Source organism: Streptomyces gobitricini, from assembly GCF_039532985.1.
Lineage (GTDB): Bacteria > Actinomycetota > Actinomycetes > Streptomycetales > Streptomycetaceae > Streptomyces > Streptomyces gobitricini.
The window spans coordinates 1-49991 of the sequence record NZ_BAAASR010000005.1 but is presented as its reverse complement, the minus strand read 5'-3'; the positions used below and the strand labels follow the sequence as shown (position 1 = coordinate 49991).

Here is a 49991-nt window from a genome sequence, read left to right as displayed (position 1 = left end):
TGGTGTGCGGCAATGTGAGCACGGCCAACGCCACGGTCCACATCGTCGACACCGTCCTCATGCCCCCGATGTAACTCCCGGCGGCACCACGAGGATGCGCCCTTGCGCCCGTGAACGGGCGCGTACCGGAACCCGCAGCCGTCCAACGGCGGAAGGCGGACGGCGGACGGCGGACAGGCGGACGGCGTGCAGGCGGACGCGGCCACGCGTCCGGGCCCCCGGGGACCCGCCGCAACCCTCGGGACCCACCGGGGCCACGCGGTACGGCGGCCCGCCCGGCCACCGGCCGGTACGGCGGTCAGGGCGCCGGCTCCTCGTGGGCGGGTGCGACCAGGCCCTGCCCTCGTCCAACCCCACCCCCCGTCGACGGGCAGTCCGTCACCGGTGGTGAAGGTGACGTCGAAGGCCGGGCCTGGTGGCCCGGAGTCCGGGCGGCCTCGACGTCACGTGACGGTGACCAAAGCGCGTTCCTCGTCGGTCACCGACATGATGATGTCCCGCAACCTCTCGGCGTACAGCCGCATGTTCTTGTACGCCACGGCGGTGTCCGGGTAACGGCTGGCGAACCACAGGCCCTCGTGGAGCCTGTTGAGCCAGACACCCACCTTGTCGCCGTACGACACCCGGCCCAGTCCGTACGCCTTCCACTCGGCCCAGCGTTCGGAGCCGGGGATGCCCCGGGCGTCGAGGAACGAGACGGCCGAGTGGAGGTCGTGGGATGCCGGACGGAAGTCCGGGCCGAGCAGGCCGAGCACCCGGGCGAGGGGCATGCGGGCCAGCGACCGGTTCGCCCGCAGCGCGCGGCGCACAGCGGCCAGGGCGCTGGGGAAGTCGGATGCCTCCGCCACGGGAATCTCGATCGGCGCACCGCCGACGTACCAGCCCACGGAGTCCGACCACTGGGACTTCACCCTGGTGTGGAACGGCACGACCGTGCGGTACACGGGCTGCCCTCCGATCTCGTGGACGATGAGGCTCGTGGCGGCCAGGTAGCCGACGAGGCTTCCGCCGTAGGGCCGGCAGTACGCCTCGAACGCGGCGGCGGCGTCCGCGTCCACGAGCATCTCGTGCATGAGCTTCTGTGCGGGCGTACTGCCGTCGGGCGCCAGACCGAGGTCGACGGGGAGGTTCGGCAGTTTCCCGTCGCACCGGTTGACGAACTCCCGCCACCGGGAGACGACTTCGTGCGTGTCGTCGATCCGGTCCGCGTCGGCACGCTCGATCTCGCAGAAGTCGACGTAACTGCTGACCGGTGCGTACTCCACGGTGCGGCCCTCGACGGCCGCCGTGTAGAGCTCGTGGATCTCGGCGGGGATGCGCTGGATGGAATGGCCGTCGACGTTGCTGTGGTCGAAGGCCATGTACACGCTTGTGCAGTCGTCCCGTACGACCGCCGCGTAGATGAGGTTCGGCCAGTCCAGCGCGTACGTCGCCGCGTCGAAGCGGTCCTGGAGGTGCTGGACCAGTTCAGCGACGTCGGGGAAGTCACCGACCACCTCGCGGCGCAGCGACACGGCATCGGCGTCGAGCGTGAACCGGCGCATCTCGCCGTCGGCCCAGCGGAATCCGCTGCGCAGCGTCTCGTGCCGGAGCGTCCAGGTGCGCAGGGCGTCCTGGAGGGCGTCGAGATCGACCGGGCCCGGGACGTCGAACGCCGCACCGAGCCAGGTCGGGAGGAACAGGCCGTCGTTCCGCACGGACCGCACGGTCCTGATGTGCGACTCCTGGATGTACGCCGGTGGCCGGGAGTCGTCCGGCAGCTTCGCCGCCGCCGCCACGGTCACCGGGCTGAGCGCGAACTCGACAAGCCGCCCGGGCCGGACCTCGCAGCGCTGGACATCGGTCAATCGCACAGGCGTCTCCGTTCGCAAAGGGGCAGATCCGGTCAAGGAAGTGCCGCGCTCGCGGACGCTACCGCCGGTACATGGGGCGCCCCGGCCTTTCAGCGGCCTTTCAGTAGATCGGGGGCTGTCTCGAACAGTGATGCCGAGGGGTACCGGGCCGGACCTGCGGCGGCGGCCGCGGTGGGCAGGCTCCGTATGTTCCCCGTGCCCCGCCCCCCCGTGCCCCGTCCCCCGCCGCCCATTCCCCGTCCCGTCCGCGTCTCCGTCCCCGCCGCCGCCACGGCAGAGGGTCCACCCCGTTGTGATCACCGGCCTCTGCCGACCGTGACTCCCGCTCCGTCCAGTGCCCCTCTGGTGCGTCGGCTTGCGAGAAACGGGGATGCGGGGTCTCTGCGCGCTCCTCTAGACTCGCGCTGCCTGCGTCGGCTGGCAGCTGTAGACCCGCAGCACCAGCCCGTTGTGGAGGGGGCCGGCCCGTTCGAGCCGGGCCAGGTGGGCCGACATGTTCCATGTCGGTACCAGCGGCGACAGGGTCGCTGTTGAATCGCGGGGCACCGGACGAAGCACACCTCGGTCACACCGCGTGCCCCTGCCGGACACGGGCAACCTCCCGTCCGCCGGTCTGCCGCGCGGTATCGGTGAGCCGGGCATGCCGGACGGGGCAGCATGCAAGGAACGCAGGGGTGGCGGGCTATGCAAACGCGCCCCCGAGGGCTGTGCACGGCGATACCCGTTGACGTGGCGTTGTGCGGGGGAACGGTCGGTCGATGGGCACGGTGGCGGCCGCCGCCATCCCGTGAAGTCGCCGACCGGGCGGGGTCGGGCACAGGTGCCTTCTCATGGACATTGCCGTGGCTCGGCAGGGAAGTAGGCGTCCACTGTGCTGGTTGCGCGCATGTGCCCCGCCGCCGTGCGAAGGGCTCAATGACACGGGTGGAAAGGTGGTGGCGATGGGCGCGGCGAAGGCGGTCTCCTGGGGCGAGGCGGCACTGGTACTGATGGCCTGCTGGGTGCTATGCGCCCTGGGCCATGGCGTCATCTTCCTGCTGGATGACCCGACACTTCCGGCCGCCGCTCCTGTGGTGATGGTGCTGGGGCACTGGTTCTGGGTACGGCACCGGCACTGGACGGCAGGTGTCCTGGCGGCCGTCGCAGGGTCCGCCGTGCTGTTCTGCCTCCTCGAGACCCTTCGGCCGCAGATGGACCGGATCATCGCCGACGCGTTGTCCACCGGCGCGGGCGTGTCGGCCGCTCTGGTGGTCTTCACCGCGGCGTCCCGGGTGCGGACCGGGGCCCGGCATGGCTGACGGCCGAGGCGGGTTCAGGCTGCCGGTGCCTCCGGCTGTGGTGCGTCGGCGTGCCGTCCGGCACCGGGTGTGGGGCCTGTGCTCCGCGCTGGCCGGGTTCGTGCTGCTGTTGCTCGCGGTGACGGGCCTGGCCGCCGTGCCGGACCTGATGGATGACGAGCGGGCGTACGAAGCCGCGGTGCCGTGTGCTCCCCGGGCCGCTGCTGGAGCCGGTTGCCTGCGTCCGGTCGAGGCGACCGTCGTGCGCACGGTGATCCGGGACGAGGTCAAGAACGAGGAGTTCACCCTGCGACTGACGGGCCCACCAGAGGTCCCCGGTGAGTTGGACATGGGGCACTCCGACCCGCTGCTCGAGCGTCTGCGCCCAGGTGACCGGGTGACGGTCACGATGTGGCGGGACCACGCGACCGCGGTCAGCCGGGACGGTTTGACGCAGCAGTCGGCCGACACACCGGTCGGCGAGCCGCCGTTCGTCACCGCTTTGATGCTGGCGCTGCTCTCGGTCGGGGCGTACGCCCTGTACGCGGGCGGCGTCGTCCTGGCGCGGGCCCGCCACCATGCGGAGTGGGGACTCCCGGCCTCCTTGGTGACGCGCGGCAAGCAGTCGTTCGGAGCGGCACTCTGCACCCTCCCGGCCCTGATCGTCGGTGACCTCGCGGGCCCGCTGGTCGCGGTGGCAGCATGGCTGGCGATGCTTCCTCCGGTCCACCTGGCAGTACTGCGGTGGGAACGAAGGGGCAGAGGCCGCCATGCCGCGGTACCCGTGAGCGTCCGATGAGCGCCGGGTCGTACGGTGTCGCTGTGAAGAGAACCCGCCGGCGATCCGAACTCGCCTCGCTGGCCGCGTGGTGGGCGATCCTCACCGCCGCCCTCTGGCTGCTGGCCACGGTTTGCGGCCAGAGGACCACTCTGTGGGGATGCGCGGCTTCCGCCGCGTTCTTCGTCGCCGTGGGCGAGGCCGGAGACCGGCTGCGGCGTCGGTACACGAGGCGTACCGCTCCCGACGCGTCGCGAGCGAACGCTCCGGGCCGTGGCGCGTAGTGAGAGCAGGGTGGTTCCCTGTGCTCATGAGCGCGCACCGACCGGCGTACACCCCGTCAAGACGTCTCCTGCGGGGAGCGCCAGCCGAGTGCCCGACCCCGGACGGAGATCGCCAAGCTCAGTGGTCTCCGCCATGCCGACTGTGCCGTGCTGGGGCGTGAGCCGTACAGCTGCCGCCGGTAGAACGTCGCGAACGAGAAGCGGCGGGTGCCACGTCATCTGGCACGGATCTGACACAGGCACCACCCCAGAAACCCTGACCTGGTCCGGACAACAACAAAGCCCCGGGCCGATGGCCTGAGGCATTCGCGTGGAGCGGGTGACGGGAATCGGACCCGCGCTCTGAGCTTGGGAATCACCGGTGGTTTGGGCCGTTGGATGGGCTCTGACCTGTGCTTTTCCTGTTGGACGGGATGGTTGGCTACGGTCCCTGGGAGCCCTACCTGATCGCTGTTGTCCGCTCCGCTGGGCACGGATGGGGCACGGGTGGCGGCAGTGCAACAGAGCCTGGGGGTTGGCGGGTCAAAGAGGAATGATGCGGATCTGGCTGCCGCAGAGTTTGGCCATGTCGTCGCTGTCGGACGTCAGCAGAGCGACGGGTTTCGGCTGGCGAAGCGCGACCTCGGCGACCGTGGCGTCGATGGCGTATTTGTGCCCGTGCAGTCCGGCGTCTTTGAGGAGTTCCGCTGCCGCTTTCGCCGCTTGTTCGGTGACCGGCTCCACCTTGACGCGGGACAGAGCCCAGTTCAGGCGAGGCATGTTGGTTCGGGAGTGGCTGACTTCCACGATGGTGTTCGCCCCGATGACGAGGTCGGCTCCCATGTCGTGGAACACCTGCAGCATGGCGAGGAGCTTGCGGTCCTGCGCGATCCAGGCGGACAGCCCTTCCGAGTCCAGGACGACGGTCTCGATACGCTCGCTCACGCGGCGTCCGCGCCCTTAGAGGAGCCGGTGGAGCCGAAGATCTTCGCGCGGGCCTCGGCAAGCTCCTCGTCGCTGAAGGATCCGTGCTCCTCCTCGTGGCGGCGGAGGTCGTTGCCCAGGAGCTGGTGCCGGATCTGGCGAGCTACGGCTTCTGCCACGTAGCCGGAGACGTTGTCCGTGAGTCTACGGAGCTCCGCCACCTGGTCGGTGGGCAGTGTGACGGTGATGCGAGTAGTCGATGACATACTCGGATCATACTGGAGTATGCGTGAAGTCGTCCGTGATTGGCGCCCTGAGCTCCGACCAGTGCTTGTAGTGGTGGAGTGCTGCTCTGTCGTGTGCCAAGCGTGCTCGCCTCACTGGATTAGGGCGTGCAGGGCCATGCCGCCCCGTCGCCGGCCAACCCGGCCAGCATGACGTCGGCCGGGCGGGCACCCGATAGAAGGGTGAGTGCACCGACGGTCACGCCGAGCGCCAGTTACTTGTGCCCTACGGCACTGACCAGTTTCGTCAGCGACGTGCCGTGCAGACGCTTGAGCAGGAATTTTTCGATCTTTTGCAACTGGCAGTGCGCCAACCTGCTCTGCAGAATCAGTTCATCCAGATGGTATGACTCCTCGACGAGCTTCGAATCAAGTTCGCCGTCGTCGCGATCATCTTTTTTCGCGAGGCGTCTGAAGTGGCGTTCCTTGGTTTCGAGACGTTCCTTCATCCACCCCAGTCCGAGCATCGAATATTCGATGCCTACGGCGTAGCGACTCGTGGAGTGGTAGAGGTGCGATTGGAGCCTGCAGTTGTAAAGCTCCTCCCAGACAGGAGAAAGGATCCTGAGAGCTACCGAAGATATCCCTTTTTCTCGAATGTCCGTCAAATGGTCAGCGACTGCTTCTAGGGCGCACTGCAGTCTCTGGAATTCTGGCTCCTCAAGGAGGATTTCCAATGATTTCCTGCCGTAGAGGCTTACCCTGGGCCCGTAGTGATCACTTTCGAACCCGAATTCCGGAGACCATGTGCGTCCCGACTCCGCCGCCCCGGAGGCAACGTCAAGGTAGGCAGAACGATACGCACTGATGTTCTCGTGCACCTCCTGTAGTGCGACGTCCAATTTGGAGAGCTTGGCAAGGAGTTCGGCAAGCATGCGGTTCACATCCTTTGCCGCCTCGTCCCTCGCCCTGATCCTGTCGATCAAGTTTCCGCTGCGAGTGAATGCGAAGACTCCGACAGTCAGGACCAGGATCGGCACCCACGTCCTCTGCTCTGCTACTCGGGGGATTTCATCTACAATGATCTGAAGATCACCCCTAGTTCTCCCCGGGCGCTCGTACTGATACACCGCTGCGCCTGATGCGAGGAGAACCAAGGATCGCCGAGAAGCAAAATCGACTACCCTCTTCGGTATCCGCGACAACTGCTCTAAAGTGTTCCTCCTCTTCGTCATCCTTTCGAGCTCCTTTACCGAGACTTGCCTGACAAGTCGACGTGCCATCGAATAGCGAAGGAGCCACACTGGGCTATTTCGCCCCAGATTGGCCCACGAGCGTGGTAGATTACGTCGCCAGCCGGGATTCCCCACACGAGCGCCGATCTTATTGGCGGATTCCAGGACGTCTGAAAACCAAATCCGCCGCTCAACGCGCACGCTAACTGTAATCCAGAATTTGATGGCCAAGAAGCGGGCGACTGTGAGTCCGCCGAGCAGTATGGCGGCAACGACGGCGACCTTCAGGGGAATGCCAAGCCAAGGCTGTGTCACGTCGGCCTCAATGGATGCGAAGATCTCATATAGCAATTCCATTGACGCCTTCCTGGGGGCTCCATGATTGGGGGCGTAATTATCCCGGAGTGGTGCGGGGAGCTACATGAATTTGAGGACGTCTTGAGCTTCGCCTGGAGCGTAGCCACCTTTGCCCACCACCTATCCCGGCTCCCATCCCGTCCGCCGTCGGCCCACACGCATGTGCAGCGGGCGCGGGCTTGGACCAGAACCGCGCCCCGCGCCCACCGAGCGCTTGGCGCTGACAGGAGCGGCCACGACCGTCGCCGGCCCTACCGGCTCCTCAAAGCCGTCATGGAGACCGCTGTTTACGACGAACTCATCCGCCGCAACCCCTGCCGCCTCCGGAGTGCTGGAAAGGAAGGTGCGGCGGAACGACAGATCGCCACCGTCGCCCAGGTCGATGCCCTCGCCGGTGCGCTGGGGCCGCGCCGGCGACTGATGATCTTCTCGGGGCGTACGGTCCATTCCGGCCGGAGGAACAAGCAGAGCTGCGCCGCAAGGACGTGGACCTCGATGAGCTGACCTTTCGCATCCGCATGGCTGGTCCGGAGCTCACGACAGGCCGCCGCGCCTTCGGCGACACCAAGTCGGACGCCGGGAAAGCAGACCGTGGTCCTCCCTGGGTCTTAGGGAAGACCTGGAACGTCACCTCTACTGGTACGCCGAGAAGGGGCGGGACGATCCGGGGCCATGTTCAAGGACACGATGGTCCGCGCTGGGCAGTCGTCCGAGAAGGCCGCGCTGATCTACCAGCACTCGGATCTTCAGCGGCAGCAGGAGGTGGCAAGGGGGCTCGACGACCTCGTGCGCGCCGCCCGCCGGAAGGGTGCCGAACGGCCATCTGGTGCGGATCTGGTGCGCGACGCCTAGCGTGGTCCAGACAACAAGAAAGGCCCGGGTCCGTGACCTGGGCCTTCATCATGGAGCGGGTGACGGGAATCGAACCCGCGCTCTGAGCTTGGGAAGCTCATGTTCTACCATTAAACTACACCCGCGTAATACGCACCGGAGGACCGGTTCGTACCGTCGCTCACTGTACCTTATCGGCAGGCCCCCGGTGTATCGCGCCGCGGGGTCTTTGTGCTGTGTGGGGGACGGATCCGTGTGCGGGGTGCGGGAGTTGGAGCGTACGGTGTGGGGGCGGAGTGCCGCCTGGAGTGGTGTCCTGTTGATCCCCTAATGTGGCTTTCTCGTCCACGCATCGTTGGGGAAGGGACTTGATGGACTCCATGGAGCACACCGTCGTCCGCTGTGCCGAGGGGCACGTGTTCAGTACCGCTTCGTTCCCGATGCAGCAGCTCGGAGCCGGCCGGATCGGGCCGGGGCGGCTGCTGCGGTGTCCGCGGTGCGCGCGGCTGCGGCAGGCCGTGCCGGTGGCCGTTGGCGGGGAGCTGCAGCGGCGGTAGCGCCGGGCGGGGAAGCGCGCGGGGGCTGTCCGATTGGGGCGGGCCCGCGCGCTCTGCGTATCCTCGGGGCGTGCTTCTCTCAGACAAGGACATCCGGGCCGAGATCGACGCCGGGCGGGTACGCATCGACCCGTACGACGACTCCATGGTGCAGCCCTCGAGCATCGACGTGCGGCTGGACCGCTACTTCCGGGTGTTCGAGAACCACCGCCACCCGCACATCGACCCCGCGGTCGAGCAGGCGGACCTGACGCGGCTGGTCGAGCCGGAGGGGGACGAGGCGTTCATCCTGCACCCCGGGGAGTTCGTGCTGGCGTCGACGTACGAGGTGATCAGCCTCCCCGACGACCTCGCCTCGCGGCTGGAGGGCAAGAGCTCCCTGGGGCGGCTCGGTCTGGTGACGCACTCGACCGCCGGGTTCATCGATCCCGGGTTCTCCGGGCACGTGACGCTGGAGCTGTCGAACCTCGCCACGCTGCCGATAAAGCTCTGGCCGGGCATGAAGATCGGGCAGCTGTGCATGTTCCGGCTCAGCTCGCCCGCCGAGTTCCCGTACGGCAGCGAGCGTTACGGATCGCGGTACCAGGGGCAGCGGGGGCCGACCGCCTCGCGGTCCTTCCAGAACTTCCATCGGACGCAGGTGTGAGCATGAGTGGCGTACGGGAGAACCTCACCTACGAGAAGTTCGGGACGGCCGTCCGCGAACTGGCGCAGACCATCGCCGACGACGGCTACGAGCCCGACATCGTGCTCAGCATCGCCCGGGGCGGGGTCTTCGTGGCGGGCGGGCTGGCGTACGCGCTGGACTGCAAGAACATCCACCTGGTGAACGTGGAGTTCTACACCGGCGTCGGGACCACGCTGGAGATGCCGGTCATGCTCGCGCCGGTGCCCAGCGCGATCGACTTCAGCGACAAGAAGGTGCTGATCGCCGACGACGTCGCCGACACCGGCAAGACCCTGAAGCTGGTGCACGACTTCTGCCTCGGCACGGTCGCCGAGGTGCGCAGCGCGGTGATCTACGAGAAGTCGCACTCGCTGGTGAAGTGCGAGTACGTGTGGAAGCGCACCGACGACTGGATCAACTTCCCCTGGAGCGTCGAGAAGCCGGTGGTGCAGAGGTCCGGCCAGGTGCTGGACGCCTGACCCCGGGACGGACGACGAAGGGCCCCCGCCGGCGCGGGGGCCCTTCCGCGTTTCCGTGCCGTCAGATGGTGCCCAGCTTGATCAGCGACAGGAGGGCCACCAGCTGGATCGCCGACGCGCCCAGGGCCTTCGGCCACGGCAGGTCGTGCGACTTGCTGACCATCGACGTGAACAGCGCTCCGGCCGCCAGCCACGAGAGCCAGCCGATGACCTGTACGAGGGTGTTCTCGCCGCCGAGGAAGAGGGCGAAGACCAGGCGCGGCGCGTCCGTCATCGACATGATCAGCATCGAGAGGCCGACCGTCGGCTGCCAGGCGCCGTCGCCGCCCAGCTGGCGCGCCAGGGTGTGCGTCACGGCGCCGAGGATCGCGCCACCGACGACGAACATGACGCCGGTGACGAGGACGGAGGGGATCGCCGTGGAGAGGGTGGCGTTGATCGTCTCCTCGCGGGCCTGGTCGAAGCCGAAGAGGGCGAGCAGGCCGTAGAGGAACGTGACCACCAGCGCGGGACCCCACACGGCGTGGTCGCGCATCTGCCAGAACGTCGGGCCGGGGCGCATCACGATGCCGCGGAGCAGCTGCTTCCAGTGCAGGCGCGGGCCCGTCGGGGCGGCGGGGGCGCCGGCCTGGTAGGTGGCGCCGTCGCCGTACGCCTCGGGCCCGGGGGCGTACGCCTCGTCGTGGATGCTGAACGCCCGGGTGTGGCCCGGGTTGTTCGCCGCGTACGGGTCGGGCGGGGGAGCGGCGTGCCCCTGGGCGGCGTGCCCTTGCGCGTAGGGGTCGCCGAAGTACTCCGGCTCCCCGTACGGCTGCTGCCCCTGGGGCTGCCCCTGGTGCCACCGCTGCTGCTGCCCCGTGTACGGGGGCGGCGCCGCGGCGCCGCCGTAGGGCGCCTGCTGCTGTTGTTGCGGGGTGCGGTTGTCCCGGCCGCGTCCGATCCTGAATCCAGCCACGTCATCGAACGTACCCGGTCCGGCCGTGTCCGGTGGACGGGCCCGGGAACGAGGAGCCCCTTTGCTGCCGAGCTGTGACATCCCCTAAGGGTCGGACAAGGGTGGGAATCGGCGCACTGGCACCGGTTCGTGCGGTCGGGCGCGGCAGCGCGCTGCCGGACCCGGGCCCGGACCACGAGAAGCGGCCGGACTCGGACCCGGACCACGCGAAACGGCCGGGCCCGCCCCTTCGGGCAGACCCGGCCGCTCACCGTTCCCGCACAACGCGACGACGCGACGAGGAACTACTTCACCGGCTCCGGCTCGCTGTCCGTCTCCTCCGCCGGGGCGGGATCCGCGGGCGTCTTGACGGACTCCAGCAGCAGCTGTGCCACGTCCACGACCTGGAGGCTCTCCTTGGCCTTGCCGTCGTTCTTCTTGCCGTTCACGGAGTCCGTGAGCATCACGAGGCAGAAGGGGCAGGCGGTGGAGACGATGTCCGGGTTGAGGGACAGGGCCTCGTCGACGCGCTCGGTGTTGATGCGCTTGCCGATCCGCTCCTCCATCCACATCCGCGCGCCGCCGGCGCCGCAGCAGAAGCCCCGCTCCTTGTGGCGGTGCATCTCCTGCTGGCGCAGGCCCGGGACGGCCGACATGATCTCGCGCGGCGGCGTGTAGACCTTGTTGTGGCGGCCCAGGTAGCACGGGTCGTGGTAGGTGATCAGGCCGTCGACCGGCGTGATCGGGGTGAGCCTGCCCTCGTCGATGAGGTGCTGGAGCAGCTGCGTGTGGTGGATGACCTCGAACTCGCCGCCCAGCTGCGGGTACTCGTTCGCGATCGTGTTGAAGCAGTGCGGGCAGGTCGCGACGATCTTCTTGGCCGACTTCGGCTTACGCGTCGACGGGTCGTCCTCGTCCTCGCCGTACGCCATGTTCAGCATCGCGACGTTCTCCTGGCCGAGCTGCTGGAACAGCGGCTCGTTGCCCAGGCGGCGGGCGGAGTCACCGGTGCACTTCTCGTCGCCGCCCATGATGGCGAACGTGACGCCCGCCATGTGCAGCAGCTCCGCGAAGGCCTTGGTGGTCTTCTTGGCCCGGTCCTCCAGGGCGCCGGCGCAGCCGACCCAGTACAGGTAGTCGACCTCGGAGAGGTCCTCGACGTCCTTGCCGACGATCGGGACCTCGAAGTCGACCTCCTTGGTCCACTCCACGCGCTGCTTCTTGGCGAGGCCCCAGGGGTTGCCCTTCTTCTCCAGGTTCTTGAGCATCGTGCCCGCCTCGGAGGGGAACGCGGACTCGATCATCACCTGGTAGCGGCGCATGTCGACGATGTGGTCGACGTGCTCGATGTCGACCGGGCACTGCTCCACGCACGCGCCGCAGGTGGTGCAGGACCACAGCACGTCCGGGTCGATGACGCCGTTCTCCTCCAGCGTCCCGATCAGCGGGCGCTCGGCCTCGGCGAGGGCGGTGGCGGGGACGTCCTTCAGGGCCTCCTCGGAGGCCTTCTCGTCGCCCTCCATCGTCTTCCCGCCGCCCGCGAGCAGGTACGGGGCCTTGGCGTGCGCGTGGTCGCGCAGCGACATGATCAGCAGCTTCGGGGAGAGCGGCTTGCCCGTGTTCCAGGCGGGGCACTGCGACTGGCAGCGGCCGCACTCGGTGCAGGTGGAGAAGTCGAGGATGCCCTTCCAGGAGAAGTGCTCGACCTGGGAGACGCCGTAGACGTCGTCCTCGCCCGGGTCCTCGAAGTCGATCTCCTTGCCGCCGGAGGTCATCGGCAGCAGCGCGCCCAGGGCGGTGGAGCCCTCGGCGTTCCGCTTGAACCAGATGTTCGGGAACGCCAGGAAGCGGTGCCAGGCCACACCCATGTTGATGTTGAGCGAGACCGTGATCATCCAGATCATGGTGGTGCTCAGCTTGATCATGGCGAAGAGGTAGACCAGGTTCTGCAGCGCGCCCACGCTGAGCCCCTTGAAGACCAGGACCAGCGGGTACGAGGCGAAGTACGCGGCCTCGTAGCTGTCGACGTGGTGCAGGGCGCCCTCGAGGCCGCGCAGTACGTAGATGGCGAGGCCGATGGTGAGGATGACGTACTCGACGAAGTACGCCTGGCCCATCTTCGAGCCGGCGAACCGGGACTTGCGGCCCGGCCGCGAGGGCAGGTTCAGCAGGCGGATGACGATCAGCGTGGCGATGCCGAGGGTGGTCATCGCGCCGATGAACTCGATGTAGAGCTCGTACGGCAGGAAGCCGCCGATCACCGGCAGCGTCCAGTCGGCCTGGAACAGCTGGCCGTACGCGGTGACGATCGTCGGCGGCAGCGTCAGGAAGCCGATCGCCACGAACCAGTGGGCGATGCCGACGATGCCCCACCGGTTCATCCGCGTGTGACCGAGGAACTCCCTGACCAGAGTGACGCTGCGCTGGTAGGGGTTGTCGGTCCGGGTGCCGGCGGGGACCGGCTGGCCCAGCTTGAAGTAGCGGACGAACTGACCGATGGCGCGGGCGAGCAGCGCAACGCCGACCACGGTCAGGGTCAGCGACACAATGATCGCGGCGAGTTGCATGGAGGCTCCTCGGGCCTGCGAGGGTGGGAGGGCTTAGGCACTACTACTAAGCGGTAACTTAATCAATCCGTGCTGAGCGTACCCACTTATTCCGCCGCACTGTAGCCGCGCAGGCGGTGATCTGCGTCGCTCAGGTGAGCCTGACCGTGCGGGGTCCGCAGCGTCCGCAGGGTGCGTGCCAGGAGCGCGAGGTCCAGGCCGATCCACTCGTGCTCCACATAGTGCTGGTCGAGCAGCAGGGGTTCGTCCCAGGGCAGTGCGGAGGTTCGCCGGACCTGGGCCAGCCCGGTGAGGCCCGGCTTCACGCCGTGGCGCCAGGGGGCGGCGGCCGCGGGGTCGCCGGGTGGCAGTGGCGCCGGGCCGACCAGGGACATCTCACCGCGTACGACATGGGGCAGGCGGGAGAGCACGTCCAGGCGGAAGCGGCGGACGGGCAGATAGCGCAGGGTGAAGGGCCGGCCGCCCAGCCCGGTTCTCGTCCCGGTGGCGAAGGCGCCGCCGGGCGGCCGTCTCAGCGCGGTGGCGACGGTGGCCACGAGCAGCAGCGGGGCCGCGAGGGTGAGCAGCGCGGAGCCGAGGGCCAGATCGAGGACGCGCTTCGGGTGGGGGAGCTGTGGGGAGGGGCGCATGGGGCACACACCTGACAACTTTGCGAGGAATGCGGCTTTTGTTTCGTTGTTTGCACGATCGCACGGTTGTGTATGAGGTGGTAGTGGTTCGGGGTACGTGGCGGGTCGTGCGCCGTACTGCTGCGGGTTCGGCCGGCCAAGTTGAGTGGGACCGACTCAACTCTGTTGACTCCAGTCCTCGGGTCGTGCATCCTTGAGTCTGTTCCACTCAAGTCAGTTGGAGGAATCGAAAATGGCACGTGCGGTCGGCATCGACCTGGGCACGACTAACTCCGTCGTCAGCGTTCTGGAAGGCGGCGAGCCCACCGTCATCACCAACGCCGAGGGCGCCAGGACCACGCCGTCCGTCGTCGCCTTCGCCAAGAACGGCGAGGTGCTCGTCGGCGAGGTGGCCAAGCGCCAGGCGGTCACGAACGTCGACAGGACCATCCGGTCCGTCAAGCGCCACATGGGCACGGACTGGAAGATCGAGCTCGACGGGAAGAACTTCAACCCGCAGCAGATCAGCGCCTTCATCCTGCAGAAGCTGAAGCGCGACGCCGAGGCCTACCTGGGCGAGAAGGTCACCGACGCGGTGATCACCGTCCCGGCGTACTTCAACGACTCCGAGCGCCAGGCGACCAAGGAGGCCGGTGAGATCGCGGGCCTCAACGTCCTGCGCATCGTCAACGAGCCGACGGCCGCCGCGCTCGCGTACGGCCTCGACAAGGACGACCAGACCATCCTGGTCTTCGACCTCGGTGGCGGCACCTTCGACGTCTCGCTGCTGGAGATCGGCGACGGCGTCGTCGAGGTGAAGGCCACCAACGGTGACAACCACCTCGGTGGTGACGACTGGGACCAGCGGGTCGTCGACTACCTGGTCAAGCAGTTCCAGTCGGGTCACGGCGTGGACCTGTCCAAGGACAAGATGGCCCTCCAGCGCCTCCGTGAGGCCGCCGAGAAGGCCAAGATCGAGCTGTCCTCGTCCACCGAGACCTCGATCAACCTGCCCTACATCACGGCGTCGGCCGAGGGCCCGCTGCACCTGGACGAGAAGCTCACGCGCGCCCAGTTCCAGCAGCTCACCGCCGACCTGCTGGAGCGCTGCAAGACGCCGTTCCACAACGTCATCAAGGACGCGGGCATCCAGCTCTCCGAGATCGACCACGTCGTCCTCGTGGGCGGGTCCACCCGCATGCCGGCCGTCGCCGAGCTCGTCAAGGAGCTGACCGGTGGCCGCGAGGCCAACAAGGGCGTCAACCCGGACGAGGTCGTCGCCATCGGCGCCGTGCTCCAGGCCGGTGTCCTCAAGGGTGAGGTCAAGGACGTCCTGCTCCTCGACGTGACCCCGCTGTCCCTCGGCATCGAGACCAAGGGCGGCATCATGACCAAGCTGATCGAGCGCAACACCACGATCCCGACCAAGCGGTCCGAGATCTTCACGACGGCCGAGGACAACCAGCCGTCCGTGCAGATCCAGGTCTACCAGGGTGAGCGCGAGATCGCGGCGTACAACAAGAAGCTCGGCATGTTCGAGCTGACCGGCCTCCCGCCGGCCCCGCGCGGCGTCCCGCAGATCGAGGTCGCCTTCGACATCGACGCCAACGGCATCATGCACGTGACCGCGAAGGACCTGGGCACGGGCAAGGAGCAGAAGATGACCGTCACCGGCGGCTCCTCGCTGCCGAAGGACGAGGTCGACCGGATGCGTGAGGAGGCCGAGCGGTACGCGGAGGAGGACCACAAGCGCCGCGAGGCCGCCGAGAGCCGCAACCAGGGCGAGCAGCTCGTCTACCAGACGGAGAAGTTCCTCAAGGACAACGAGGACAAGGTTCCGGGCGACGTCAAGACCGAGGTCGAGACGGCGGTGGCCGAGCTCAAGGAGAAGCTGAAGGGCGAGGACACCGCGGAGATCCGCACCGCCACCGAGAAGGTCGCGGCCGTCTCCCAGAAGCTCGGCCAGGCCATGTACGCGGACGCGCAGGCCGCGGGCGGGGCCGCCGGTGCCGGTGAGGCTCCGGGCGCCGCCCAGGGTGCCGCCGGTGACGACGACGTCGTCGACGCCGAGATCGTCGACGACGAGAAGCCGAAGGGGGCCGCATGACGGAGGAGACCCCGGGCTTCGAGGAGAAGCCCGACGTCCCCTCCGGCGCCGCGCCCGACGACGCCGCCGAAGCCGTCGCCGCTCCCTCCGCCAACGCCGCGGAGGAGGGCCCGGCGGCCCCGGCAGGGGACGAGACCGCACAGATCGCCGGCCTGACGGCCCAGCTGGACCAGGCCCGCACCGCGCTAGGCGAGCGCACCGGGGACCTCCAGCGGCTCCAGGCCGAGTACCAGAACTACCGCCGCCGGGTCGAGCGCGACCGGGTCACGGTCAAGGAGATCGCCGTGGCGAACCTCCTGACCGAGCTCCTGCCGGTGCTCGACGACATCGGCCGCGCCCGTGAACACGGCGAGCTGGTGGGCGGCTTCAAGTCGGTGGCCGAATCGCTGGAGACGGTCGCCGCCAAGATGGGCCTGCAGCAGTTCGGCAAGGAGGGCGAGCCCTTCGACCCGACGATCCACGAGGCGCTGATGCACTCGTACGCGCCGGACGTCACCGAGACGACCTGCGTCGCGATCCTGCAGCCGGGGTACCGCATCGGGGAGCGGACCATCAGGCCCGCCCGTGTCGCGGTGGCCGAGCCCCAGCCCGGGGCCGCGCCGGCGGCCCAGGCGCCGAAGGAAGAGCAGCAGAAGCCGGCAGACGAGGAGAGCGGTGGCCCCGAGGAGGGCTGACGCGTTGACAGGTAACCGGAAGGAGGGACGTCGATGAACACGAAGGACTTCGTGGAGAAGGACTACTACAAGGTTCTCGGCGTCCCCAAGGACGCCACTGAGGCCGAGATCAAGAAGGCGTACCGGAAGCTCGCGCGCGAGTTCCACCCGGACGCCAACAAGGGTGACGCGGGCGCGGAGGCGCGCTTCAAGGAGATCTCCGAGGCGAACGACATCCTCGGTGACCCCAAGAAGCGCAAGGAGTACGACGACGCCCGCGCCCTGTTCGGCAACGGTGGCTTCCGCGCGGGTCCGGGCGCCGGCGCCGGCGGCACGTTCAACTTCGACCTCGGCGACCTCTTCGGCGGCGCCCAGGGCGGTGCCGGTGGAGCCGGCGGGGCCGGCGGCTTCGGCGGCGGTCTCGGGGACGTGTTCGGCGGCCTGTTCAACCGGGGCGGCGCCGGCACGCGCACCCAGCCGCGCCGGGGCCAGGACATCGAGTCCGAGGTGACGCTCAGCTTCACCGAGGCGGTGGACGGGGCCACGGTCCCGCTGCGGATGTCCAGCCAGCAGCCCTGCAAGGCCTGTTCGGGCACCGGCGACAAGAACGGCACGCCGCGCGTGTGCCCGACCTGCGTCGGCACCGGCCAGGTCTCGCGCGGCGGCAGCGGCTCCTTCTCGCTGACCGACCCGTGCGTGGACTGCAAGGGCCGCGGGCTCATCGCCCAGGATCCGTGCGACGTCTGCCACGGCAGCGGTCGAGCCAAGTCGTCCCGCACCATGCAGGTCCGCATCCCCGCGGGCGTGTCCGACGGGCAGCGCATCCGGCTGCGCGGAAAGGGCGCGCCCGGCGAGCGCGGCGGCCCGGCCGGCGACCTGTACGTGGTGGTGCACGTCGGCGCCCACCCGGTCTTCGGCCGCAAGGGCGACAACCTGACCGTCACCGTGCCCGTCACGTTCGACGAGGCGGCGCTCGGCGGCGAGATCAAGGTGCCCACCCTCGGCGGGCCCGCAGTCACCCTGAAGATCCCGGCCGGTACGCCCAACGGCCGGACCATGCGCGCCCGTGGCAAGGGGGCGGTCCGCAAGGACGGTACGCGCGGGGACCTGCTCGTCACCGTCGAGGTGGCCGTGCCCAAGGACCTGGGCGACAAGGCGCGCGAGGCGCTCGAAACGTACCGGGAGGCCACGGCGGGCGAGGACCCGCGGGCCGAGCTGTTCCAGGCCGCGAAGGGGGCTTGAGATGGACGGACGTCGCCGCAATCCGTACGAGCTGACCGACGAGACACCGGTGTACGTCATCTCGGTGGCGGCCCAGCTCAGCGGACTGCACCCGCAGACCCTGCGCCAGTACGACCGGCTGGGCCTGGTCTCGCCGGACCGTACGGCCGGGCGGGGCCGGCGGTATTCGGCCCGCGACATCGACCTGCTGCGGCAGGTCCAGCAGTTGTCGCAGGACGAGGGCATCAACCTGGCGGGCATCAAGCGGATCATCGAGCTGGAGAACCAGGTCGCCGCCCTCCAGTCCCGGGTGGCCGAGCTGACGGCGGCGGTCGAGGGCGCGGCGGTGGCGATGCGGCAGCGAGAGGCGCAGGTGCACGCCTCGTACCGGCGCGACCTGGTGCCGTACCAGGACGTCCAGCAGGCGGGCGCGCTGGTGGTGTGGCGGCCGCCCAAGCGCGGCGAGCACACCTGACGCACGGGGGAAGGCCCCCTCCGCCCGGCGGAGGGGGCCTTCTCGTCGTACGCGCGTGCGATGATCCGGGGGTGCGTATGACTCGGGGGACCTCACGAGGCCGGCTGCGTGTCGGAGCGACTCTGGTGGCGCTGTCCGCGCTCGCGGTGGGGTGCGACGACGAGACGGGCGACGCGCCGCTGCCGGAACGGATCACGGCGGCCCCGGCCGCGCCGTCCCCGCCGGGGGCGCCGCCCCGTCCTTCGGACCGCGCCTCGTCCCCGGCGGGGGAGGCCGCCGGCTGTCCGGCCTCCGGTGTCCGTGTCGTGCCGGGGATGACCGACGCCGCGACGGGGCTGCGGGCGATGGGGCTGACGCTGCTCAACTGCGGCGCGGAGCCGTTCGAGGTGAGCGGGTACCCCGCCCTGGACGTCCTCGGCGAGCGGCGGGAGAAGCTGGACGTCACCGTCCGCGACGGGTCGCACGTCGACACCACCGCCAAGCCCTCGACGTTCGTCCTGGCGCCCGGCGAGCAGGCCGTGGCGTCGGTGGTCTGGCGCAACACGGTGACCCGCACCGACGTCGTGGCGACGAACGGCGCGTACCTCCGGGTGACCCCCGCCCCCGGTGTGGCGGCCCAGACGGTCACCCCGGACGGCCCGGTGGACCTCGGCAACACGGGCGTCGTGGAGGTCACGCCCTGGAAGCCGCACGACCTGGGCCGGGGCTAGGGGATCAGTTCGCCCAGCACGTCCAGCGTCGTCTCCCACATCGGCCGGGCGCCCGTCCCGAAGGCCGCCGCGAGGGCGGTGCCGACGGCGACGCCCTGGGCCGGCACGGTGGCGTTCTCGTCCCAGTCGGCGGTGACGCGGCCGTCGCCGGAGGACTCCAGCTCGCCGAGCCGGCGGCCGTCGCGCAGCAGCCGGCTCTCCTCGTTGCCGCAGGGCACCAGCCGGTAGCGGACGCCGCCGACCCGGGCGTCGACACGGTAGGAGCGCCGGGACAGCCGTCCCTTGGCGGGCGAGATCCGGGCGGGCCGGCCGTCGACGGTGAGCGTCAGCAGGGCGGGGTCGCGGGTGCCGATCGGGATGTGCGGGTCGGGTTCCGTACCGGTGGTCCTGACGAGCCGTACGTGGGGGAGGCCGGGGCCCGTGACGTCGAGCGTGCCGTCGCCGGAGCGGAGCTCCACGTCCGGTGTGGCGGGGAAGTGGTCGCGCATGGTCAGTGGTCCTGCTCCAGGATGCCGGACCGGGCGATCAGGTAGCCCAGTTGCGCGCGGCTCCCGCTGCCGAGGACGGCCGCCAGCTTGGCGATGTGGGCGCGGCAGGTCCGTACGTTCATGCCGAGGCGGCGGGCGATCGCCTCGTCGACGTGGCCCTCGACGAGGAGCTTGGCGATGGAGCGCTGGACTCCGCTGATGCCGTCCGACTTCAGGTCGTACGGGATCTGCTCGTTGATGGGTACGGCCAGTTGCCAGAACTGGTCGAAGACTCCGGCGAGGTAGGCGACCAGGCCGGGGTGGCGCAGCTCCAGGGCGACCTGGCGGTCGCTGCGCGCCGGTACGAAGGCGACTTCGCGGTCGACGATGATCAGCCGGTCGATGATCTGTTCCAGGGTGCGCACCTGCACTTCGGGGCCCACGTGTTCGAGGTACGTCAGCGTCAACTCGGTGTGCCGCGCCGTGTGCTGGTAGAGCGTACGCATCCGCACGCCCCGGCCGAGCAGGGGCTGCACGCGGCGCAGCGCCTCGCTCAGTGCCTGGGCGGGGCGTCCGCCGCCCGGTTGCACGGTCAGCAGTTCCTTCTCGCAGCCGGATATGACGCGGTCCAGGGTGGCGTTGATCCGGTTGAGGCCCTCGAGCACGGTGATGGCGTGTGTGGTGGGGGCGTTCTGGGCGCTGATGGCCATGAATGGCTCGAACGCGTCGGACAGTTCGACGGTGAGGCGTCTACGCTCCAGGATCTCGCGCTCGATGGGCTGGAGCAGTTGCGCGAGCGCCGAGGAAGGCGGGACGGGACGGAGCCACTGGGCGTCGTCCGGGTCGGGGTGGAGCAGCGCCAGGTCGAGGAGGCACGGCACCTCATCCGCCTCTGACCGGGGTATTCGTCCACTGCGCAAGGCGTTGGCGTAGAGCTCGGAACCCGCCTCGCACAACTCTGTGTGGGAATGGGGGTGCCCCTCTTTGTCCCACTTCGCACTCATCTGTACACCCCCAGGCTCCTGCATCTCAGGAACATGATGCCTGCCGTAGGTGGTGGAAGCGTGGAGAGTGAGCAATCGTCGTACCCGCGGGGGTTGGAAAGAGACGTTGCCTTCAAGTGAGGTTGCTCGGTGATGACGAAGAGACTCATACGCGCAGTGGTTGCCAGTGCGTTCATCGCTGCCGGTGCGGTAGGGGTTCTGGGGGTGGCCGAGGATCCGGGCTGGCACGCGGCACCCGGGACCGCCGTGACCACGCCGCAGGACCCCGGCTGGCACGCCGCGCCCGCGCCGTCGGGCCCGGCCGATTCCGATCCTGGCTGGCACGTCCTCGGCGCATGAACGTTCCCGACGACTCGCGCTTCCGGCGCGAGATGGCATCCGCTTACCGGTCCGGGTGGCATTTCATCGACCTCGTCACAGCTGTGCCGCACAGTGGCGATTCGTTGATGGTCACCCTCTTCGGGGAGCCGATCGTCATCACGCGCGGAGACGACGAGGACATCCGAGCGTACCGATGCCTCCGGCGGCCCCGCGGAGCTCCGCAGCCCGTCCGGTGCGCCATCAGGTACGGCATGATTTTCGTCAACCTCGACCAGCGTGATCACCAGCTGGTCGAGCCGGAGACCACCACCGCCACCCCCCGCAGCGCCTGAGCGATTCCCCCGTCGTTGTAGATCGCCCAGGTGCTTCCCCCACACAGCGGCGCCATCGTGGACCTGAACACGATGGCGCCGCTGTGCTGTCCGCGTACGAGCAGCGGGCCCTCCCTGTGCGCCCAGGGCGCTGCCTGTACGCCCACGGCCCTCCCTGTGCGCGCCGGAGCAGCCCTGTACGTCCTGGAGCGCCCAGTACGCCCCGGGGCGCTACGCGCGCCCCATCGCCCGGGTTAGGGCGATCTCGATGACGACCCGGTCCGGGTTCGGCGCCGGCATGCGGCCGTAGCGGGCCGCGTAGCGCTCCACCGCGTCCGCGACGGCCTCCGGCTCCGTACGGATCCTCGCCACGCCCTCCAGCGTCGCCCAGCGCCCCTTGTCGACCTGGCAGACCGCCACCCGCGCGCCCCCGGGGCCCGCGGCGAGGACGTTGGCGACCTTGCGGCTGTGCCTGTTGGTGATCACCCGGGCGATGCCCTTCTCGCCGCCCTCGGGGTCGTAGGTGACCCCCACCGCGACGACATGCGGTGTGCCGTCCGGCCGGGGCGTGGTGAGGGTGCACATGTGGTACTCGCGCCAGAAGGCGAGATACGAGGTGTCGGGATCGCGGGGGTCGATGGCCATGCTCGCGAACCTACCGGCGCCGGGTGTCCCGAACCACTCTTGAGTGGAATAGACTCAACTTTACGTACGTTGGACGAGTCATACCCGTGGGAACCCCGCAGCACCGAGGAGGAGAGACCGCCCGTGGACGCCGAGCTGACCAACAAGAGCCGGGATGCGCTGAACGCCGCGACCAGCCGCGCCGTGTCCGAAGGACACCCGGACCTGACCCCCGCGCACCTGCTGCTCGCGCTGCTCGCGGGCCAGGACAACGAGAACATCGTCGACCTGCTCGCCGCCGTCGACGCCGACCAGACCGCCGTGCGCTCCGACGCCGAGCGCGTGCTCGCCGCCCAGCCCAGCGTCACCGGCTCCACCGTCGCCCCGCCCCAGCCCAACCGCGAGATGCTCGCCGTCATCGCCGACGCCTCACGGCGGGCCAAGGAGCTGGGCGACGAGTACCTGTCGACCGAGCACCTGCTCATCGGCATCGCCGCCAAGGGCGGCCGGGCGGGCGAGGTGCTGGAACGGCAGGGCGCCAGTGCCGGGAAGCTGCTGGAGGCGTTCGAGGAGACGAGGGGAGGGCGCCGCGTGACCACACCGGACCCGGAGGGCCAGTACAAGGCGCTGGAGAAGTTCGGTACGGACTTCACGGCCGCCGCCCGCGACGGCAAGCTCGACCCGGTCATCGGCCGGGACCAGGAGATCCGCCGCGTGGTGCAGGTGCTGTCCCGGCGTACCAAGAACAACCCGGTGCTCATCGGCGAGCCCGGCGTCGGCAAGACCGCCGTCGTCGAGGGCCTCGCCCAGCGCATCGTCAAGGGCGACGTCCCCGAGAGCCTGAAGAACAAGCGCCTGGTCGCCCTGGACCTCGGCGCCATGGTCGCGGGCGCCAAGTACCGGGGCGAGTTCGAGGAGCGGCTGAAGACCGTCCTGTCCGAGATCAAGGCCAGCGACGGCCGGATCATCACGTTCATCGACGAGCTGCACACGGTCGTCGGCGCGGGCGCGGGCGGCGACTCCGCCATGGACGCCGGCAACATGCTCAAGCCCATGCTGGCCCGCGGCGAGCTGCGCATGGTCGGCGCGACCACCCTCGACGAGTACCGCGAGCGCATCGAGAAGGACCCGGCCCTGGAGCGCCGGTTCCAGCAGGTCCTGGTCGCCGAGCCGACCGTCGAGGACACCATCGCGATCCTCCGCGGTCTCAAGGGCCGCTACGAGGCCCACCACAAGGTCCAGATCGCCGACTCCGCGCTCGTCGCGGCGGCCACGCTCTCCGACCGGTACATCACCTCCCGCTTCCTGCCGGACAAGGCCATCGACCTCGTCGACGAGGCCGCGTCCCGGCTCCGGATGGAGATCGACTCCTCGCCCGTCGAGATCGACGAGCTCCAGCGCGCCGTCGACCGCCTCCGCATGGAGGAGCTGGCGTTGAAGAGCGAGTCCGACCCCGCCTCCGTACAGCGCTTGGAGAAGCTGCGCCGCGACCTCGCCGACAAGGAGGAGGAGCTGCGCGGCCTGACCGCCCGCTGGGAGAAGGAGAAGCAGGGCCTCAACCGCGTCGGTGAACTCAAGGAGCAGCTGGACGACCTGCGCGGCCAGGCCGAGCGCGCCCAGCGCGACGGCGACTTCGACACCGCCTCCAAGCTGCTCTACGGCGAGATCCCGGCCGTGGAGCGGGAACTGGAGGCGGCCAGCGAGGCCGAGCAGGAGGCCGCCAAGGACACCATGGTCAAGGACGAGGTCGGCGCCGACGACATCGCCGACGTCGTCGGCTCCTGGACCGGCATCCCGGCCGGGCGCCTGCTGGAGGGCGAGACGCAGAAGCTGCTGCGCATGGAGGACGAGATCGGCCGCCGCCTGATCGGCCAGGGCGAGGCCGTGCGGGCGGTCTCGGACGCCGTGCGCCGCACCCGGGCCGGGATCTCCGACCCCGACCGGCCCACCGGCTCGTTCCTCTTCCTCGGCCCCACCGGCGTCGGCAAGACCGAGCTGGCCAAGGCCCTCGCCGACTTCCTCTTCGACGACGAGCGGGCCATGATCCGCATCGACATGAGCGAGTACGGCGAGAAGCACAGCGTCGCCCGGCTCGTCGGCGCCCCTCCCGGCTACGTCGGGTACGAGGAGGGCGGCCAGCTCACCGAGGCGGTGCGCCGCCGCCCCTACAGCGTGGTGCTGCTCGACGAGGTGGAGAAGGCCAACCCGGAGGTCTTCGACATCCTGCTCCAGGTGCTGGACGACGGCCGCCTGACCGACGGTCAGGGACGCACGGTCGACTTCCGCAACACCATCCTCATCCTCACCTCCAACCTGGGCAGCCACTTCCTGATGGACCCGGTCGCCCCGGAGGAGCAGAAGAGGGAGCAGGTGCTGGAAGTGGTCCGGGCCTCCTTCAAGCCGGAGTTCCTCAACCGCCTCGACGACATCGTGGTCTTCTCGGCGCTCGACCGGGACCAGCTCGCCCACATCGCGGGCCTCCAGATCGACCGCCTGGCCAAGCGCCTCGCCGAGCGCCGGCTCACCCTGGACGTCACCCCGGCCGCCCTGGAGTGGCTCGCCGTCGAGGGCTTCGACCCCGCGTACGGCGCCCGTCCGCTGCGCCGCCTGGTCCAGACGGCCATCGGCGACCGCCTCGCCAAGGAGATCCTCGCGGGCGAGGTCCAGGACGGCGACACCGTCCGCGTGGACCGCTCCGAGGACGGCCTGACCGTGGAGCGGGCGGGGTAGCGGCGCCACCCGCCGGGAGCCGGGCCGGTACGAGGGCGGCGCCCCCGCCCTCGTACCCGTCGGCCGGTCTGTCCGCCGGCAGCGGATCGCCCGTGTCCGGGGTTGCCACTGACGGCCGGGGATGGGAGAGGATGGCAGGAATCGTTCGAAGGGAATTTCACGGTGAGCATCGACCCCGGCTCGATTCCGAATTTCGGTGGCCAGCCCGAGCCCCAGCAGGCCGAGGGACCGGCGGGCCCCGTCGTCCCGGACCAGGACCTCGTCAAGCAGCTCCTGGAGCAGATGGAGCTGAAGTACGTCGTCGACGACGAGGGTGACCTCGCGGCGCCGTGGGAGGAATTCCGCACGTACTTCATGTTCCGCGGCGAGGAGGAGCAGCAGGTCTTCTCCGTGCGGACCTTCTACGACCGCCCGCACCCGGTCGAGAACCGCGCGCAGATCCTGGAGACGATCGACGACTGGAACCGCCGCACCCTGTGGCCCAAGGTCTACACGCACCTCCACGAGGACGAGCAGGGCGGCGCGACCGTGCGCCTCATCGGCGAGGCGCAGATGCTGATCGGCACCGGCGTCAGCCTCGAGCACTTCGTGCAGTCGACGGTCAGCTGGGTACGCGCGTCCATCGAGTTCGACAAGTGGCTCGTGGAGCAGTTCGGCCTGGAGACCGAGGGCGACGAGAAGCCCGGCGACGAGGCCTGAACGACTACAGCGCCATCGGGGCGAGCGTCAGCAGGTACGTCCCGTAGCCGTACGAGAGCCCGGCCAGGGCGGCGACCACCACGGCCGCCGCCTTCGGCCGGGCTCTGCGCAGTGCGCACGCCACCGGCACCAGCAGCGGGAACGCCGGCAGCAGGAAGCGCGGCTTGGACTCGAAGAATCCGGAGCCGCCCACCGCGATCACCACCAGCACCGCCGTGTACACCAACAGGGGCAGCGGCGGCCGCTCCAGCGCGAACAGCACGAACAGCACCACCGCCGCCGCGGTGATGAGCAGGGCGCTCGTGAAGCCCAGGTCCATCGGCCGGGTCACCACCCTGCGGACGAAGGCGAAGGTGCCCGCCCCGAAGTCGAACCGGGACGTCCAGCCGGCCTGCACGGCGAAGTACCCGCCCAGCGGATCGCCCTTGCGCACCCCGACCCACAGCACGTACCCCACCCAGCCGGCCGGCGCCGCCGACGCCCCGGCCCACAGTCGCCAGTCGGTGCGGCGCTCACTCCGGATAAGGCGGTACGCCTCGAAGACGGCGGCCGCGCCCACCGCCGCCGCGACCGCGATCCCGTTCGGCCGCGCCGCGCCCGCCAGCGCCGCCAGCGCGCCCGCCCACAGCCAGCGGCGGGTGAGCACCGCGTACAGCGACCAGGCGGCGAACGCCGTCAGCAGGGGCTCGGTGTACGCCATGGACAGCACGATCGAGTGCGGCAGCAGGCCCCACAGCAGCACCAGCGCGGTGGCGACGCCCCGCCCGTACAGCCGCTCGCCGACGAGGAAGATCCCCCAGGCCGCGGCTCCCGCCGCCGTCCAGGACACCAGCAGGCCCGCCGTCCCGCCCGCCACCGGCAGCACGGTGGCCACCACCCGGACGAGGGCCGGGTAGAGCGGGAAGAACGCCAGGTCCGACTGGACGACGCCGTCGGGCCAGTACAGGGTCGTGCCGTAGCCGTGCGCGGCGATCCCCAGGTACCAGTCCGAGTCCCAGGACAGGGCCAGCAGGGCGCGCGGCGAGCGGCCGGTGTGCCATGCCCACAGCGCCATCACCAGCATCCCGGTGAGCCGGGCGGCGGCGAACAGGCCCAGCGCCGGTGCCGCGCGGTACAGCGCCGCGCGCCACCCCGGCACCGGACGGGCGGTCGCCGCGGCTGACACGTGGTCGAAGGTCTCGGCGGACAGGGTGCACCTCCGTGCGCGCGTGAACGGTCACCCCGACCTTGGGCGCCGGCCCGGCCCGGCGCGACCGCTGGCAGCCCGCCCGGGTGGTCCTTCCGCCGGGCCCCGCACGCGCGCGTGTCGCCGTGACAGGGCGCCCCGGAAGCGCTAGAGACCCGCCAGTCGCTTCACCGCGTCCTGGAGCACCTCCGTCCGCTTGCAGAACGCGAACCTCACCAACGGCGCGCCCTGTTCGCGGTGGTCGTAAAAGACCGCGTGCGGGATCGTCACGAGACCGCAGCGACCGGGCAGCGCGCGGCAGAACGCGACGCCGTCGCGCTCCCCCAGCGGGCGGATGCCGGTGGTGACGAAGTACGTGCCCTGCGGCCGGAACACCTCGAAGCCCGCCCGCGTGAGCCCGTCGGCGAGCAGGTCCCGTTTGGCCCGCAGGTCGTCGCGGAGCCTGGTGAAGTACGTGTCCGGCAGGCGCAGCGCCTCGGCGACCGCGTGCTGGAACGGCCCGGCGGAGACGTAGGTCAGGTACTGCTTCGCCGCGCGCACGGCGGTGGTCGGCTCGGGCGCGGCGGTGACCCAGCCGACTCCTTGTTCGTGCGTCTATTCGTGTGTCGCGCGGAAGTACGAGCCGGGGCGGCCGCGGGACCTGCCCGGACCGAGCCCGCACGTGTACGTCGGGCTCGGTGACGCGGCACTGTCCGTCGTATCCTGACCGCACACGGGAAGGAGCCGTCCATGAGCGTCGACGCGATCGTGCGCACCGAGTTCCCCAAGGGGTACACGGTCCTGTTCGGGGCCGACGGAAAGGTGATCATGACTCCGCGGAGTGAAGAGCACTCCAGCACCATCCGATCGTTGCAGATCGACTCCGCTCTCGCCCTCGGTCGTCACGCGAAGGTCACCTCCGATGTCTACATCGACTTCCCGGCTGACGAGAACTCCGCCCCCGATCTGGCGATCCTTCGTGAGGACGCCCGCCGGGAGGGCAAGCGCTACAGCTTCGAAGACGTCCTGCTGATCTCCGAGGTCGTCTCGACCTCCTCCGCGCGCAAGGACTACGACGACTGCACCGCGAAGTACGGTCGCTACGGCATCCCGATCTACCTGGTGGTGGACCCCTACGCCCAGGAGGTCGTCCTCCACACCGAGCCGACCGACGCCGGTTACATCGCGGCACACACGCACAAGTACGGCACGGGCAAGCTCCCCATCCCCCTGGCGGACGGCCGCACCTTCACCCTCGACCTCGACGAACTCCCGCGCCCGGAGCCCGAGGCGAACGCCCGCTGACGCAGGACTCCCCGTGCGGCCGGTCCTCGGCGACCGATCGCGGGGAACCGCGCCCTGCCAAGCCCGGCCGAGTGACGGCTACTGGTTGCCGCCGGTCTGCGTGAAGATGTCGTTGACGATCTTCTGCGCCAGCTGCTTCTCCCTTTCCGAGGTTTCCACGCCGACCCACAGCAGGAACTCGACCCACTTCCCGTCTTCACCCCGATAGGCGAAGGGCCGCCACAGCAGCATTTCGTAACGGTCTTCTGCGCCCGCCGTCTCCCGGATGGCGTACGACGCCCCGATGCCGGCGTTCTTCCAGTCGGCTTCCGCCGAACGGGACCTGCGCTCGCCCCGCAGCAGGACGTCTCTGTCCTCGCGGTCGCAGTCGCGGCCACAGTAGACCTGGGCGAGCTCGATACGTATGTCGGGCGAAGGCAGGACGGCGTCCTCGGGTTGACCCGGTGGCTCGCATTCGCGCACGGTCAGCCCGGTCTCGTCGTCAGTTGAACGGAGTCCCAAGCCGCAGTCGATCTGCGTCGGAGCGCGGAAGGCGAAGGGGAAGTTCCGCAACCGCCACAGGTATGAGCGCTCCTGGCCCTTCCAGGTCGCGCCGTGCACGGACCCCCGCCACTCGCGCCGATAGTAGGAGAAGCGGTGTCGGCCTTCCTCGGGTATGCGGGTCTTCGGCAGGTCGGCCAGGTCCGCATCCACACCCGTGTCACTCTCGGTCCACTGCGGTCCTGCGGCGCGCAACGCCCGGCGGAAAAGGGTCTCGGCCACAGCGGTGATGCGCTGCTTGGTGGCGAACTCCTCGCCGTACTCCATGCTGATCACCGCGTTGCCGTGGCGCGCCACCAGCATCGCCTGCCACGGCGGCACGTCCCCTTCGACACCCTTCCAGATGCTCGACCGCAGGAAGACGGCGTACGCCTCATCTCCGAGGCCGTGCAGCGCAACGTGCTCGGCCGTCCCCTTCCTGCCCAAGTCGAACCGAGCCTTGGCCTCCTGGACACCATCCCACCGCACGCTCGTCCGGTACCACTGGGCCGAGAGGTCGATCCGTGCCTGCGGGGCGAAGGGCGCCTGCTCGGTGACCGAGCAGCGAGTGCCGTTGTCGTGCGGCTGCGCGACTCCGTCGGACATGACCTGCCTCAAGTCCCGCTCGTCGAGCAGCGAGCACGCGCCGGGCAGCCCCTGAACGGGCAGGGTGGGGGCCATGCCCAGCACCCCACTGCACAGCAGTAGTGCCGCCACAGTCCCGCACGCATCGAGCACCCACTCAAGGGACTTGTCCACCCTGCCCCGGACCCGTCCAGGGCGACGGCCGTCGCCGGAACCCCCTCCGCCGTCCGCGCCATGTGCGGAAACGTCCTCGGCAAGCCGGTCCCGCAGCTCGATGTGCCGGAACTGGTAGAAGCCACCGGCCTGGCGCAGCACCCCGCGCCGGTGCGCGTCCCGCAGAAACGCCATGAACCGCCGGGGCAGCTTCCCGCCCGCCGCGAGCCAGAGCCGCGCCACGGTGTACCGGCCCCAGGCTGAGACGGCCATGTCGTACAGCAGCCAGCTCACCAACGACCCGACCACGACGACAATCCAGTCGCAGGCGGAGACGTAGTGCCGCCCCGGCCCGAACACCTGCCACCACAGGAGCATCGGCGCGGGCAGCGTCAACAGCGCGTGTGGAGAGCCGGGCGGTCGGTTCCGCAGCGGGTCGAGCAGTCCCAGCGTGAGTACGCCGCGCCGGTCGGCCCGCAGCAACCCCTCCGGCGAGTCGGCGAGCGCCGTGTCGGCGGTCAGCCACACAGCCCCAAGCAGGTGGACGACGGCCGCCAGTAGCACAACCGCGCTGGCCAGCGCCATGCCCACCGCTCCCGGTACCGAGCCCCGCACCAGGGCCGTCGTCCAGCCCGCTGCGAGACCGCCGCCTATCACGCCCACGGCCCAGCGCACGCCACGCCGTCGCAGTGCCGCCAGCAGCCGACGGGTCGACAGCCCGGTGAACCGGTGCGGCGGCAGCCGCCACCCGCCCTGGCCCCTGGCCGTCGAGATCCCGGCGAAGCCCCATGCGAACGCCGCCGCGGCGGCGAAGCCGCCCCACAGCGGCACGTCCGCCAGGTGCTGCTGCCACCACGGCTCCCCGAACCCCGTCAGGTACAGACAGACCCCGGCAACCACGAACGCGGGCACGAGCCCGAGTGTCCGCACCCACCACGGCACCTCCCGGTCGAGTTCCCACCAGGCGAACTCCGTCAGCCCCGCCGCCTGCATCCGCGCCGCCAGGAACCCGGCCCACTTGCGGGCCTCGTCGGGCGAGCTGCCGCCGTGCAGCTCCCGCCACGACCGCGAGGGGTTGTAGACGGCGTCGAGGTAGGCGGCGTACAGATGGCGCTGCAGTTCACCGACGCCGGCGAACCGCCCCGGTTCGACCAACTCGTCAGGGTGCCGGTCCTCGTCGTCCGGTCCGTACGCGGTCCGCGCGAGCCCGACCATCAGGGGTACGTCCAGCGCTCGCAGCAGCAGCCGCGCTTCGGGCGAGCGGCCGGGCTCCTCCTCCGTCAGCCGGCCGACCACGTTCCGCCAACGTGCTCTGCGCCCGCCCGCGCTCAGGTAGTCGCTGATCGCCTGTGGGGTCAGGGGCTCGAGCCGGATCTCCGTACGCAGGAAGTCGGAGTCGGCGGGCACCCGCTCTCCGTACTCCTCGGGTCGGCTGGTCAGGACGAAGGGCCGGGACTCGGGCATGGCGCGCAGCTCGGCGAAGGCCACTTCCCGGGCCGCCTCCGGCAGTTCGTCGAAACCGTCGAGCACGAGCAGCACCCGCCCGGTGTCCACCAGAAGCGCGGCCATCCGCTCCGGCGACGCCCCTGGTACCGGCGCGCACGCCTGCGGGTGCTCGGCCGAGAGCTGCCCGGCCGCCCATGCCTCAAGGCCTTGACCGGTGTTCCAGGAGGCGAGCGGCACCACGACCGGCACGGGCCCGGCCGCGCCGCTCCCCGCCGCCCGGCCCGCCCGCCGCCGCAGCAGGTCCCGGGCGAGCCGCAGTACGAGAACGGACTTCCCGGCTCCGGCCGGCCCGAGCACGACGAGCCTCCGGTCGGGAACCGTGGCGGAATCCTCGAAGTAGTCGGCGATGGAACGCTCGTGCTCGCCCGGCCCGTCTGCCGGCCCCCGCCACAGTATGTCGAGCGTCTGCGGGTCGTCGGCCTGCCGCAGCCGGTCGTCGTCCTCGTACTGCCGCAACAGTGCCTCGGCGACGTCGTCGGCGGCCTCGTCGAGCACGCGCGCGGAACCCCAGATCGCCTCGCGGCGCCGCCGCAGCGCGCTGAGGAGCCGTACCGCCGCCCACAGCACCGGTGCGGCCCCCAGGCACAGCCACCCCGCCCACACCGGGCCGAGTCCCCAGCCGTCCGGCACCGGTAACTCGGGTCGGTGCAGCAGCAGTACGACTCCGAGCACCGCGAGCAGCCCCGGAGCGCCGATCCGCACGTAGAGGTTCAGTCGCTCGACGGTTCCGGCCTGGATGACCGTCCCCTGCCGGCCCCCGGACACTTCCTGGCGCACCTGAGCGGGCGGCCTGCGGCGGAGCACCCCCGTTCCCCTGCCGTCAGCCGTCTGCCCCCGGCCGCTCGGGCCTGCCGACGTTCAGCGTTCCTATGTGCTGTGCCTGCACCACCGTTCCCTGGGTGCCGCCGTAGATCCCCATGTTCACGCTGCCTCCCCCGTGTCGGTTCCGCCAGGCGTCCAGCTCCTGGCCGAACTCGGCGTCCTGTCGCGCCCGTACCGCGAGCGCCCGGGCGAGGGCACGCGCCCTCTCGGTGTCGTCGGGCGAGGCCCGCAACTCCTCCAGCTCCCGCTGCCCGGTGACTCCCTGCGCGTCCTCGTCTCCGTCACTGTGCGCCGCGGGCCGTCGCCGCACCAGCGCGCACAGCGACTGCCACGCCCCCTGCCCGGCGGCCCCGGCGGTACCACCCGCGAGGGCCATCAGGAGTTCGACCGCTATCGCGTCCACGCCACGAGAGTAGGGCCTTCCTGTGTGTTCGTCAGGCGGGACAGCACTTCAGTCGGCTTCGCGATCTCGCGGTGTGCCCGGCATGTCGGACGAAGCGGCTGTGGGGCCAGTTCTCGTCAAGCGTCGCAGGCGGCTGGCCGCCTCCTGAAGGACGTCGTTCTTCTTGCAGAAGGTGAAGCGGACCTGGCTGCGGCCGGCGTCGGGGTCGTCGTAGAAGACGGAGTTGGGGATGGCAACGACGCCGCAGCGTTCGGGGAGGGCGCGGCAGAAGGCGTAGGCGTCCTTCTCGCCGAAGGGGGTGACGTCGGTGGTGATGAAGTACGTGCCCTGGGGCTGGTAGACCTGGAACCCGGCCGCTCGCAGGCCGTCGGCGAGCAGGTCGCGCTTGCGTTGGAGGTCGGCGCGGAAGCCGTCGAAGTACGCGTCCGGCAGGCGCAGCGCCTCGGCGATCGCGTACTGGAAGGGGCCCGCGCTGACGTAGGTCAGGTACTGCTTGGCGGTCCGGACGGCGGTCACGAGTCCCTGCGCACCGGTGGCCCAGCCGACCTTCCAGCCGGTGAACGAGAAGGTCTTGCCCGCGCTCGAGATGGTGACCGTGCGCTCGCGCATGCCGGGGAACGTGGCGATGGGGATGTGCTCGGAGTCGTCGAAGACGATGTGCTCGTACACCTCGTCGGTGACCACGAGCAGGTCGCGTTCGACGGCGAGCGCGGCGATGGCGGCCAGTTCCTCGCGGGTGAGGACGGTGCCGGTGGGGTTGTGCGGAGTGTTGAGCAGGATGAGGCGGGTGCGGTCGGTGACGGCGTCCCGCAGCTCGTCCAGATCGAGGACGAACCGGCCGCCGCGCGGACGCAGGGTGACCGGGACGCGAGTGCCGCCCGCCATGGCGACGCAGGCGGCGTACGAGTCGTAGTACGGCTCCAGCGCGATCACCTCGTCGCCCGGCTCGACGAGTCCGAGCAGGGCGGCGGCGATCGCCTCGGTGGCGCCCGCCGTGACGAGGACCTCGGTGTCGGGGTCGTACGCCAGGCCGTAGCGCTCGCGCTGGTGGTCGGTGACGGCGGTGCGCAGCTCGGGGACGCCGGGGCCGGGCGGGTACTGGTTGCCCCTGCCGTCCCGGATGGCCCGGACGGCCGCCTCGGCGATCCGGTCGGGGCCGTCGGTGTCGGGGAAGCCCTGGCCCAGGTTGACCGAGCCGGTGGAGACGGCGAGGGCCGACATCTCCGCGAAGATCGTCGTTCCGAACTCGGCGAGGCGGCGGTTGAGCGGCGGTCGTTTCATGGCGGCCATCCTGGGGCGAAGCTCTGGAGTTCCTCAAGTGCGCTTTGGGGCGTGATCACCTGGGGGATCTCCCTGCCGCACATACGGGCGTTCTGAGTGAGGGCAGGTGGGGGCCGTGATCGAGGCAGGGGTCTTCGAGGCGTTGTTCTTCCTGGTGGTCGGCGCCATCGTGGCCGGGTCGGTGGCCGGGTCGGTGGCCGGAGGGGGCCGGCGGAAGAGGCGCGGCGGCTGGTGGGCGGGCGGCTCCTCGTCTTCCTCTTCTTCTTCGCCGTCCTCGTCGTCGTCCTCCTCCGGGTGGTCGTCGTGCGGGGGTGGCACCGGTTCCTCGTGCGGCGGCGGAGGCGGGTCGTCCTGCGGCTGAACCTCTGGACTTCCTCAATTCGGATTGGGAGGGGTGTGGGCGGGGGCATCCCCCTCACACGTACGACACGGGGGAAGGTGACGCACATGGTGATGGCTCTGATCGCCAGTGGTCTGATCGTGCTGGTGGGATTCCTGATCGCGGTCGGCGCGGCGGGCGGGGGGAGGAGCCGGCGCCGGTCGCGCTCGGCCTCCGGCGCCCACGGAGGCACGGTCGGCGGTGGCTGGTGGGCCGGTGACGGGGGCGGCTCGTCCTGCGGGGGCGGGGGGTCGTCCTGCGGGGGCGGCGGTGGATGTGGTGGCGGAGGCAGCTGACACGGGGCAGCCGGTCCGCGACCACGGAGGGTGCCCGGTGGTGAACTTCCGCCGGGCACCTTGCCGTTGGCATTTTTGTCGATCCGCGCGGTCGGTTCCTCTTGAACAGTTGAACCGGCAGGCACCCCAGGGGATGGAAACCACGTCAAGTTGGGTAAAAGCGCTGTGAGTCAACGGCCGTTCGTGGTTCCCTCGCTGTCGAGAACATCCAGCCCTCGGACCTCGTGTGTGGATATCGAGACGGAGGTCCCCAGTCTCCCTGAACGTCTCCCGGGGCGCCCCCGGTCCACCCGTCAAACCCTGTTTGCGGAGCCGACCCATGCTCACCACGCTCAAGACTTCCTACACCGACACGTGCGCCGCCGACCTGGCCTGGGCGCTGGGTCGGGAGGCGCTGCCCGCTCTCGCCGTGCTCGATCTCGAACTGTCCGGTGCCAAGCTCCAGCTGAGGCTTCTCGGCGCGTCACACCAGGTCCTGCTGGAGGAGGAGCAGGGCAGCTGTTCCGAGACCGTCGCCTGCATGCCCGGCAGCAGCACACCGCTGCCGCTGGGGGTGGCCAAGCGGATCGGCGCGTGGGAGTACGAGTTCGCGGCCCGCGTCGAGACCCTGTCGAAGGGGTCCTTCGCCGGCCGGGCCCAGGAGCTGCTGGCGCTCGTCGCCGACCACCCCAACGGCCTCGCGGGTACGTTCCCCGGCTCGCCGCACGCCTTCACGGCCATGCTCGCGCAGCGGCACGAGGGCCAGGTGCGGTGGCGCACATGGCACGCGTACCCGCAAGAGGGGCAGCTCGTGGTCACCAGGACCAGCGTGGGCGTCCATATGCACGCGTCCCTCTAGTTACACCCGTGTGAGTGACGAATGGTCACCGAGTCGTGACGTAGCGTTAACCGGGTGATCGAAGCGCCGCACGTCTCCGCCGCCGTGCCGTCCGTGCAGGGAGGTCCGGCGCCGCCGCCCGTGCGGCCGAGGGCGGGGCGCTTGCTGGTGCTGGCCACGGTCTTCATCTGCGCGGCGTGCGGTCTGGTGTACGAGCTGGAGCTGGTGGCGCTCGCCGCGTATCTGATCGGGGACTCCGTCAAACAGGCGTCCGTCGTCCTGTCCGTGATGGTCTTCGCGATGGGCGTGGGCTCGCTCCTCGCGAAACGGCTCCGCTGCCGGGCGGCCGTCGGCTTCGGACTGCTGGAGGCCGCGCTGGCCCTGGTGGGCGGCTGCTCGGCCCTCGTGCTGTACGCCACGTTCGCGTGGATCGGTGAGTCCCGGTACGCGCTGGTGGGGTTCTCGCTGGCCATCGGGGTGCTGATCGGGGCGGAGATGCCGCTGCTGATGACGCTGATCCAGCGCATCTCGCGGCGGGCCGAGCGGGACGCGGGCGGGACGGTCGCGGACCTGTTCGCCGCCGATTACGTGGGGGCGCTCGTCGGGGGCCTGGCGTTCCCGTTCCTGCTGCTGCCGTGGCTGGGGCAGCTGACGAGCGCGTTGCTCACCGGGGCGGTCAACGCGGTGGCGGGCGGGGCGCTGGTGCTGTGGCTGTTCGGGCGCGACCTGTCGACGCGTGAGCGATGGCTGCTGGTGATCGCCAATGTGACGGTGCTGGGGGTGCTGGCGACGGCGACGGTGCTGGCGGACGACTTCGAGCGGTCGGTGCGGAGGGCGGTGTACGGGGAGCGGGTGCGGGTCGCCGTACAGACGGACGTCCAGGAGGTGGTGCTGACGGGCGGGCCGGACCAGCCGCCGGAGCTTTTCCTGGACGGCCGCCTGCGGGTGAGCGGCCGGGACGAGCACCGGTACCACCGGGCGCTGGTCCACCCCGCGATGCGCGGGCCGCACGCGCGCGTGCTGGTGCTGGGCGGGGGCGACGGGCTGGCGGTGCGGGAGGTGCTGCGCCACGGTGACGTGGAGTCCGTGACCGTCTTCGAGCTGGACCCGGGAGTGGTCCGGCTGGCCCGGCACGACCACGCCCTGGCCCGGCTGAACGGGTACGCGTACGACGACCCGAGGGTCCGGGTGGTGTACGGGGACGCGTTCACCCGGCTGCGGGAGGCGGCGGAGAGGGGCGCGGCGTACGACGTGGTGGTCTCGGACCTGCCGGACCCGGGCATCACGGCCAGCACGAAGCTGTACTCGGCGGAGTTCTACGGCCTGGCCGCGCGGGTCCTCACCGACGGCGGGCGGCTCGCGGTCCACGCCGGGCCCATGGTGTCGCGGCCGCACACGTACTGGACGGTGGACGCCACCCTGCGGTCGGCCGGGTTCGCGACCCGGCCCTACCGCGCGACCGGCCGGCTCTCCGGGTTCGCCGCCGGTCCCGACCGGTCCACCGACGACGGCTCGGTGCCGCGCGACTGGGGCTTCCTCCTCGCCGCGCGGGGCCGCGTCCCGCCGGACCCGGGCGGCTCGGGCGGGGTCCGCCCCGTGCCCCTGCCGGGGCCGGAAGGCCTGCCGCCGTCCACGCTGGTGCACCCGAGGTACGGGGAGTGACCCCTTTTGGCCTTGCGCGCATGGGAGACGCGGGCGCCGGGCGTGGGTAGGCTCGGGCTCCATGGAGCATGAGGTGTTCGTTCCGGTTGACGTCGAGACCCTCCGCGCGGTGCTGGCGGACCCCGCCCGGGTCGCCCCGTGCGTACCGGGCTTCCAGCAGGACGCCGACGCGTCGGCCGGGCCGCTGTCCGGCCGCCTGAAGGTGCGGGCCGCCGGGCATTCGATCACCTACCGGGGCGCCTTGCGCGTCACGCTCCAGGAGGACGGCGCCTACGCCGTGGAGGGCGAGGGAACGGAGGCGCGTGGCGCCGGCTCGGTGAAGCTGGCCCTGGCGGTGCGCCTGTCCGCGGGCGACGGCGGTACGACGCTGCGGTTCACCGGGACGACCAGTGCCGACGGCCGGCTGGCGGAGCTGTCGGACGACGCGGCGGTCTCGGCGGCCCACCGGCTGCTGGGCCGCTTCGCGGAGTCGCTCGCCGCCGCGGCGACCACCGCCGCCGCGCCCGGCGCCTCCCTCGACGGCGCCCAGGAGCCCGGCGCTCAGGAGGCCGACGGCCATGACGTCGCCGGCCGGGACGTCGCCGATGTCGCCGGCCTCGCCGACGCCCGGCAGCTCACCGAGGGCCAGGACCTCGACGACCAGGACGTGGACGACGACGGGGTGGACCAGGGCGCCGAGAGCGCCGAGTCCGTGTTCGACGCGCCCGTACCGCCGCCGTCGCTGGACCCGCTCGCCGACGCCGAGTTCGAGGTGCCCGACATCCCGGAGGAGGCGCTGGCCGGTCCCGGCGCCGAGGCGGCCCACGCCCGGCGCACCATGATCGGGCGCAGCGCCGAGGAGGTCGACCACGCCCCTCCGCGCGGCCGGTACGCGCCCACGCCCGGCCCGCAGACCGCGTCGACGACCGCCACGCTGCGGTGGCTGGCCCCGGCCGCCGCGCTCGCGCTCGCCTCCGCCGTGGTGGTGGGGCGCGCGCTGCGGCGCCGCAAGTAGTGTCGGTGGCGTGACCAGTAGCGAACAGAGCGTCCGGCTCGCGGCCGGAGACGGTGAGTTGACGGTGCGTCCGGACAACGGATGCCGTATCGAGAGCCTGCGGATCGACGGGACCGAACTGCTGCGGCAGGGTGAGCGGTACGGCTGCTTCCCGATGGTGCCCTGGTGCGGGCGCATCGCGAACGGCCGGTTCCTCAACGGGGCGAGCCGCCACCAGATGCCGCTCAACTCCCCGCCGCACGCCATCCACGGCACCGGGCGCGACACCGCGTGGCGCACCGCCGTCGCGGACAAGGCCGAGGCGGCGTTCACCTGTGAACTCAGCGACCCCTGGCCGTACCCCGGCCGGGTCACCCAGACGCTCCGGCTGACCGAGGACGCGCTCACGCTCCAGCTCGGCGTCGAGACGCACGGTGACTCCTTCCCGGCCCAGGCCGGCTGGCACCCGTGGTTCAACCGGAACCTCGGCGGGGACGACGTCACGCTGGACTTCACCCCCGGGTGGCAGGAGGAGCGGGGCGAGGACCATCTGCCCACCGGCCGCAGGATCGAGCCCGTCCCCGGCCCCTGGGACGACTGCTTCGGGATGCCGGACGGGGTGGACGTCACGCTCACCTGGCCCGGACAGCTGGAGCTGAAGGTGACCAGCCGCGCTCCGTGGGTCGTGGTGTACGACGAGCAGGAGGCCGCGGTGTGCGTGGAGCCCCAGTCGGGCCCGCCGAACGGCCTCAACACCGCTCCGCGCCTGGTCACGCCCATCGAGCCGCTGGAGATCGCCGCGACCCTCGCCTGGCGGCGGCTTTAAGCTCATGGGCATGACTGACGTACGAGCCGATCTGCTCCAGCAGATCAAGGACAAGGCCGTGGTGCACGGCAAGGTGACCCTCTCCTCGGGTCTGGAGGCCGACTACTACGTCGACCTGCGCCGGATCACCCTGGACGGCGCGGCCTCGCCGCTCGTCGGGCAGGTCATGCTCGATCTGACCGCCGGCCTCGACTTCGAGGCGGTCGGCGGCCTCACCCTGGGCGCCGACCCGGTGGCCACCGCGATGCTGCACGCCTCCGTCGCGCGCGGCCGGACGCTGGACGCCTTCGTGGTCCGCAAGGCCGCCAAGGCGCACGGCATGCAGCGCCGCGTCGAGGGCCCGGACATCAAGGGACGCCGCGTCCTGGTCGTGGAGGACACGTCCACCACCGGTGGCTCGCCGCTCACCGCCGTCGAGGCGGTCCGCGAGGCCGGCGCCGAGGTCGTGGCCGTCGCCACGATCGTGGACCGGGCGACCGGCGCGGGCGAGCGGATCAGCCAGACGGCCGGGGTGCCCTACCTGTACGCGTACAGCCTGGACGAGCTGGGCCTGGGCTGAGTCATTGGGGCTGTGACCTGCGACGTCACCGGGGGGCGGACTGTTTCACGTGAAACAGTCCGCCCCCCGTGGTACGGGGGGTGGAGCCCGCGGCGGAGTCTGGAAAGATGGGTGCGACGATGACGTCGCCCCCAGGTCAGGGATCAGCAGCTACGCAACCGCAGATCACAAGGAGCGGACAGATGCCCATCGCAACCCCCGAGGTCTACAACGAGATGCTCGACCGGGCGAAGGCAGGCAAGTTCGCCTACCCGGCCATCAACGTCACCTCGTCGCAGACTCTGCACGCCGCCCTCCGTGGCTTCGCCGAGGCAGAGAGCGACGGCATCATCCAGATCTCGACCGGTGGCGCGGAGTTCCTGGGCGGCCAGTACAGCAAGGACATGGTGACCGGCGCGGTCGCCCTGGCCGAGTTCGCGCACATCGTCGCCGCGAAGTACGACGTCACCATCGCCCTGCACACCGACCACTGCCCGAAGGACAAGCTGGACGGCTACGTACGTCCGCTGATCGACGTCTCCGCCGAGCGTGTCGCCAAGGGCCAGGAGCCCCTCTTCCAGTCGCACATGTGGGACGGCTCGGCCGAGACCCTCGCCGACAACCTGGCCATCGGCCAGGAACTGCTGGCCAAGGCCGCCGCCGCCAAGATCATCCTTGAGGTCGAGATCACCCCGACCGGTGGCGAGGAGGACGGCGTCACCCACGAGATCAACGACGAGCTGTACACCACCGTCGACGACGCCATCCGCACCGCCGAGGCGCTCGGCCTGGGCGAGAAGGGCCGGTATCTGCTGGCCGCCTCCTTCGGCAACGTCCACGGTGTCTACAAGCCGGGCAACGTCGTGCTCCGCCCCGAGCTGCTCAAGGACCTCCAGCAGGGCGTCGCCGAGCGCTTCGGCAAGGCCGACCCGTTCGACTTCGTCTTCCACGGTGGCTCCGGCTCCACGGCGGAGGAGATCAGCACCGCGCTGGAGAACGGCGTCGTGAAGATGAACCTCGACACCGACACCCAGTACGCCTTCACCCGCCCGGTCGCGGACCACATGTTCAAGAACTACGACGGTGTGCTGAAGGTCGACGGCGAGGTCGGCTCCAAGAAGACCTACGACCCGCGCACCTGGGGCAAGCTGGCCGAGGCGAGCATGGCCAAGCGCGTGACCGAGGCCTGCGCCGCGCTGCGCTCGACCGGGACCAAGCTGAAGTAACACCCCCGGTACGACATCGATCGTCCGGCACGGGCCCGGTATCGCGGACGCGGTGCCGGGCCTGTGACACTTGGGGCATGGCCATTCACGAAAACCTGCTCGGGGGACCGCCCCCCACCCACCTGCCCGACGACCCGGAGCCCCGGGAGCTGCTCGCGAGCGGCACCGCGCCCGCGGACGTCGCGGCGAAGTACCCCGTCTCCTCCCTGGCCTGGGCCCAGCTCGCCGACGACGCGTTCGAGGGCGGCCGGGTCGTCGAGTCCTACGCGTACGCCAGGACCGGGTACCACCGGGGCCTGGACGCCCTGCGCCGCAGCGGCTGGAAGGGCCACGGCCCGGTGCCGTGGGAGCACGAGCCGAACCGCGGCTTCCTCCGTGCTCTGCACGCCCTGGCGCGTGCCGCGCAGGCGATCGGCGAGCAGGAGGAGTACGAGCGGTGCTCGGCGTTCCTCCGCGACTCGTCGCCCCTGGCGGCGGACACCCTCGGCTGAACCGGGAGCTCTCGCGTCGGTGAGGCCCGCCCGCCCCGACCGGCTCCTTCCGGCCGGGGTGAGGCGGGCCGCGCCGTTCCGGGGTGCGTGATCGATACGGTCACGCACCCCGTCGCATCACCACGAGGCCGGGCACCGGACCGGCATCCGCCGGCGCGTGGGCCGTGCCGGCGGATGCCGGCGCGCACCGGTGATGACGCGGCGGAGCGCGGCAGAGCGCGGCAGATTGCGGCCGAGCGCGGCCGAGCGCGGCCGATCAAGGGGCTGGGCGGCCGCACGTCCGATGCCTGGCCGTATGACACCGCCGGCCGGTACATCGAAGGGCCTCGCGTGTCATGATGCGACTGGGACCACGCGCACAGACGTGGTCCCGAGGGGACCGGGGCTCCACCGCTGAGGGAAGGGGCAGACCGCTACCCGGTAGCACGCATTGATGGAGACAGCGATGTCTACTTCCCCCGATGCCTCCGCGCCCGGTTCGGACACCCCGAACCTGGAGTACACGGGCACGACGCCGTACGAGGACTACGTCCAGGCGGACGTCCTCACCCACCTCCAGCACCCGCTCTCGGACGATCCGGGAGAGATGGTCTTCCTGGTCACCACCCAGGTCATGGAGCTGTGGTTCACCGTGATCGTCCACGAGTGGGAGACCGCGGGCCGCGCCCTGCGCGAGGACCGGATCCCGGTGGCGATGGACGCACTGGACCGCTCCGTACGCGAGCTGGAGGCACTGAACGCCTCCTGGAAGCCGCTCGCCCGCCTCACCCCGGCACAGTTCAACTCCTACCGCGGCGCCCTCGGCGAGGGCTCCGGGTTCCAGTCGGCGATGTACCGGCGGCTGGAGTTCCTGCTGGGCGAGAAGTCCGCCTCGATGCTGGTGCCGCACCGGGGCGCGCCGCGTGTCCACGCGGAACTGGAGAAGGCCCTGCACGAGCCGAGCCTGTACGACGAGGTGCTGCGGCTCCTGGCCCGGCGCGGGCACCCGGTCCCCGACAGCGTCCTGCGCCGGGACCTGTCCCAGAAGTACGAGCCGTCGCAGGCGGTCGAGGACATCTGGGCCCGGATCTACTCCGACGCGGACCAGCACGCGGAACTGGTGCGGCTCGGTGAGGCACTGACCGATGTCGGCGAGCTGGTCTGGCGGTGGCGCAACGACCACCTGGTGGCGACGCGGCGGGCGATGGGCGCCAAGACGGGCACGGCCGGTTCCGCCGGAGTGGCCTGGCTGGAGAAGCGGACCCGCAAGAACGTGTTCCCCGAGGTGTGGACGGCGCGCAGCCATGTCTGAGGACCTCGAGAACCGCGCGGCCTCGCTCGACGCCAGGGACCGACTGGCCGGGCGGCGGGAGCTGTTCGCGCTCGACGACGGCGTCGTCTACCTCGACGGCAACTCGCTCGGCGCGCTGCCCCGCCACGTACCTGACCGTATGGCCGACGTGATCAGCCGTGAGTGGGGCGAGCTGCGCATCCGCTCCTGGGACGAGAGCGGCTGGTGGACCGCTCCGGAACGGATCGGCGCCCGGATCGCCCCGCTCGTCGGCGCGGCGCCCGGTCAGGTGATCGTCGGTGACTCCACGAGCGTCAACGTCTTCAAGGCGCTGGTCGGAGCGGTACGGCTGGCCGACGGGGACCGGGACGAGATCATCGTGGACGCCACGACGTTCCCCACGGACGGGTACATCGCCGAGTCGGCCGCCCGCCTCACCGGCAAGCGGCTGGTGGCCGCCCTCCCCGGTGACCTGCCGGACGCGCTCGGCCCGCGCACGGCCGCCGCGCTCGTCAACCACGTCGACTACCGCACGGGCCGGCTGCACGACCTGCCGGGCATCACGGCGGCCGTCCACGCGGCGGGCGCACTGGCCGTGTGGGACCTGTGCCACAGCGCCGGCGCGCTGCCGGTGGACCTGGACGCGCACGGCGTGGACCTGGCGGTCGGCTGCACGTACAAATACCTCAACGGCGGCCCCGGCGCGCCCGCCTTCCTGTACGTCGCCGAGCGCCACCTGCCGGGCTTCGACTCCCCGCTGCCCGGCTGGAACTCGCACGCCGACCCCTTCGCGATGACGCCCGGTTACGCGGCGGCGGAGGGCGCGGCGCGGGGACGCGTGGGGACGCCCGACATCCTGTCCATGCTGGCGCTGGAGGCGGCGCTGGACGTGTGGGACGGCGTGCCCGTCGAGGTGGTGCGGGCCAAGAGCCTGGCCCTGACGGACTTCTTCCTGGAGTGCGTCCGGACCTATGTGCCCGAGGGCCGGGTCACCTCCGTGACCCCCGAGGCGCACGGTGAACGGGGCAGCCAGGTGAGCCTGTGCTGCGCCGACGCCCATGCCGTGATGAAGGAGCTGATCGCCCGGGGCGTGGTCGGCGACCTGCGCCGCCCCGACGTGCTGCGGTTCGGGTTCACTCCGCTGTACGTCTCCTTCGCGGACGCGGAGCGCGCGGCGCGCGTCCTCGCGGACGTCCTTTCGGGGCGTACGGGCTGATGTTCGGCCCTGATCTGCGGGGGCGCGAGTGCTGATACCGTCCCCGCAGGTCAGGCCAATTCGGCCTCGTCACCGAAAGGTTGAGCACCATGCCCGACCCCGCCGCGCGCGACGCCGCCGAGGAAGCGTCGGCCCTGTCCCACCCGCCCGTGGACCCGGACTCCACCGCTCCGTACGGTGATCATCCGGACCAGGTGGTGGACTTCTACGCCCCGCGCGGGGGCGACCGCGCGCCGCTCGTCGTCGTGCTGCACGGCGGGGCGTGGCGGGCGCCGTACGACCGGCGGCACCTCACTCCTTTCGTGGACTATCTGGCGCGACGCGGATTCGCCGTCGCCAACGTGGAGTACCGGCGGGGCGGTGAGATCCCCTCACCGCGCGGTGAGGGCACCTCACCGCGGGGCGGGGGGCCCGTCGCCGGGCGGTGGCCGGAGACGTTCGACGACGTCGCCGCCGCGCTGGACGCGCTGCCCGGCCTGGCGCGGACGCACCTGCCGCAGGCCGACCCGCGCCGCACGGTCGTCACCGGCCACTCGGCGGGCGGGCACCTGGCGCTGTGGTCGGCCGCGCGGCACGTCCTGCCCGTCGGGGCGCCGTGGCGGCTGGACGCCCCGCCCGCGCTGCGCGGGGTGGTCGCCCTGGCACCCATCGCGCACTTCGGGCGGGCGGTGGAGCTGGACGTGTGCGCGGGCGCGGTACGGCAGCTGCTCGGCGGGGACGGCGCATCCGAGGACCGTGCGGGGTACGCGGACCCGGCCGCGCTGCTGCCGACCGGGATCGCCACGGCGGTGGTCCAGGGGCGGGAGGACACCGTCGTCCCGCAGGCCGTCGCCGAGGCGTACGTGGACGCGGCGGCGATGGCGGGGGAGATGGTCGGGCTGACGCTGCTGGACGGGGTGGGGCACTTCCCGCTGATCGACCCGGCCGCGGACGCCTGCGCGGTGGTGGCGGAGGAGATCGCCCAGCTCGCCTGGTAGCCGGGACCGGGACCGGGCCGGCCGCGACGGCACGTGATCGGCCTCCTGCCGGAGGCGGACGGGGACGGCCGGGGAGGGCGTGGCGGCCTCGGCCCGCGGAGAGGGCCACCGGCCGCCGGGCGCGCGCCTCGCGGAGTGGGCCCGGACACAGGCCGGGGCGTTCCGCGCCTGGTCGGCCCTGTAGTACCTGGGAGGGACGCGGAAGGATCCATAGCGAAGGTGACGACCGTGTGCCCGGCTCTGCTTACGGTTGCTGATGTGACCGACACCAAGACGCGCAGTCCGGAGTACCGGATGGCTCACGGCATGTTCATGGGCATGCGCCGTGAGCTCCTCGACGACGCCTTCGCCTACCGGCTGCTCCCGCCCATGGGCACCGGCGGCCCGGTGACCAGGCGGCTGCCCCGTTCCATACGCGAGTACGTGGGCTGGTTCCCGCACGCCCTGGTGGCAGGCGCCGCACTGGTCGTCCTGGCCATCGGGTACACCGACGGGCAGCCGGTCACCGGGTTCGTCCCGGCCGCCGCGGTGCTGCTGACGCTGGTGCGGCCCGTGGGCGCCTTCTGGCTGTCGCTGGTGACCGCCCCGTTCGTGAGCGTGCTCTCCGGTTTCTGGGACGGCTGGCCCTGGGCGCCCACCAGCTTCGCCGCCCACGTCGTGGTGCTGACCGTGGTGGCGGCCCGGACCGGCCCCCGCACCAGCGCCTGGATGTGGGCCCTCACCGGTGTCTACGGGTTCTTCTGCGAGGCCGTCCTCAGCCGGGGCGGCGGTGCCCAGACCGCGCCCATGCTGGTCGTCTCCGCCTTCGCCCTGCTGTGCGTCATCGTCCTCCACACCCGCCGGCAGGCGAAGGAGGAGGTCACCGCCCAGCAGACGGTCACCGCGCAGGAGCGTTCCAGGCGCACCCTCCTGGAGGAGCGCACCACCATCGCCCGCGAACTGCACGACGTGGTCGCCCACCACATGTCGGTCGTCGCCATCCAGGCGGAGGCAGCCCCGTACCGGGTGGAGAACCCGCCGCCCGAGCTGGAGCAGGCCTTCGCCACGATCCGCGAGAACGCGGTCGCCGCGCTGGCCGAGCTGCGCCGCATCCTCGGCGTCGTACGGGCCGAGGACTACGAGGCGCCCGACGCGCCGCAGCCGACACTCGCCGACCTGGACTCGCTGATCGCCAACGTCCGCGAGGCGGGCCTCACCGTGGACGCCACCGTGACCGGCGCGGCGCGGGAGCTGCCGCAGGGGGTGGAGCTGTCCGCGTACCGGATCGTCCAGGAGGCGCTCAGCAACGTGCTGCGGCACGCGCCCGGCGCGTCCGCCAAGGTGGAGGTGGCGTACGTGCTCGGCGGGCTCGGCCTGAGGGTGCTGAACGGGCCGCCGCGCGGCCTCGTCAAGCCCTCGCCGGGTGCCGGGCACGGGATCACGGGCATGCGGGAGCGGGTGGCGATGCTGGACGGCGAGATGACGGCGGAGGCGACGGAGGGCGGCGGCTACGAGGTCGCGGCCTTCATCCCGGCGCCCAGGGAAGTCCGGGAGGAATCATGACCATCCGCGTACTGATCGTCGACGACCAGATCATGGTCCGTGAGGGCTTCTCGGTCCTGTTGAACGCGATGCCCGACATCGAGGTCGTCGGCGAGGCCGTCAACGGCCGGGAGGCGGTCCGGCAGGTCGGGGCGCTCCGCCCGGACGTGGTCCTGATGGACATCCGGATGCCGGAGATGAACGGCATCGACGCCACCCGCGAGATCGTCGCGGCGGACGGCGACGCCAAGGTGCTGGTCCTGACGACGTTCGACCTCGACGAGTACGTGTACCAGGCGCTGCGCGCCGGGGCGTCCGGCTTCCTGCTCAAGGACGCCTCCGCACGGCAGCTGGCGGAGGGGGTGCGGGTCGTGGCGGGCGGCGAGGCCCTGCTGGCGCCGACCGTCACCAAGCGCCTGATCACCGAGTTCGCCAAGACCGCCGAGACGGCCCGCCCGCCGGCCCTCGCGCAGGTCGGCGACCTGACGGAACGGGAGACGGAGGTCCTGGTGCTGATCGCCCAGGGCCTGTCGAACGGCGAGATCGCGTCCCACCTGGTGGTCGCCGAGTCGACGATCAAGACACACGTCAGCCGCATCCTGGTGAAGCTCGGTCTGCGGGACCGTACGCAGGCGGCGGTCTTCGCGTACGAGGCGCGGCTGGTGACGCCGGGCTAAGGTCTCCGCTCATGGATTTCGACCCGTGGTCCCCCGCCTTCGTCGCCGATCCCTACCCCGCCTACGCCGAGTTGCGCGCCCGTGGCCGTGTGCACTGGTTCGAGCCGACGCGGCAGTACCTGGTCCCCCGCCACGCGGACGTGTCCGCGCTGCTGCGTGACCGGCGGCTGGGGCGGACGTACCGGCACCGCTTCACGGACGAGGACTTCGGCCGTACGCCGCCGCCCGCCGCGCACGAGCCGTTCCACACCCTCAACGACCACGGGATGCTGGACCTGGAGCCGCCGGACCACACGCGTGTCCGGCGCCTGGTGTCGAAGGCGTTCACCCCGCGCACGGTCGAGCGGCTGAGGCCCTACGTCCACCGGCTGGCGGGCGAACTCGTCGACGCCCTGGTCGCCGAGGGCGGGGGCGACCTGCTCACGGCCGTCGCCGAGCCCCTGCCGGTCGCCGTGATCGCCGAGATGCTGGGCATCCCCGAGTCCGACCGGGCGCCGCTGCGGCCCTGGTCGGCCGACATCTGCGGGATGTACGAACTCAGCCCCGACGAGGAGACGGCCGCCCGTGCGGTCACCGCGTCGCTGGAGTTCTCCGCCTACCTGCGGGAGCTGATCGCGAAGCGGCGCTCCTCGCCCGGTGAGGACCTGATCAGCGCGCTGATCGCGGCACACGACGAGGGCGACCGGCTGAGCGAGCAGGAGATGGTCTCCACCTGCGTCCTGCTGCTGAACGCCGGCCACGAGGCGACGGTCAACGCCACGGTGGGCGGCTGGTGGACGCTCTTCCGCCACCCGGAGCAGCTGGCGGCCCTGCGGGCGGGGCGGGTGGAGGTGTCCACGGCCGTGGAGGAACTGCTCCGCCACGACACCCCGCTGCAGCTCTTCGAGCGCTGGGTGCTGGACGACATCGAGATCGGCGGCACCACCGTCCCGCGCGGCTCGGAGGTCGCCCTCCTGTTCGGCTCGGCCAACCGTGACGCGGACGTGTTCGACCGCCCCGACACGCTGGACCTGTCCCGCGCGGACAACCCTCACATCTCCTTCGGCGCGGGCATCCACTACTGCGTCGGCGCCCCGCTGGCCCGCATGGAGCTGGCCGCCTCGATGACGGCCCTGCTGCGGCGCGCGCCCGCGCTCCGGCCGGTGAAGGAGCCGGAGCGCGGGCCCAACTTCGTGATCCGGGGGCTGGACGGCCTGCTCGTCGAGGTCTGACCCTCAGGTGAGCAGGTCCCGCCGCCGGAGCCCCGCCAGACCGGCCGCCACCAGCGCCCCCGCCAGCGCGGTGAGGACCAGGAGCGGGGCCCAGCCCATCTCCGTACCCGGCAGCTTCGGCAGGTGGCCGTAGGGCGACAGGTTCAGCACCGCCCCGGGCAGGTCCAGCGCCGGGCCGATCCAGCCGAGGGCCAGGCACAGCCCGGCCACGCCCCACGCCGCCGGGGCCGCCCCGGGGAATGCCCCGTGCAGCAGCACGGCCAGGCCGCCGAGCACCCAGACGGCCGGGAGCTGGGCGAGCGCGGCGCCCAGGATCGGACCGCCGTCCCTGCCGTACGCGAGGGTGAGCCCGGCCGCCGCCGCGACCATCGGCGCGGCCGCGCCGCCGAAGGCGATGACCAGGTGGCCGGCGGCCCAGCGGAGGCGGCCGACCGCGCCCGCGAGGACCGGTTCGGCGCGCTGCGAGGTCTCCTCGCCGTGCAGCCGGAGCACCGACCCGACGGCGTAGAGGGCCGCCACCATGCCGAACAGGCCGGTCATCGTGGAGAGGAAGGCGTCCTCCAGCCCGGCCTGCCCGCCCATCCGCTCGAAGATCCGCCGCGCCTGCTCGTTGTCGCCGACCAGGTCGCTCGCGCCCTCGACCATGCCACCGAAGACCAGTCCCGCGACCAGGAAACCGGCCGTCCATCCGAGGAGCCCGGCGCGCTGGAGCCGCCAGGCCAGACCGCCCGCCGAGGCGATGCGGCCGGAGGCGGGCCCGGGACGGGCGGGCAGGAAGCTCATGCCGACGTCACGGCGGGCGGACAGCGCGTACGCCACCGCGCCCTGGGCGGCGACCGCCCCGGCCATCAGCAGCGGCACCCACCAGCGCTCGCCGGCGAAGGCCCGGACGTGCTGCGCCCAGCCGATGGGGGAGGCCCAGGTCGGCGCTGTGGAGCCCCCTGCGTCACCGGCCGCCCGCAGCGCGAACGCGAGGCCGAGGAGCGCCGCCGTGAGGCCCTTGGCGAGCCGGGCGCTCTCGGTCAGCTGCGCGACGATCGCGGTCAGGGTGGCGAAGACCATGCCGGTGCCGCCGACCGCGAGGCCCAGCGCGAATGCCCCGGCGGTGCCCTCGCCGGACAGCCCGGCGGTGATGATCAGCGTGACGGCGGTGTTGGCGACGAGCGCGGTGAGCAGTGCGGCCGTCAGTGGTGCCCGGCGGCCCACCCGGGCGGCCGAGAGCATCTCCTGGCGTCCCGTCTCCTCTTCCTCCCGGGTGTGCCGTACGACGATGACCAGGCTCATGACGGCGGCCAGCACCGCCGCGAAGGTGGCGAACCGCCAGGCGACCAGAGCTCCGGTCGAGTCGCCGAACACCGGCCCGTACAGCGAGCGCATCGAGCTGTTGGCGGTCATCGACGCGGCGAGGCGGGCGCGTTTCGCGGGCGTGTCGTACAGGGCCTCCAGCGAGCCGGCGCCGCTCGCGACCATGCCGCCGACGACCAGGGCCCACAGCGGCAGCATCAGCCGGTCGCGGCGCAGGGCGAGCCGGGTGAGGGTGCCGGTCCCGGCGAAGGCGCTCATCGCCCGGCCTCCTCGTAGTGGCGGAGGAACAGCTCCTCCAGGGTGGGCGGGGTGCTGGTGAGGGACCGGACGCCGGAGGCGGCGAGGGACCGCAGCACGGCGTCGAGCTTGTCGGTGTCGACCTGGAGGCTGACGCGGTGGCCCTGTACGTCGAGGTCGTGGACGCCCGGCAGACGGGCGAGCCCGTCGGGCGGTCCGGCGAGCTCGGCGGTGACGCTCGTCCGGGTGAGGTGGCGCAGCTCGGCGAGGGAGCCGGTCTCGACGGTGCGGCCCTTGCGGATGATGCTGACGCGGTCGCAGAGACTCTCCACCTCGCTGAGGATGTGGGAGGAGAGCAGCACCGTCCGGCCGCGCTCGCGGGCTTCGGTGACGCACCGCTGGAAGACCCCCTCCATCAGCGGGTCGAGGCCGCTGGTCGGCTCGTCGAGGATCAGTACGTCGGCGTCCGAGGCGAAGGCGGCGACCAGGGCGACCTTCTGGCGGTTGCCCTTGGAGTACGTACGCCCCTTCTTGGTCGGGTCGAGTTCGAACCGCTCGACGAGCTCGGCCCGGCGGGCCGGGTCGAGGCCCCCGCGCAGCCGTCCGTACAGGTCGATGACCTCGCCGCCGGAGAGGTTGCGCCACAGGGTCACGTCACCGGGGACGTACGCCACCCGCCGGTGCAGCTCGACGGCGTCGCGCCAGGGGTCGCGGCCGAGGAGCTGGGCGGCGCCGGAGTCGGCGCGCAGCAGGCCGAGCAGGACCCGGATGGCGGTGGACTTGCCGGCCCCGTTCGGGCCGAGGAAGCCGTGGACCTCGCCGGTCGCGACGGCCAGGTCGAGGCCGTCCAGTGCGTGGGTCCGCCCGAACGACTTGTGGAGTCCGGAGACGGTGATGGCGTTCGTCATGGTTTTGAACGTACGGTAGTTTCACAAATTTGTGAAGTTAAGGAAGCGTATAAAGTCGGAGGTATGTCCATGAGGAACGAGGAAGCACCGTCCGGCCGTTTCGTGGAGCGTTTCGCCGCCGAGCTGGCCGAGGCCGGTATGCAGCGCATGGCCTCCCGCGTCTTCGCCGCGCTGCTCGCCTCCGAAAGCGGTTCACTGACCTCCGCCGAACTCTCGGAGCGGCTGCGGATCAGCCCGGCCGCCGTCTCGGGTGCCGTCCGCTACCTCAACCAGGTCGGTATGGTCAGCCGCGAGCGGGAACCGGGCTCCCGGCGCGACCGGTACGTCCTGCACAACGAGCTCTGGTACGAGACCTTCACCCGCCGCGACCAGGTGCTCACCCGCTGGGAGACCGTCCTGCGCGACGGCGCCGAGACGCTGGGCACGGACTCGGCGGCGGGCGCGAGGGTGGCCGAGACGGCCGACTTCTTCGCGTTCCTCCAGAAGGAGATGCGCGGACTCCTGGACCGCTGGCAGGAGCACCGCGCCGCCACGGCCCGCGAGGGCGACTGAGACACCGGACCGATGCCGATCGCCTTGCGTCGCACCGCCGCCGTCGTCGTCCTGCTCGCGGGGATCGCCCTCGCTCTCTGGATCGTGTTCGGTTCGCCCCACGAGTGGACGGGCGCCATGCGGCTGCTCAAGCCGGCCCTCGGCCTGACGTCGCTGGGCATGATCAGCGCCGGCGCCTGGCTGATGTTTCCCGGCTCCCCGGACGACGACGATGACGACGCGAACACCCAGGCCCCCGTAACCGGCCCGCTGGACGCCCTGTAGGCCCGCCGCGCCCCGGCCGGGCGCGCCGCC

48 protein-coding genes, 1 tRNA gene and 3 pseudogenes are annotated in these 49991 nt (G+C 71.0%); 33 read left to right on the top strand and 19 right to left on the bottom strand.

The window, feature by feature from the left end; all coding sequences use genetic code 11:
* Positions 1 to 74: pseudogene (locus tag ABD347_RS05635) on the top strand (fasciclin domain-containing protein); the annotation flags it as partial.
* 369 nt (positions 75 to 443) lie between these two features.
* Here ABD347_RS05635 and ABD347_RS05630 read toward each other — a convergent pair.
* The gene (locus ABD347_RS05630) at positions 444 to 1853 is read right to left on the bottom strand and encodes a condensation domain-containing protein (protein WP_344357144.1); all 1410 of its coding nucleotides are present in this window, start codon (positions 1851 to 1853) and stop codon (positions 444 to 446) included.
* 941 nt (positions 1854 to 2794) lie between these two features.
* Here ABD347_RS05630 and ABD347_RS05625 point away from each other — a divergent pair.
* From ABD347_RS05625 to ABD347_RS05615, 3 genes are read left to right on the top strand one after another with little or no spacing between them, the layout of a single operon-like run.
* On the top strand, positions 2795 to 3151 hold the full coding sequence (locus ABD347_RS05625; protein ID WP_344357141.1) for a hypothetical protein: 357 nt from the start codon (positions 2795 to 2797) through the stop codon (positions 3149 to 3151).
* Between the two features lie 37 nt (positions 3152 to 3188).
* Entirely contained in the window at positions 3189 to 3929 is a 741-nt protein-coding gene (locus ABD347_RS05620) for a hypothetical protein (RefSeq protein ID WP_344357138.1), read from the top strand.
* 23 nt (positions 3930 to 3952) lie between these two features.
* A complete protein-coding gene (locus ABD347_RS05615) occupies positions 3953 to 4192 on the top strand; it encodes a hypothetical protein (protein WP_344357135.1) in 240 nt (79 codons plus the stop codon).
* Between the two features lie 522 nt (positions 4193 to 4714).
* Here ABD347_RS05615 and ABD347_RS05610 read toward each other — a convergent pair.
* The 3 genes from ABD347_RS05610 to ABD347_RS05600 form a co-directional block, all read right to left on the bottom strand.
* Positions 4715 to 5116 (bottom strand): PIN domain-containing protein, encoded by a 402-nt coding sequence (locus ABD347_RS05610; RefSeq protein ID WP_344357132.1) that lies wholly within the window; start codon positions 5114 to 5116, stop codon positions 4715 to 4717.
* Complete coding sequence (locus ABD347_RS05605) at positions 5113 to 5361, bottom strand: type II toxin-antitoxin system CcdA family antitoxin (RefSeq protein ID WP_344357130.1); 249 nt, start codon at positions 5359 to 5361, stop codon at positions 5113 to 5115. Before ABD347_RS05605 ends, ABD347_RS05610 begins: the two co-directional genes overlap by 4 nt.
* 233 nt (positions 5362 to 5594) lie before the next feature.
* Positions 5595 to 6911: a hypothetical protein gene (locus ABD347_RS05600; protein WP_344357127.1), complete on the bottom strand. Its 1317-nt coding sequence runs from the start codon at positions 6909 to 6911 to the stop codon at positions 5595 to 5597.
* A gap of 184 nt (positions 6912 to 7095) precedes the next feature.
* Here ABD347_RS05600 and ABD347_RS30610 point away from each other — a divergent pair.
* Positions 7096 to 7763, top strand: a pseudogene (locus ABD347_RS30610) (tyrosine-type recombinase/integrase); the annotation flags it as partial.
* Between the two features lie 51 nt (positions 7764 to 7814).
* Here the strand turns inward: ABD347_RS30610 and ABD347_RS05585 are convergent.
* Positions 7815 to 7888 (bottom strand) — tRNA-Gly (locus ABD347_RS05585).
* A 225-nt stretch (positions 7889 to 8113) separates the two neighbouring features.
* Between ABD347_RS05585 and ABD347_RS05580 the strand changes: the two genes are divergently transcribed.
* The 3 genes from ABD347_RS05580 (at position 8114) to ABD347_RS05570 (ending at position 9445) form a co-directional block, all read left to right on the top strand.
* Positions 8114 to 8299 carry a hypothetical protein gene (locus ABD347_RS05580; protein WP_344357118.1) on the top strand — a complete coding sequence of 62 codons (186 nt, stop codon included), beginning with the start codon at positions 8114 to 8116 and terminating at the stop codon, positions 8297 to 8299.
* Between the two features lie 70 nt (positions 8300 to 8369).
* Entirely contained in the window at positions 8370 to 8945 is a 576-nt protein-coding gene (gene dcd / locus ABD347_RS05575; RefSeq protein WP_228978142.1) for a dCTP deaminase, read from the top strand.
* A gap of 2 nt (positions 8946 to 8947) precedes the next feature.
* Positions 8948 to 9445, top strand: coding sequence for a phosphoribosyltransferase (locus ABD347_RS05570; protein ID WP_344357113.1), 498 nt, complete (start codon positions 8948 to 8950; stop codon positions 9443 to 9445).
* Positions 9446 to 9506: 61 nt separating this feature from the next.
* Here ABD347_RS05570 and ABD347_RS05565 read toward each other — a convergent pair whose 3' ends face one another.
* The 3 genes from ABD347_RS05565 to ABD347_RS05555 all read right to left on the bottom strand — a co-directional run bounded on the left by ABD347_RS05565 (position 9507) and on the right by ABD347_RS05555 (position 13575).
* Positions 9507 to 10400, bottom strand: a complete 894-nt coding sequence (locus ABD347_RS05565; protein WP_344357111.1) for a Yip1 family protein — start codon at positions 10398 to 10400, stop codon at positions 9507 to 9509.
* Between the two features lie 284 nt (positions 10401 to 10684).
* Positions 10685 to 12946 carry a (Fe-S)-binding protein gene (locus tag ABD347_RS05560; protein WP_344357109.1) on the bottom strand — a complete coding sequence of 754 codons (2262 nt, stop codon included), beginning with the start codon at positions 12944 to 12946 and terminating at the stop codon, positions 10685 to 10687.
* An 86-nt stretch (positions 12947 to 13032) separates the two neighbouring features.
* Positions 13033 to 13575 carry a sugar transferase gene (locus ABD347_RS05555; protein WP_344357106.1) on the bottom strand — a complete coding sequence of 181 codons (543 nt, stop codon included), beginning with the start codon at positions 13573 to 13575 and terminating at the stop codon, positions 13033 to 13035.
* Between the two features lie 232 nt (positions 13576 to 13807).
* Between ABD347_RS05555 and dnaK the strand changes: the two genes are divergently transcribed.
* From dnaK to ABD347_RS05530, 5 genes are all read left to right on the top strand, one after another.
* Positions 13808 to 15661 carry a molecular chaperone DnaK gene (dnaK, locus tag ABD347_RS05550; RefSeq protein ID WP_344357104.1) on the top strand — a complete coding sequence of 618 codons (1854 nt, stop codon included), beginning with the start codon at positions 13808 to 13810 and terminating at the stop codon, positions 15659 to 15661.
* Positions 15658 to 16335, top strand: coding sequence for a nucleotide exchange factor GrpE (grpE, locus tag ABD347_RS05545; RefSeq protein WP_344357102.1), 678 nt, complete (start codon positions 15658 to 15660; stop codon positions 16333 to 16335). The genes dnaK and grpE overlap by 4 nt, the downstream gene beginning before the upstream one ends.
* Before the next feature lie 33 nt (positions 16336 to 16368).
* A complete protein-coding gene (gene dnaJ / locus ABD347_RS05540; RefSeq protein ID WP_344357099.1) occupies positions 16369 to 17556 on the top strand; it encodes a molecular chaperone DnaJ in 1188 nt (395 codons plus the stop codon).
* A gap of 1 nt (position 17557) precedes the next feature.
* A complete protein-coding gene (locus ABD347_RS05535) occupies positions 17558 to 18010 on the top strand; it encodes a heat shock protein transcriptional repressor HspR (protein ID WP_344357096.1) in 453 nt (150 codons plus the stop codon).
* Positions 18011 to 18135: 125 nt separating this feature from the next.
* Entirely contained in the window at positions 18136 to 18720 is a 585-nt protein-coding gene (locus ABD347_RS05530) for a DUF4232 domain-containing protein (RefSeq protein WP_344357094.1), read from the top strand.
* On the opposite strand, the gene ABD347_RS05525 is transcribed toward ABD347_RS05530, so the two are convergent.
* The gene (locus ABD347_RS05525) at positions 18717 to 19208 is read right to left on the bottom strand and encodes a hypothetical protein (protein WP_344357091.1); all 492 of its coding nucleotides are present in this window, start codon (positions 19206 to 19208) and stop codon (positions 18717 to 18719) included. The genes ABD347_RS05530 and ABD347_RS05525 overlap by 4 nt on opposite strands.
* 2 nt (positions 19209 to 19210) lie before the next feature.
* The gene (locus ABD347_RS05520) at positions 19211 to 20191 is read right to left on the bottom strand and encodes a helix-turn-helix transcriptional regulator (protein ID WP_344357088.1); all 981 of its coding nucleotides are present in this window, start codon (positions 20189 to 20191) and stop codon (positions 19211 to 19213) included.
* Between the two features lie 335 nt (positions 20192 to 20526).
* Between ABD347_RS05520 and ABD347_RS05515 the strand changes: the two genes are divergently transcribed.
* On the top strand, positions 20527 to 20844 hold the full coding sequence (locus ABD347_RS05515; RefSeq protein WP_073756807.1) for a Rieske (2Fe-2S) protein: 318 nt from the start codon (positions 20527 to 20529) through the stop codon (positions 20842 to 20844).
* Here ABD347_RS05515 and ABD347_RS05510 read toward each other — a convergent pair.
* Both ABD347_RS05510 and ABD347_RS05505 read right to left on the bottom strand, forming a co-directional pair.
* Entirely contained in the window at positions 20793 to 20990 is a 198-nt protein-coding gene (locus tag ABD347_RS05510; RefSeq protein ID WP_344357153.1) for a hypothetical protein, read from the bottom strand. The genes ABD347_RS05515 and ABD347_RS05510 overlap by 52 nt on opposite strands.
* A 64-nt stretch (positions 20991 to 21054) precedes the next feature.
* Positions 21055 to 21468, bottom strand: a complete 414-nt coding sequence (locus tag ABD347_RS05505) for a pyridoxamine 5'-phosphate oxidase family protein (protein ID WP_344357085.1) — start codon at positions 21466 to 21468, stop codon at positions 21055 to 21057.
* A 123-nt stretch (positions 21469 to 21591) separates the two neighbouring features.
* Here ABD347_RS05505 and clpB point away from each other — a divergent pair, with 123 nt between their 5' ends.
* Together clpB and ABD347_RS05495 are read left to right on the top strand one after the other, a co-directional pair.
* Complete coding sequence (gene clpB / locus ABD347_RS05500; protein ID WP_344357083.1) at positions 21592 to 24177, top strand: ATP-dependent chaperone ClpB; 2586 nt, start codon at positions 21592 to 21594, stop codon at positions 24175 to 24177.
* Between the two features lie 162 nt (positions 24178 to 24339).
* Positions 24340 to 24876 carry a type III secretion system chaperone family protein gene (locus ABD347_RS05495; protein WP_344357080.1) on the top strand — a complete coding sequence of 179 codons (537 nt, stop codon included), beginning with the start codon at positions 24340 to 24342 and terminating at the stop codon, positions 24874 to 24876.
* A gap of 4 nt (positions 24877 to 24880) precedes the next feature.
* Here the strand turns inward: ABD347_RS05495 and ABD347_RS05490 are convergent, their stop codons facing one another.
* Both ABD347_RS05490 and ABD347_RS05485 read right to left on the bottom strand, forming a co-directional pair.
* On the bottom strand, positions 24881 to 26041 hold the full coding sequence (locus ABD347_RS05490) for a hypothetical protein (protein ID WP_344357078.1): 1161 nt from the start codon (positions 26039 to 26041) through the stop codon (positions 24881 to 24883).
* 168 nt (positions 26042 to 26209) lie between these two features.
* A pseudogene (locus tag ABD347_RS05485) lies at positions 26210 to 26641 on the bottom strand (aminotransferase class I/II-fold pyridoxal phosphate-dependent enzyme); the annotation flags it as partial.
* A gap of 150 nt (positions 26642 to 26791) precedes the next feature.
* Here ABD347_RS05485 and ABD347_RS05480 point away from each other — a divergent pair.
* Positions 26792 to 27346, top strand: a complete 555-nt coding sequence (locus ABD347_RS05480) for a Uma2 family endonuclease (protein ID WP_344357076.1) — start codon at positions 26792 to 26794, stop codon at positions 27344 to 27346.
* A gap of 78 nt (positions 27347 to 27424) precedes the next feature.
* Here ABD347_RS05480 and ABD347_RS05475 read toward each other — a convergent pair whose 3' ends face one another.
* The 3 genes from ABD347_RS05475 to ABD347_RS05465 are packed head-to-tail and all read right to left on the bottom strand — an operon-like array spanning position 27425 to position 32624.
* Positions 27425 to 30913: an NACHT domain-containing protein gene (locus ABD347_RS05475; protein WP_344357073.1), complete on the bottom strand. Its 3489-nt coding sequence runs from the start codon at positions 30911 to 30913 to the stop codon at positions 27425 to 27427.
* 16 nt (positions 30914 to 30929) lie between these two features.
* A complete protein-coding gene (locus ABD347_RS05470) occupies positions 30930 to 31334 on the bottom strand; it encodes a hypothetical protein (RefSeq protein WP_344357071.1) in 405 nt (134 codons plus the stop codon).
* Between the two features lie 48 nt (positions 31335 to 31382).
* Positions 31383 to 32624: a pyridoxal phosphate-dependent aminotransferase gene (locus ABD347_RS05465; RefSeq protein WP_344357068.1), complete on the bottom strand. Its 1242-nt coding sequence runs from the start codon at positions 32622 to 32624 to the stop codon at positions 31383 to 31385.
* Between the two features lie 106 nt (positions 32625 to 32730).
* Between ABD347_RS05465 and ABD347_RS05460 the strand changes: the two genes are divergently transcribed.
* The 14 genes from ABD347_RS05460 to ABD347_RS05395 all read left to right on the top strand — a co-directional run bounded on the left by ABD347_RS05460 (position 32731) and on the right by ABD347_RS05395 (position 46695).
* Positions 32731 to 32976, top strand: coding sequence for a hypothetical protein (locus ABD347_RS05460; RefSeq protein WP_344357066.1), 246 nt, complete (start codon positions 32731 to 32733; stop codon positions 32974 to 32976).
* Positions 32977 to 33609: 633 nt separating this feature from the next.
* Positions 33610 to 34128 (top strand): DUF2617 family protein, encoded by a 519-nt coding sequence (locus ABD347_RS05455; protein WP_344357064.1) that lies wholly within the window; start codon positions 33610 to 33612, stop codon positions 34126 to 34128.
* Between the two features lie 54 nt (positions 34129 to 34182).
* Positions 34183 to 35769: a polyamine aminopropyltransferase gene (locus ABD347_RS05450; protein WP_425575582.1), complete on the top strand. Its 1587-nt coding sequence runs from the start codon at positions 34183 to 34185 to the stop codon at positions 35767 to 35769.
* 61 nt (positions 35770 to 35830) lie between these two features.
* Positions 35831 to 36763 carry an SRPBCC domain-containing protein gene (locus tag ABD347_RS05445; RefSeq protein WP_344357061.1) on the top strand — a complete coding sequence of 311 codons (933 nt, stop codon included), beginning with the start codon at positions 35831 to 35833 and terminating at the stop codon, positions 36761 to 36763.
* A gap of 10 nt (positions 36764 to 36773) precedes the next feature.
* Positions 36774 to 37568, top strand: a complete 795-nt coding sequence (locus ABD347_RS05440; protein ID WP_344357058.1) for an aldose epimerase family protein — start codon at positions 36774 to 36776, stop codon at positions 37566 to 37568.
* A gap of 10 nt (positions 37569 to 37578) precedes the next feature.
* Positions 37579 to 38127, top strand: a complete 549-nt coding sequence (gene pyrE, locus ABD347_RS05435; RefSeq protein WP_344357055.1) for an orotate phosphoribosyltransferase — start codon at positions 37579 to 37581, stop codon at positions 38125 to 38127.
* A 107-nt stretch (positions 38128 to 38234) separates the two neighbouring features.
* On the top strand, positions 38235 to 39332 hold the full coding sequence (gene fbaA / locus ABD347_RS05430; RefSeq protein ID WP_344357052.1) for a class II fructose-bisphosphate aldolase: 1098 nt from the start codon (positions 38235 to 38237) through the stop codon (positions 39330 to 39332).
* A gap of 77 nt (positions 39333 to 39409) precedes the next feature.
* Positions 39410 to 39823, top strand: coding sequence for a DUF3151 domain-containing protein (locus ABD347_RS05425; protein WP_344357051.1), 414 nt, complete (start codon positions 39410 to 39412; stop codon positions 39821 to 39823).
* 445 nt (positions 39824 to 40268) lie between these two features.
* Complete coding sequence (locus ABD347_RS05420; RefSeq protein ID WP_344357048.1) at positions 40269 to 41114, top strand: tryptophan 2,3-dioxygenase family protein; 846 nt, start codon at positions 40269 to 40271, stop codon at positions 41112 to 41114.
* The gene (gene kynU / locus ABD347_RS05415; protein ID WP_344357046.1) at positions 41107 to 42309 is read left to right on the top strand and encodes a kynureninase; all 1203 of its coding nucleotides are present in this window, start codon (positions 41107 to 41109) and stop codon (positions 42307 to 42309) included. Before ABD347_RS05420 ends, kynU begins: the two co-directional genes overlap by 8 nt.
* Positions 42310 to 42398: 89 nt before the next feature.
* Positions 42399 to 43286 carry an alpha/beta hydrolase family protein gene (locus ABD347_RS05410; protein ID WP_344357043.1) on the top strand — a complete coding sequence of 296 codons (888 nt, stop codon included), beginning with the start codon at positions 42399 to 42401 and terminating at the stop codon, positions 43284 to 43286.
* A gap of 258 nt (positions 43287 to 43544) precedes the next feature.
* Positions 43545 to 44828 (top strand): sensor histidine kinase, encoded by a 1284-nt coding sequence (locus ABD347_RS05405; RefSeq protein WP_425575581.1) that lies wholly within the window; start codon positions 43545 to 43547, stop codon positions 44826 to 44828.
* Positions 44825 to 45484 carry a response regulator gene (locus tag ABD347_RS05400; protein WP_344357040.1) on the top strand — a complete coding sequence of 220 codons (660 nt, stop codon included), beginning with the start codon at positions 44825 to 44827 and terminating at the stop codon, positions 45482 to 45484. Before ABD347_RS05405 ends, ABD347_RS05400 begins: the two co-directional genes overlap by 4 nt.
* Positions 45485 to 45495: 11 nt before the next feature.
* Positions 45496 to 46695, top strand: coding sequence for a cytochrome P450 (locus tag ABD347_RS05395; protein WP_344357038.1), 1200 nt, complete (start codon positions 45496 to 45498; stop codon positions 46693 to 46695).
* A gap of 3 nt (positions 46696 to 46698) precedes the next feature.
* On the opposite strand, the gene ABD347_RS05390 is transcribed toward ABD347_RS05395, so the two are convergent.
* Both ABD347_RS05390 and ABD347_RS05385 read right to left on the bottom strand, forming a co-directional pair.
* Positions 46699 to 48258, bottom strand: a complete 1560-nt coding sequence (locus ABD347_RS05390; protein ID WP_344357036.1) for an ABC transporter permease — start codon at positions 48256 to 48258, stop codon at positions 46699 to 46701.
* Entirely contained in the window at positions 48255 to 49145 is an 891-nt protein-coding gene (locus ABD347_RS05385; RefSeq protein ID WP_344357033.1) for an ABC transporter ATP-binding protein, read from the bottom strand. Before ABD347_RS05385 ends, ABD347_RS05390 begins: the two co-directional genes overlap by 4 nt.
* Before the next feature lie 63 nt (positions 49146 to 49208).
* On the opposite strand from ABD347_RS05385, the gene ABD347_RS05380 reads away from it, so the two are divergent.
* Both ABD347_RS05380 and ABD347_RS05375 read left to right on the top strand, forming a co-directional pair.
* The gene (locus tag ABD347_RS05380; RefSeq protein WP_344357030.1) at positions 49209 to 49697 is read left to right on the top strand and encodes a GbsR/MarR family transcriptional regulator; all 489 of its coding nucleotides are present in this window, start codon (positions 49209 to 49211) and stop codon (positions 49695 to 49697) included.
* A 12-nt stretch (positions 49698 to 49709) separates the two neighbouring features.
* Complete coding sequence (locus ABD347_RS05375; RefSeq protein ID WP_344357027.1) at positions 49710 to 49961, top strand: hypothetical protein; 252 nt, start codon at positions 49710 to 49712, stop codon at positions 49959 to 49961.
* Positions 49962 to 49991: the final 30 nt, after the last annotated feature.

Bases quoted from the DNA above. Each gene is read 5' to 3' on its own strand.
- ABD347_RS05625 (WP_344357141.1), top strand. From the start codon at position 2,795: ATGGGCGCGGCGAAGGCGGTCTCCTGGGGCGAGGCGGCACTGGTACTG.
- ABD347_RS05605 (WP_344357130.1), bottom strand. From the start codon at position 5,361: ATGTCATCGACTACTCGCATCACCGTCACACTGCCCACCGACCAGGTG.
- ABD347_RS05600 (WP_344357127.1), bottom strand. From the start codon at position 6,911: ATGGAATTGCTATATGAGATCTTCGCATCCATTGAGGCCGACGTGACA.
- ABD347_RS05580 (WP_344357118.1), top strand. From the start codon at position 8,114: ATGGACTCCATGGAGCACACCGTCGTCCGCTGTGCCGAGGGGCACGTG.
- ABD347_RS05570 (WP_344357113.1), top strand. From the start codon at position 8,948: ATGAGTGGCGTACGGGAGAACCTCACCTACGAGAAGTTCGGGACGGCC.
- ABD347_RS05560 (WP_344357109.1), bottom strand. From the start codon at position 12,946: ATGCAACTCGCCGCGATCATTGTGTCGCTGACCCTGACCGTGGTCGGC.
- ABD347_RS05555 (WP_344357106.1), bottom strand. From the start codon at position 13,575: ATGCGCCCCTCCCCACAGCTCCCCCACCCGAAGCGCGTCCTCGATCTG.
- dnaK (WP_344357104.1), top strand. From the start codon at position 13,808: ATGGCACGTGCGGTCGGCATCGACCTGGGCACGACTAACTCCGTCGTC.
- grpE (WP_344357102.1), top strand. From the start codon at position 15,658: ATGACGGAGGAGACCCCGGGCTTCGAGGAGAAGCCCGACGTCCCCTCC.
- dnaJ (WP_344357099.1), top strand. From the start codon at position 16,369: ATGAACACGAAGGACTTCGTGGAGAAGGACTACTACAAGGTTCTCGGC.
- ABD347_RS05535 (WP_344357096.1), top strand. From the start codon at position 17,558: ATGGACGGACGTCGCCGCAATCCGTACGAGCTGACCGACGAGACACCG.
- ABD347_RS05525 (WP_344357091.1), bottom strand. From the start codon at position 19,208: ATGCGCGACCACTTCCCCGCCACACCGGACGTGGAGCTCCGCTCCGGC.
- ABD347_RS05520 (WP_344357088.1), bottom strand. From the start codon at position 20,191: ATGAGTGCGAAGTGGGACAAAGAGGGGCACCCCCATTCCCACACAGAG.
- ABD347_RS05515 (WP_073756807.1), top strand. From the start codon at position 20,527: ATGAACGTTCCCGACGACTCGCGCTTCCGGCGCGAGATGGCATCCGCT.
- ABD347_RS05505 (WP_344357085.1), bottom strand. From the start codon at position 21,468: ATGGCCATCGACCCCCGCGATCCCGACACCTCGTATCTCGCCTTCTGG.
- ABD347_RS05480 (WP_344357076.1), top strand. From the start codon at position 26,792: ATGAGCGTCGACGCGATCGTGCGCACCGAGTTCCCCAAGGGGTACACG.
- ABD347_RS05465 (WP_344357068.1), bottom strand. From the start codon at position 32,624: ATGGCCGCCATGAAACGACCGCCGCTCAACCGCCGCCTCGCCGAGTTC.
- ABD347_RS05455 (WP_344357064.1), top strand. From the start codon at position 33,610: ATGCTCACCACGCTCAAGACTTCCTACACCGACACGTGCGCCGCCGAC.
- ABD347_RS05445 (WP_344357061.1), top strand. From the start codon at position 35,831: ATGGAGCATGAGGTGTTCGTTCCGGTTGACGTCGAGACCCTCCGCGCG.
- pyrE (WP_344357055.1), top strand. From the start codon at position 37,579: ATGACTGACGTACGAGCCGATCTGCTCCAGCAGATCAAGGACAAGGCC.
- fbaA (WP_344357052.1), top strand. From the start codon at position 38,235: ATGGGTGCGACGATGACGTCGCCCCCAGGTCAGGGATCAGCAGCTACG.
- ABD347_RS05425 (WP_344357051.1), top strand. From the start codon at position 39,410: ATGGCCATTCACGAAAACCTGCTCGGGGGACCGCCCCCCACCCACCTG.
- ABD347_RS05420 (WP_344357048.1), top strand. From the start codon at position 40,269: ATGTCTACTTCCCCCGATGCCTCCGCGCCCGGTTCGGACACCCCGAAC.
- kynU (WP_344357046.1), top strand. From the start codon at position 41,107: ATGTCTGAGGACCTCGAGAACCGCGCGGCCTCGCTCGACGCCAGGGAC.
- ABD347_RS05410 (WP_344357043.1), top strand. From the start codon at position 42,399: ATGCCCGACCCCGCCGCGCGCGACGCCGCCGAGGAAGCGTCGGCCCTG.
- ABD347_RS05400 (WP_344357040.1), top strand. From the start codon at position 44,825: ATGACCATCCGCGTACTGATCGTCGACGACCAGATCATGGTCCGTGAG.
- ABD347_RS05395 (WP_344357038.1), top strand. From the start codon at position 45,496: ATGGATTTCGACCCGTGGTCCCCCGCCTTCGTCGCCGATCCCTACCCC.
- ABD347_RS05390 (WP_344357036.1), bottom strand. From the start codon at position 48,258: ATGAGCGCCTTCGCCGGGACCGGCACCCTCACCCGGCTCGCCCTGCGC.
- ABD347_RS05385 (WP_344357033.1), bottom strand. From the start codon at position 49,145: ATGACGAACGCCATCACCGTCTCCGGACTCCACAAGTCGTTCGGGCGG.
- ABD347_RS05380 (WP_344357030.1), top strand. From the start codon at position 49,209: ATGTCCATGAGGAACGAGGAAGCACCGTCCGGCCGTTTCGTGGAGCGT.
- ABD347_RS05375 (WP_344357027.1), top strand. From the start codon at position 49,710: ATGCCGATCGCCTTGCGTCGCACCGCCGCCGTCGTCGTCCTGCTCGCG.